The following is a 43,889-nucleotide window of genomic DNA, read 5'->3' on the forward strand; positions in this document are numbered from 1 at the left end:
GTTCACGAGAAACACCGAGCCCCACCAGAAGTGGTCGAGCAGCACCCCGGCCAGCAGCGGTCCGGCCGCCAGCCCGACGCCGGCGGAGGTGGAGAAGAGCCCGATCGCGGCCGCCCGATCCGGCCCGGTGAACGTCCAGGTGACGGTGGCCATGGTGCCGGGCATGATCAGCGCGCTGCCCACGCCCATGACGGCGCGCGCGGCGATGAGCTGCCCCGGATCCCCGGCGTAGGCGGCCCAGATCGAGGAGAGGGCGAAGACGACCAGTCCGGTCGCCAGCACGCTGCGGTGTCCGAATCGGTCGCCGAGCGCCCCGGCGGTGAACATCAGCGCGGCGAACACCAGCGTGTAGGACCCTGAAGCCCATTGCAGCTGAGCGGGATTCGCGCCCAGTCCGCGCACCGGATCGGCGAGCGTCTCGAGCGCGGTGGACAGGATGGTGTTGTCGATCCAGATCAACAGGGAGGAGAGCAGCAGTACCGAGAGAATCAGTCGCTGCCGCGGTTTCGGCAGCGTCACAGGCGCGGTCATGGAAACCTTCGATAAGATTGGTAGGAACCTGACGATCACGAGTGTGCCGAATTGTCAGGTACCTGTCAATCTCTGGAAAGGGTGGTGCCGGTGAGCCGCGACGGTTCGGGTAGGTCCGCGCAGGCGTGGGAGGACGAATTCCATTGTGGCACAGGGGGGTCGCTGACCTTCATGGTCCGCAAGGTGTGGCTGAGCATGCGCGCCTCGATCGGCGAGGTGCTGGCGGAGTTCAACCTCACCACCTCGCAGTACGCCATGCTGATGATGACCCAGGGCGAGCCCGGCATGTCGGTCTCGGAGATCGCCCGCGAGGTCGGCAGCACCCGCCAGGCCGCCAACGAACTGCTCGCCAACCTCGAACGTGACGGCCTCATCGAACGTCGCCCGCACCCGACCGACCGCCGCACGCATCAGATCCACATCACCGAGGCGGGGCGGGCGCTCTACGTGAAGGTGCACGACCTGGTCGGCCGCCGTGAAGCCGAGCTGGAGGCCGGATTCAGCCCCGAGCAGCGGGTGGCCATCCGAGAATGGCTGAGCGGCATGGCGGAAGCCTGCCGCTGATCCGTATCCGGGTTCCGCGCGCGGAGCAAGCCGGATTCCACGAGGTGGAAAATTCCGCCGCCATCCGATCGCCGTGATTCGAACCCTTCGGCGGCATCGACCGGCCGACTTACCGTTCCGGACACCGACTCCCGTGAGGAACGTGCCGATGAGCGAACCGTGGCAGATAAGTACCGACGTGCTGGTGATCGGCGGCGGCCCCGCCGCGTGCTGGGCGGCCGTACACGCCCGGGAAGCGGGCGCGGAGGTGGTGCTGGTGGACAAGGGCTATTGCGGAACCAGCGGCGCCACAGCGCCTTCGGGCACCGGCGTATGGTATGTCGCCCCCGAGGCCACCGCCCGTGCCAAGGCCAAGGCCAGCCGTGAGGCGCTGGGCGGGCATCTGGCCGACCACTATTGGATGGACCGCGTCCTGGATCAGACCTACGCGAACATGAACCGGCTCGCGGTCGAGGGCCGCTACCCGTTCCCCGTCGATCCGGCGACCGGTGAACAGCTGCGCACCGGCGTGCAGGGCCCGGAGTACATGCGGCGCATGCGCGCGTGGGTACAGCGGCTGGGCGTCCGGATCCTGGATCACTCACCGGCACTGGAACTTCTGGTCGATGCCGACGGCGTGGTGCGGGGCGCGGCGGGATACCGGCGGCAGGCCGATCAGGACTACAAGGTGACGGCCGGGGCGGTGGTGCTGGCCACCGGCGGCTGCGCCTTCCTGTCTCGGGCGCTGGGCACCAACGTCGACACCGGTGACGGTGCGCTCATGGCCGCCGAGGCCGGGGCGCGCTTCTCGGGCATGGAGTTCTCCAACGCCTACGCCATCGTCCCCAAGGGCTCGACCATCACCAAGACCGCCTACTACGGCTACGCCACCTTCTTCCACGAGGACGGCCGGGTGCTCGAGGGCGCGGGCTCCACCAAGGGGCGTTCGGTGATCGCGCGAACCCTGTTGTCGGAGAAGGTGTTCGCGCAACTGGACCGCGCCGACGTGCAGGTGCAAGCCCAGATGCGATTGGGGCAGCCCAACTTCTTCCTCCAGTTCGATCGCCGCGGCATCGACCCGTTCACCGACCGTTTCGAGGTTGATCTGCTGGCCGAGGGTACAGTGCGCGGCACCGGCGGTATCGATGTCATCGACGACGATTGCGCCACAACGGCTCCCGGCCTGTACGCGGCGGGCGACGCGGCGACGCGGGAACGGATCTGCGGCGGCTTCACCGGCGGTGGCAGCCACAATTCGGCCTGGGCCATGTCCTCCGGCAGCTGGGCGGGCCGGGGTGCGGCGGAGTTCGCACTGCGGTCGGGGCGGGTGGACGCGGCGGCCGTGCGCGGCGTGGGCCGGGTCGGATTGCGGCCCGAGGCAACGGAATCGGTGTCGGCGGAGGAGGTGGTGGCCGCCGCGCGGGGGGAGCTCATCCCGTTCGAGAAGAACTATCTGCGCCACGGTGATCGTCTTCGCCCCGCGTTGACCGCCCTCGACGAACTATGGCAGCGGGCCGCACAAGGTTTGGGCGGGTCGGGCGCGGACCGGGTCCGGTCCCGTCAGGCCGCCGCCATCACCGCCGTCGGCCGCCTGATGTACCGATCCACGCTGGCGCGCACCGAGACTCGGGGCATGAGCAAGCGCGAGGATCATCCGGAACTGGACCCCACGCAGCACCATCACATCCTGTCCGGCGGCCAGGATCGGATCTGGATCGCGGCCGAACCCGCCTCCGAAGCGCCCGCGGCGGTGGCGTGATGATCGAGATGATCCGCGCGGACGACTGCATCGCCTGCGACAAGTGCGTCGACGTCTGCCCCACCGACGTCTTCGACCGCACCGACAGCGGAATACCGCTCATCGCAAGGCAATCCGACTGCCAGACCTGCTTCATGTGCGAGGCATACTGCCCGGTCGACGCCCTCTACGTCGCCCCCGATGCCACCCCGCTGGCCGACCGCGACGCCATCCCGGAAGCCCATATCGGCCGCTACCGAGAGCAACTCGGCTGGGGGAAGGGCCGCACGCCGGGCAGCCTGCTGGCAGTAGGCCCGAGCCTCCCGCACGGCGCACCGCCACCACGCTTGATCGAACTTGAGCCCTCCGGACCGATTCGCTGATACCTCATCGCCGCTACCGATAGCTGTCGACTATCGGTGGCGGCGATGCAATAGATGCTGAGACGTCGATCAATACGTGCGGCGCTGTGATTGATGCCGCTCCGTCATTCCGGCGTGCTTTTGGCCGGAATCCACACCGTTGCAGTGGATCCCGGCCAAAAGCACGCCGGGATGACGAGGATGCGCGCCGGGATGACGAGGATGCGCGCCTGGATGACGAGGATGTTCGCCTGTGCGGTCAGCGAAGGGCGAGGGCGAGGAAGAAGTCGACGCGATCTTCCAGGCGCGACAGGTCGCGGTTGGTGAGTTCCTCGATGCGCTGGATGCGGTAGCGCAGTGTATTGACGTGCAGATGAAGCAGATCCGCGCACTTGGTCCAGGAGCCGGAGACCTCGAGGAAGGTCTCCAGGGTGTGCACGAGATCGGCCCGGTTGTCCTGGTCGTAGACGCGCAGCGGGTCGAGCAGGCGGACGCGGAACATCCGGCGGACCTCGTCGGGGACGCTGGCCAGCAGCAGCATGTGGGTGGCCAGCTCGTCGTGGCGGACCACGCTGGTGGGCTGCTGGCGTTCGGCGGCCATCCGGCGTGCGTAGCGGGCCTCCTCGACCGCGCCGCGCAGACCCTCGCCGTCGACCGCGCCACTGATGCCGACCGATAGTCGACTCTGCTGCAGACCCGGTTCCAGGGCCTCGATCGCGCGATGGATGTGGTCGTCGAGCGCCTGCTCATCACCCAGGGCGACCAGCAGAATCACCTCGCCGTCGACCACGCCGATGGCCGGGCCGCGCCCGGAGAGAATCTCACGCAGCACCGAGCGCAGCTCGCCCGGGCGCACGGCACCCGAATCCGCGGTGGCCGCCACCGCGAGATAGCGGTCCGACAGACCCAATCCGGTGAGTTCCAGCCGGGAGATGATGTCGGCCGGCTTGGCGTCGGACATGATCAGCTCGATCAGTTCCTGCGCGAGCCGCCCTTCGGCGCTCTGCCGATCGTCCAACCGCGCCCGCTCGAGCGAGACGACCGCGGCCAGCTCGCCGATCAGCGCCCGCCGGTCCTCCGGCCAGTCCTTGTAATCACTCTCGAAGACCAGGAACCAGTCCGCGATCCGCGAGGTCCCATCGGCATCCACCGCGAACAGCGAGTACCGCACCTGGCTGTGGGAAAGCACATGCGGCAGCCGCTTCGCGCCCAGGAACGCCGATCGCACCTGGTCGGGCAGGTCGCGCGTGGGCCCGGCGACCACGCGCCCGAGCGACGACACCACCCAGCAGCGCGTGCCAAGCGTGCGATGCACGAGATCCAGCACCGAGTCGAGGCCACCGCCGGACACCAACTGCCGGTGCCGGTCCAGAATCGCGCTCAGATCCGCGGCCCGCCCGGAGGACAGCCGCCGGTTGATCTGCTCGGTGACCGTGGCGAACGCGATCTCCTCTTCGACCTCGAAGAGCGGGATTCGGTGTTTCTTACAAGCGTCGATCAAATCCTGCGGCGATTCGCCGAACAGGGCACTGCCCGCCGCGACCGCCGCCACCCGCGCCTTCGCGAGATTGCTGACGAATTGCTCGCTGTCCTGGGGTTGGGTGCGCCATTGCAGGCCGGTTAGGACGAACTCACCGCCGGAGAGGTATCGGCTGGGATCTAGCATGTCGGTAGTTACTACCCAGCGTACGAAACGGTCGAGCTCGTCCTCTCCGGTGACGAGCCGCAGGCCCAGGTCGCTCATGGTCAGCAGGGAACGTAACCGCATTTTTCCCACGCTAACAGTCGGTGACGCCCGGGTTACCGAACTTGGATGTAACTACAAACGAGTCCCTGTGTTCCAGGACACAGATTCGGATGTCTCGTCCTTTCGGGGGTGAGCACCGGACGGGTTAGGTAGTGGAAACACGCCAATGAGGGTTTGGAGGTCGGATGTCGAGTCGCCTGGAATGGCTCGGTTCGCTGTCCCTGGAGGACGCGGAAGCCCAGTTGCTGACCTGCAACGCTTCCCGTGCCTGGGCCCGCAAGATGGTCGCGAACCGCCCTTACACCGACGATGCGAGCCTGCTGGCCGCCGCGGTGTCCGGGGTCACGGAGCTGTCGTGGTCCGACATCGAGGAAGCGCTCTCGGCGCACCCGCGCATCGGTGAGCGCACCGCCGCCAAGCACCAGTCCGAGCAAGAGGCCAAGTGGTCCGCCGACGAGCAATCCGGCACGACCGACGCCGACGCGCAGATCAAGGCGGAACTCGCGGCCGGCAACGTGGCCTACGAAGAACGCTTCGGCCATGTCTTCCTGATCCGCGCCGCGGGTCGGAGCGCCGCCGAGATGCTGTCCGAACTCCGGATCCGCCTGGGCAATTCGATTCCCGACGAGCAGCTGGTCGTCCGGCGCGAACTGGCCGACATCACCGGCCTGCGCGTCCGGAAGCTGCTGGACTGTCAGTAAGAGGATCGAACGTGACCAAGCTCGTTATCGAGAACGCTTATATCGCACCGGTTGTCGGTGACGAGATCCCGAACGGTTATCTGATCGTCGGTGACGACGGTCGGATCGAAGGCCTCGGCGCGGGACCGGCGCCGATGGTGGTGGGTGCTGAACGCCTCTCCGGCACCGGTTGCCTGGTGACCCCGGGCCTGGTGAATACCCACCACCACCTCTACCAGTGGGCCACCCAGGGCCTGTTCCAGGACGCCACCCTGTTCGAGTGGCTGACCGGGCTGTACCGCCTATGGGCGACCATGGACGCCGAGATCGTGCACGGCGCGGCCACCGCGGGCCTGGGCTGGCTGGCGCTGACCGGCACCACCACCTCCACCGATCACCACTACATCTTCCCCAAGGGGCGCGGTGACGTGTTCGAGGCGGAGGTGCGGGCGGCGCGCGAGATCGGCCTGCGCTTCCACCCCTGCCGCGGCTCCATGGACCGCGGGCAGTCGCAGGGCGGTCTGCCGCCGGACGAGGTGGTGGAGAATCGCGACGAAATCCTGTCCAGCACAGAGGAAATCATTCGTAAGTACCACGACCCGTCGTTCGATTCCATGCTGCGCGTGGCTGTCGCCCCCTGCTCGCCGTTCTCGGTGTCGGAGGGTTTGATGGTCGAGTCTGCCGCGCTGGCCCGGCAGCATGGTGTCCGCCTGCACACCCACCTCGCCGAGACCCTCGACGAGGAAGAGCACTGCATCGAGCAGATGGGTTGCACGCCTGTCGAATACATGGAGAAGCTGGGCTGGCTCGGCGAGGACGTGTGGTTCGCGCATGCGGTGCATCTGCACGACAAGGACATCGCGGCGTTCGCGAAGACCGGTACCGGTTCCGCGCACTGCCCGACGTCGAATGCCCGCCTGGGCGCGGGGATCGCGCGGGTCACCGATCTGCTCGCGGCCGGTGCTCCGGTCGGCCTGGGTGTGGACGGCGCGGCCTCGGCCGAGCTGACCTCGATGGCGGGGGAGATGCGCCAGGCGCTGCTGTTCCAGCGCGCCGTGCACGGCCCCCGAGCCCTGACCGCCCGCCAGGCGCTGGAGGTCGGCACGCTCGGCGGCGCCCGAAACCTGGGCCGTCACAACGAGATCGGCTCGCTCGAGGTCGGAAAACTGGCCGATATCGCGGTCTGGCGTGTGGACGGTTTCCGTGCCGCTCTCGAAGACCCGGTGTGCGCGTTGGTGTTCGGTCCGCAGCCCCCGCTCGCCCGGTTGCTCGTCGGTGGCAACACCGTCGTGGAGAACGACGAGCTGAAGACCATGCCGCACGACGCGGTCGCGCAGGCCGGCGTCGACGCCAATCGGCGAATCATGCGACAGGAGAACCGATGACGTTCTGGTAGAACCCACAATCCTCGATCTACCCGCAGTACCGGAGAACCACCCACGCTCTCCTGCAACACCTGCGATCGCCGCAGCGATTCGCGATGCCTGCCGCACGCGGGGCGGCACCGGGAACATCACCCTTGTTCCCGGAAGTCCGGACGACAGCATCCGGAAAAGTTGATTAACAGGGGCAAGTCCGCATTCGCGGTAAGGACCCCACAACAAGCATCACCGAATCCGAGGCCCGGGAAATCCCCCAGCACCCCCGCGCCAAAGGTCGGCTACGCCCATAGGAGGGCAGCCATGACCCAGACTCAGACTCCGATCACCACATCGGAGACCACGCGGAGTTCCGCGCTCGAGAAGTTCTTCAAGCTATCCGAGCGCAAGACCACTGTATCCCGCGAAATCCGCGGCGGCATCACGACATTCGTCGCTATGGCCTATGTCATATTGCTGGTGCCGCTGATGCTCGGCGGCGTCGCCGACGCCCACGGCGACAAGCTGACCATCGCGCAGCTGACCACCACGACCGCATTCTCCGCCGGCTTGACCACCGTCCTGATGGGCGTGGTCGGCAATGTGCCCCTCGCATTGGCCGCCGGTCTCGGTCTGGTCCCGGTCGTCGCCTTCCAGGCCGCACCGCACATGACCTGGCCGCAGGCCATGGGCCTGGTGGTGCTGATGGGCATCATCATCGTGATCATGGCCGCCACCGGCCTGCGGACGATGATCATCAATGCCATTCCGCTGGCCATGAAGAACGCCATCGGCGTCGGCATCGGCATGTTCATCGCCATGATCGGCCTGTACTCCGCGGGCGTGGTGGGACACGGCGTCGGTACGCCGGTGACCCTGGGCGTCGACGGGCACCTGTCCGGTTGGCCCACAGTGATTTTCGCCGTCGGCCTGCTGCTCATGCTGGCGCTGTTCATTCGCAAGGTGCCGGGCGCGATCCTTATCAGCATCGCCATCGCGACCGTGCTGGCGATCATCGTCAACTCCATGGCGAAGATCGATCCGAAGGAGTGGGGCACGGTCGTGCCCGAGAAGCCCAAGTCGCTGTTCGCCACCCCGGATTTCGGTCTGCTGGGCCACATCGACCTGTTCGGCGGCTTCGCCACCGCGGGTGCCATGACCGCCACCACCGTGCTGTTCACCCTGGTGCTGACCGGCTTCTTCGACGCCATGGGAACCGTTTTCGGTGTCTGTGACGAGGCGGGTCTGGTCGACGACAAGGGGCAGGTGCCCGGTATGGGCAAGATCCTGACCACCGACGGTGTCGCCCAGATCGTCGGCGGCCTGTCCGGCGGCGCCGGCTCCACCGTGTACGTCGAGTCCGCCACGGGTGTCGGTGAGGGTGCCCGTACCGGTCTGGCCAGCGTGGTCACCGGCGGATTGTTCTGTGCCGCAATCTTCTTCACCCCGATCGCGGCCGTGGTCCCGATGCACGCCGCCGCCCCCGCCCTGGTGCTGGTCGGCGCGCTGATGATGACCCAGGCCCGCAAGATCGACTGGAACGATCTCGAGGTCGCCATCCCGGCGTTCATCACGATCGTGCTCATGCCCTTCACCTACTCGATCACCAACGGCGTGGGCGCGGGCCTGATCGCCTACACCGTGATCAAGCTGGCTCGCGGCAAGTTCCGCGAAATCCATTGGCTGGTGGCCGTGGTGAGCGTCGTGTTCGTCGCCTACTTCGGCATCAACGGCATCGAAATGGCTCTCGGGAGTTAACCCATGCGCGACATCGCGGCACAACTGCTCGAATGGCACGAGGCGGGAACGGATTACGCCCTCGCCTCCGTGATCGAGAACCTCGGCTCGGCACCCCGTCCGATCGGCTCGGCGCTGGCCGTGGCCGCCGACGGCACCTTCATCGGAACCGTTTCCGATGTCGCGGTGGACGGTGCGGTCCGGGAGTTGTGCCGCGAGTCGCTGCGCACGGGACGCTCCTCGCGGGAAACCTTCGGAACGATTCAGGTGTTCGTCCAGTCGGTGACCGAGTCCAATCGCGATGCGGTGGACCTGGTCCTGCGAGCTGAGGGGGAGGCCGTGGCGCTGGTCCGCGACCTCGACAGCGGCGCCATCATGGCGCTGGGCACCTGGTGGACCGCCGGGGCCGAACTCGACGAGAACGTGGTGGCTCGAGCCCAGACCATGCTCGCCGATGCCGTGACCGGGGTGCGAACCCTCGGTTGCGGCGACGAGCAGGTCACCGTGTTCGTGGAATCCCATGTGCGCACTCGCGATACCAAACTCGATGCGCTGCTGGATGCGGTGTATCGCCTGCCGGTGGTGACGTGAGCGCGCGGGAATCCGTGCGGTCCGCCGTGAGGAGTCCGGGTGGCCACCCGGGGCCCGCGGCGGACCGATCCGCTTCACCTACCGACTGTTTTCCCTTGACCGAAAAGGAACCACGGCAATGCCTTTGATCTTCCTGAACGGGGGTGCCATGCGCGGCGGACCCCTGAACTATCTGCTCGAGAACGCGGCCTTCGCCGGGGAGGCCAAGACGGCCGCCGCCTACCGGTTCTATTCGGTCGCCGACCGGTTCCCCGGCCTGCACCCGGTGGCCTACGGCGGCGCGCCCATCGCCGGTGAGCTGTTCGACGTGCCCATGGACGTGCTGCGCAACCGGCTGCTCCCGGCCAAGTCGCAGGAGCTGGAACTGGGTGTGATTGCCTTGGACGACAACCGTTCGGTGTTGTCCATGATGTTGCGCCGCCCGATCTTCGACTACCCGCAGCTCATCGACATCACCGATTTCGGCAGCTGGGCCAGTTATCGGGAGGAAATCGCAGGATGAGGTACACCGCCGAGGGAAAGCTTCGGAAGTTCGACGCGCACTGCTCGATCCTGTTCACCGATCTGCCGCTGCTGGAGCGTCCGGCGGCGGCGAAGGCGGCGGGGTTCGAGGCGGTCGAATTCTGGTGGCCCTTCGGCGAGAACCCGGTGCCGGGGGACAAGGAGGTCGACGCGTTCGTCTCCGCGGTTTCCGATGCGGGGGTGCGGCTCATCGGGCTGAACTTCATCGATCTGGTGCCCGCCGGGCGGGGGCTGGTGTCGGTGCCGGGGCGGGAGCGCGAATTCCGCGACAATATCGATGTGACGGTGGGGATTGCCGAGCGGCTGGGATGCCGCTCGTTGAATGCGTTGTACGGCAATCGGATTCCCGGTGTCGATCCGGCCGCGCAGGACGAGCTGGCGCTGGAGAATCTGCGGCTGGCCGCTCGCGCCGCCGCGCGCATCGACGCGCAGGTGGTGCTCGAGGCGCTGAATTCCATTGAATCGCCGGACTATCCGATCGTCTCGGCCGCCGGGGCGGTGCGGGTGATCGACGCGGTCGGCGAACCGAATCTCCGATTCCTCTGCGACCTTTACCATCTCGCCCGCATGGGTGAGGACCTGCACGGCGTGATCTCGCGCTACGCCCCCTACATCGGTCACGTGCAGATCGCCGATGCGCCCGAGCGCAGCCGTCCCGGGACCGGCACGCTCGACTTCGAAAGCCTGTTCGCCGCACTCGACGCCGTCGGTTACGACGGCTGGATCGGCCTGGAATACAAGGACCCCGAACACGATTGGAGTTGGATCGCGTGAGCAGCCTCGGATTCATCGGCCTCGGCATCATGGGTGGGCCGATGGCCGAGCACCTGGTGGCCGCCGGTCATGAGGTGACCGGCTACAACCGGTCACCGGCCGCGGTGGAGAAGCTGGTGGCCGCGGGAGGGTCGGGCGCCTCGAGCGTGGCGGAGGCCGTGCGCGCCGCGGACGTCGTGGTGACGATGCTGCCGCAGGACGAGCAGGTCGTCGAGGTGTTCACCGAGATCCTCGAGCACGCGAAACCCGGTGCGCTCTATATCGATTTCTCCACTGTCACGCCGAAGACGTCCGAATGGACCGCCGCGGAGGGTGCGAAGCGGGGGCTGCGGGTGCTGGACGCACCGGTGAGTGGTGGCGAGGCGGGCGCCGTGAATGCGGTGCTCTCCATCATGGTCGGTGGGTCCGAAGCGGATTTCGAGGCGGCGAAGCCGGTGTTCTCCGCTGTCGGCAAAACATACGAATTGGTCGGGCCCAACGGTGCTGGACAGGTCGTGAAGGCCGCCAACCAACTGATCGTCGGCGGCACCTACGCCCTCGTCGCCGAGGCCATCGTGCTCATGGAAAGCCTGGGCGCGGACGCCGCCAAGGGCCTCGACGTCCTGGCCGGCGGCCTCGCGGGCAGCCGCATCCTCGAACTCAAGCGAAAGTCCATGCTGGAACGCGACTTCCGCCCCGGCTTCCGCATCGACCTGCACCACAAGGACATGGGCATCCTCCTGGAAACCGCCCGCCACGCCGAGGCTTCGATCCCCATGGGCGCGTTGACCGCCCAACTCATCGCCGCCGCCCGCGCCATGGGCCACGGCTCCCTCGACCACTCCGCCCTCCTCTTGGTCGCCGAGACCCTCTCCGGGCGGGAGACCCCGAACGAGGCCACCTCGTGAGCGACCTGATGATCCGCCCGCCCCACTGGCTCGACCGCCACGGCCACGGCGAACAGGCCTGGCCCGCAGGCTGGGTCGTCGACCGCTACACCGTCCAACTGCCGGTGGTAGGGGCGGTCTCGGATGCACCCTCCCCGGTCTGCGAGGCCCAGGCAGCGGTGGCGGGGAACTCTGAAACCGAGAGTGCACGATCGGAAAGCGGCGCTGCACAGCACGAGCCTGATTCGGCCGGGCCCACGCCATGAGCCGCGAGGATTTCATCGAGGCCAGCGAGATCGACAGCTCCGGCAAGGCCCGCGATCTCGACCGCGACGAATTCGGCTGGCTGCGGATGAGCAGTCGCGCGGGCTGCGACCCGGTCCGCGCCATCAGCCGTGCCGACGTGACCCGAATCGTCGGGGCGGGGCGATGATTCAGCCTCGCGGCGGCGTGCGGAAGGGGTGGCAGGAGGGGCACGTCATCGTGGCTCCCGACAAATTCCGTGGCTCGCTCACCGCGCCGGAGGTGGCCGCGCATCTGGCTGCCGGTTTGCGCGCGGCGCGACCGGATGTGCCGGTGGTGACGGTTCCCGTCGCCGACGGCGGGGATGGGACGGTGGCCGCGCTGGTCGCGTCCGGGTACTCCGGGCTGCAGACGAATGTGACCGGGCCGGTGGGGAATCCGGTGGTCGCCTCGTTCGCGATGGGCGGTGATCAGACGGCGGTCATCGAGCTCGCCGAAGCTTCCGGACTGCGTCGACTGCCCGGAAGGGCCACTGCGGCAACAGCTTTGAACGCCACCAGCGCCGGAACGGGCCAGCTCATTCGCACGGCCGTCATGCGTGGGGCGCGCCGGGTGGTGCTCGGGCTGGGTGGCAGTGCGTGCACCGATGGGGGAGCGGGCATGCTCACCGCACTCGGTGCGAAGTTCCTGGACGCGTACGGCCGGCCGCTGCCTCCCGGTGGTGCGGCGCTGCGACGGCTCGCGCGCATCGACACCAGCGAACTGCTGCGGGTTCCGGTGGTCGTGGCGTCCGACGTCGACAACCCGTTGCTCGGACAGCGCGGTGCCGCACAGATTTTCGGCCCGCAGAAGGGCGCGGGCCCCCGCGAGGTCGAGGCTCTTGAGGCCGGTCTGTCCCGCTTCTCCGAAATCGCCCGCCGCGACCTCGGCGTCGACGAGGCCGACCGCCGCGGCGCAGGCGCGGCAGGCGGCGTCGGCTTCGCCGCCCTCGCCTTCCTCGGCGCAACCCTCCGCCCAGGCATCGAAATCATCCTGGAACAACTGGATTTCGCCCAGGCCCTCTCCGGCGCCCGCCTGGTCATCACCGGCGAGGGTTCCCTCGACGAACAAACCCTGAACGGCAAGGCCCCGATAGGCGTCGCCCGCGAAGCGTGGCGCGCCGAAGTCCCTGTCCTAGCCGTCTCCGGCCGCCGCACCATCAACCGAGACACCCTGCGCCGCTTCGGCATAGACCACGCCTACGCCCTAACCGACCTCGAACCCGACCCCACCATCTGCATGTCCCAGGCCGGCTCCCTGCTCGAACAACTGGCCCAAGACATCGCCGCCTCCCACCTCACCCGCCAACTGACCACCCACTGGGGTTGACCACCCCATTCCCACAGCCGGGAGCCGCTGACCGATGAGGGGTCGGCGGCTCCCGCGCTCAATAGATCAACGCCCCGTCCATCACCACGGCGTAGATCGCTGCCTCCCAAGGGTTCGCCTCGACACCTCCCAGAATCTCGTCCAGCAGCGCGGCCCGTGCCAGGCTTCCCGCGCCGTAATGCCCGCTCGCCCGAGCGCTCGCGATCACGGCATAGATCACCGCGGCATACACCTGCGCGCGCGGCGCGAGAACATATCCGCCCTCGGCCTCGTGCGCACGCAACCGCCTCTCGACCGCGTCGACAACATCCCGCAACACCCGGATCTCGATATCCCGCATGTCATCCATGTCAGACCCGCCAAGGTGGCCTCGGCGCGCGCTTCCCGAGCCGCACCAGATACGTCTTCGCCTGCAACTTGGCCGGACACACCGTAATCGGACAATCCGCATGCTCCCGTAAGGCCCGTAGCGCCTCACCCTCAGTCATCACCGGCCGGGCATTGTGCCCGGTCGCTGGAAGCCCGAACATCGTTGGAACCTCCCGTCATTCGGGGATTGCTGGTATGACCAGCACACCACCGGCAGTCGAGCGAAACGCCCGAAAATGGGATCCCAGCCGAAAACGACCCAAATCCCAACGATCAGACCCGCGTTCGCGGTACAACAGACCCATCTATCGACGCTGCTTGATTCGAGTTCACATGTAGAGGAACTGGAACGATGACCAGCAAGGATGATGAAGACGGCCCCGCATCGACCCTGCCGAGGCGGCAACTGGGACGATTCCTCCGTGAGGAACGGGAGAAAAACGGCCTGACAATCGACGCCGCAGCACGGCTCGCGGACCTTTCGAAGTCGGCACTGCAGCGGCTCGAAGCCGGTAGGAATCAACGGATTCGCAAACAGGACGTTCGCGCATTATGCGAGATCTACGGCGTCGAAGCGGCAGATACCGCCCGAGCAGTGGACCTGGGGGAGCAGGCGAAGGTCAAGAGCTGGTACCACGCGTACGGCGGGCTGTTCAGCGACGAGCTCAACATGTACGTAGGGCTGGAAGCCTCGGCGCGCCAACTGACCGCCTACCATGAGCAGGTTCCAGGCCTGCTCCAAACGCGCGCCTACGCAAGGGCATTGATCAGTGCGTTCTACCCTGGCGGCTCATCGGATGAAATAGACCGTCGGGTTGAGTGGCGCATGAAGCGGCAAGTTCTCGTCACGCGTAAGACGAAACCGCTGGAACTCGAAGTGCTGCTGCACGAATCGGCTCTGCATCGACTTATCGGGACTCGTCAGATCATGGCGGTCCAACTTCGGCACCTGGCAGAAATCAGTAAGCTCCCCAACGTTTCGGTGCGGATCAGCCCCTACTCTGCGGGCATGACGTGGGGCATATTGCATGGGCAGTTCGTCATGCTCAGTTTCGACAACTTCTCGGCCAACAGGTCGCCAGAACCGCCGATCGTCTTCCTCGAGGGCGGCCTGAGCAGCGATGTCTACATCGAGAAGGCAACTGAAGTACAGCGCTACCATAAGTTGGCGAGCGCTATTCGGGCTACCGCCATGAGCGAGAACGAAACACGAGACGCTCTGCGGCGGAAAGCGAAAGGGTACGAGGGTGAGCACTAACGCGTCAGCGACCCAATGGTTCAAGAGCAGCTACAGCGAGTCGGGCGGCAACTGCGTCGAAGTCGCGTGGTTGCCCGGCGGCAAGGTCGGCATCCGAGACTCCAAGCACCCCACCGGCCCCACCCTCGCCTTCACCCCCTCCGAGTGGTCCACCTTCCTCACCACCCTCACCACCCCCTGACCCCCGCCGAGTGGCACACCATCGAGGGGATTTGTCTGGTTTTGCCACGGTGGTGTGCCACTCGGCGGATGTGGGGGGTGCAGAGTTGGTGAGGGGGGTGCTTGGGGTGGGGGGCGGCGTGATGATGGGGTGATGGAGGAGGTCGGGGCGGCGTTCAGTGGGAGTTTGGCAATCGAGGCGGGGGTGATTACCGAGTGGGGCATTCGGGTCGGGTGTCGGCGGGTTCATCCGGATGTCTATGTCGCCAAGGAGATTTCACTCGGGGCTCGGGGGCGGGCTCAGGCGGCGTTGGAGTGGGGTGGGGAGGGGGCGGTGCTGGTTGGGTGTTCGGCTGCGGCGATGCATGGCGCGGTGTGGATGGAAGGGTTTCCGGCCGAGATCCTGGTGCCTCGGCGGGCGCGGCCGCCCGCGAATGTGCTGGTCTGCCGGGATGTGATCGCGGAGGAAGAGATCGTTCTGGTGGACGGTCTGCGGTGCACGACTCCGGTGCGGACGGCCTTCGATATCGGACGTCGCCGGCGTGGTTGGCTGGCGGTCGCCCTGCTTGACTCACTGTTTCGGGCAACCGAAGTGGATGCGTCGGAGGTGGAGGTATTCACCAAGCTGCATCCGGGCGCACGGAACTGCCGAAAGCTGCTGGAGCTGTTGGCCTTTACCGACGCCGGTGCCGAATCGATTCAGGAGTCCCGCCTGCGGCTGCTGTTGCAACGGGCCGGATTGCCGAGACCGGAAACTCAGATCCCGGTCCAGCTGACCCGTACTGCCAGTGCGCGGCTGGACATGGGTTACCGGCGGTGGATGGTGGGCGTTGAATACGAAGGCACGCAACACTGGTCGGATCCCCGCCAGTTCACCCACGACATCGACCGCTACAACCTGCTCGCTACTCTCGGCTGGATCATCATCCGAGTCGACGCAACTCTCCTCCGTGACAACCCTCGCGAGGTCATCGCCAAAGTCACCGCCGCCCTCCATTCCCACGGATACACATCGCCGAGTGGCACACCACCGAGGGAAATTCGGGCAAATCCCCTCGGTGGTGTGCCACTCGGCCGGTGATCACACCAGGCTGCGCTGGGCGAGGATGGCGGCGGCGGTGCGTTGGCCCATGCGGACTGCGCCGTCGACGTGTTGGAAGCCGTGGCCGGCGAGGTCGGAGCAGGAGAAGTGGATGGGGCCGACGGGGTCGCGGTGGTCGTGGCCGTAGCGGGTCATGCCGCCCAGGTCGAAGCTGACGCCGTAGGCGCCTCGGGTCCATTCTTCGGTGCCCCAGTCGGATTCGTAGAAGACGACGGGGTTTGCGGCTTCGGGGCCGAGGTAGCGGACCAGGCAGTCGAGGGCGGCCTGTTTGCGTTGGGCGGGGTCCATGGAGAAGTAGAGGTCGGCTTGGGTGTGGGCGATGAAGCCGACCATTGCGCCGTTGTCGACGCCGTGGTTGGTGTTGTCGTAGACCTCGGAGACCAGGTCGGTGTCGCTGAAACCGGTTCCGGACAGGCCTTTTTCGCGCCAGAAGGGGGTCTCGTACACCGCGTGCACCTTGACGACGAAGCCCATCGACATGTGCTGGTGCATCTGGTGGCGGCGGCGGGGCAGCGGGGGATCGAAGCTGATGCCCGCGTACAGGTTCGGCGGCACGGCCAGCACCACGCGGTCGGCGTGCACCTCGAGGTTGCCGTCGGCGAATACGGTGACGCCGGTGTCGGACCACTGGATCTTGCGGACCGGAGCGTTCAGGTGCACGTCCGCGCCGAGCGAGGCGGCCAGGCGTTGCGAAACCTGTTGCATGCCACCGACGACGCGCTTGTCGAGCATGAAGGTGTCGGTGGCGAGGGAGGTGTAGGAGCCCTGCGCAGCGGCCATGTGCAGCGCTTGCAGGGTGGAGAAGGTGTGGGCGGGCTTGGTCAGCATGGCGCCGGCGACGAAGAACGACACGGTCTCGCGGGCGTACTCGTCGTCGGACTGGCCCTCGAGCCAGACGCTGAACGGGATCGAATCCAGTTCGGCCGCTTGCGGATGCGCCCAGGGCTCCTCGGCGCCGACCTCGGCGGCCAGCTTGTCGAGCAGGGCCAGCAGCCGGTCGATCTCGGCGGCGGTCTCGGCGGGCGCGGGGAACACGTCACCGGTGAATTGCTGCCGGGTGCCGTCGGCGGCGAGATACACCGACTCGCCCTCGCGGTAGCGGGAGAACGTCGAGAGCCCGAGCTCCTCGACCAGGGCCAGCGCCGCGGTGTGGTGCGGGGAGAGCCACTGGCCGCCGATTTCGATCATGGCGCCGTCGATATCGCCGGTCCAGGTGCGTCCGCCGACCCGATCGCGGGCCTCCAGCACGGCGACCGAGAGACCGGCCTTGCGCAGTTCGGCGGCAGCGGTCAGACCGGACGGTCCGGCCCCGACGATCACGACGTCACGAGTGATGACAGCCACGAGAGCTCCTTACCGGTAATTCGACATCAGGGATAACCCGATGGTTGCTAATTCAGTATGTGCGTGCGGTCACGATCGTGCCCACGACGTTTCGGTGAGCCGGCTCGCCCCTCATTCGCCGAATCGGCGTGCGCGAGCCGGATCAACCCCGCGACCTGCGGTGCGGGTCAGCGAGCCGGAAGCGGCTCGTTCTGGGTGATGCAGTGGATGCCGCCGCCGCGCGCGAAGATCGGGCGGGCATCGACCAGCACGACACGGCGGCCGGGGTACACCTGCGCCATGATCTCTGCAGCCTCGGCATCGGACGGATCGTCGAAGCCGCACAGGATGACCGCGTCGTTGCAGACGTAGTGGTTGATGTAGCTGTAGTCCACGAAACCCTCCTCGTCGCGCAGCGTGCACGGGGCGGGCACCGGGATCACCTCGAAAGGCGCTCCGGTGGAGGCGGTTTCGGCCCCGAACTGCTTGATCAGTTCACGGCTGAGCTCATGATCGGGATGCTCGGGATCACGCTGGTCGTGCACCAGCACCACACCCGGCGACGGCAGTGCCGCCACGATATCGGCGTGACCGCGGGTGCCGAAGCGCTGCGAATCCCGCCACAGGCCGCGGGGCAGCCAGATCGCGGAGTCGATGCCGATGGTGCGGCGCAGTTCGGCTTCGACGTCGGCCTTGGTCAGGCCGGGATTGCGGAAAGGATCCAATTGGACGGTCTCGGTGAGGATGACCGTGCCCGCGCCGTCGACCTGGATGCCGCCGCCCTCGTTCACCAGCGGTGAATCGATGATCGGCACCCCGGCCGCGGTGGCGACGGCCCGGCCGATGGCCGAGTCCTTGTCCCAGCGGGCCCAATCCTGCTGACCCCAGCCGTTGAAGACCCAGTCCACCGCGGCCACCGAGCCATCCGCTGCGTGCACGAAGGTCGGACCGATGTCGCGCATCCACGCGTCGTCGAGCGGCGCTTCGAGCAACTCGATCGCACTCGACAGCATCCGCCGTGCGTCGGCGGCATCGGCCGGATCCACGACCATGGTCACCGGCTCGAACTCCGCGACCGCATGGGCGACGGCCGACCAGGCGGCCCGCGCCTCGTCGACGGCCTCCGGGGTCGCGGTGATCTCCGACCCCACCGGCGGGAACGCCATCCAGGTCCGCCGGTGCGCCGCATGCTCGGCGGGCATCCGCCAACCGGTCGCGCCCTGGCCGGTCATCAGGCCCGCCCGAACGGGTAGTCGCGCTCGACCGGCGCGGTGAGCCGCCCGTAGGTGTCGGGGCGACGGGTCTCCAGGAACGGGAACAGCGTCAGCCAATCCTTGCGCTGATCCAGATCCAGGTCCGCCACCAGCACCGCGGATTCGTCGCGCGGGGCCTGCACCAGGATCCGGCCGTACGGATCGGAGATGAAAGACGAACCGTAGAAGGTGATTTCGCCTTCGTCGCCGTAGCGGTTGGGCACGATCATGAAGGTGCCCGCGGTGATTCCGTTGCCCACGATCACGTGCTGCCACAGCGGCTGGGTGTCGAAGGCGGGGAAGGACGGCTCCGAGCCGATGGCGGTCGGGTAGACGATCACGTCGGCGCCGGCGAGGGAGTACATGCGGGCCACCTCCGGGAACCATTCGTCCCAGCAGGTCGGCATGCCGATGCGCACATCACCGAGATCCGCGTGGCTGTGCGGTTGATACGCCTCGTCGGTGGCCGGGCCCGCCCGGAAATAGGTGTCCTCGTAGTAGCCCGCGCTGATCGGGATGTGCAGCTTGCGGGTGCGTCCGACCAGTTCGCCCTTGGGGGACACCAGGATCGCGGTGTTGAAGCCGAGGCCGTCGCCCTGATCAGCCCGCTCGTAGAGCGAGGCGTGCACGAAGATGCCGTGCTCGACGGCCGCCTCGGCGGCGAAGGTGAAGGTAGGGCCGGTCTCCGGATCCTCGGCGTCGGCGGCCGGGTTCTCGCCGCCGCGCACGAAGGCCGGGTACTTGCTGAAGGTCACCTCGGGCAGGAAGACCGCCTTGGCCCCGAGCTCGGCGGCCTTGGCGATGCCGTCATTGAGTTCGGCGCGCATCGCGGCGGCATCGGCCTGCCAGTGGTGCTGGACCAGAGCCACGCGCAGCGGCTCGCGAACCGGGGCCTCGACGCGGGCGTGCGAGACGGGCGGTTCGAAACAGGTGATGACGTTCATGACTACTCCTTCTCGAAATGGTCTGGGGGAGAGCGGCTTCGGCTACGACGGCATGGGATCGCCGGACACCGCGCGCGGCAGCGTCGCGCCGCGGAAGTACTCCGGCTGCCGCCAGCGCTGCGCCAGCATCAGCACCGCGCCCAGCACGAGGATTCCGAAGCCCAGGTAGAACACCAGTCCGATACCGAAAAGCGATGCGCCGCTGCCGACTTCGGGCTTGAGGCTCTCGCGCACCGAGATGCCGAACACGACCAGCAGCATGGTGCCGCCCAGCAGCGGGAACAGCAGCTTGAACAGGAAGTCGCGGGCCGAGGCGAACCAGCGGTGGCGGAAGTACCAGACGCAGGCGAAGGCGGTGATGCCGTAGTACCAGCAGATCATGATGCCCAGTGCCGCAATGGTATCCAGCAGCACGTGCTCCGAGAGCAGAGCGGTGATGGCGTAGAAGCCGCCCGCCACGATCGCGGCGACCGCGGTCCCGAAACGCGGCACCTGGTACACCGGGTGCACGCTGGCGAAGCGCGCCGGCAGCGCCTTGAAGGCGCCCATGGCCAGCATGGCGCGCGCCGCGGGCAGGAAGGTGGCCTGCAGGCTGGCGACGGTCGAGACCAGCACCGCCGCGAACAGCAGCAGCTCGCCCGCCCCGCCCATCACCGGTTCGGCCAGTGCCCCGAAGACGTTGTCGTGCGCGGCATCACTGCTCAGTCCGACGCCGGTGTCGCCGACGCCCGCGTACCACATGAGCGCCACCGCCAGCAGCAGATACGTGCCCAGCACGGTCAGGATCGAGAGCAGTCCGGCGCGGCCGGGCGTGCGCTGCGGATCCTTGCACTCCTCGCCGAGGGTCAGCGCGGTGTCCCAGCCCCAGTACATGAACACCGACCCGATCAGGCCGATCGCGAACGCGCCCAGGGTGAGTCCGGTGAACGGGTTGAACCAGTCGATATCGAAGCTCAGCCCCGACGGCGCGTCCCCGTTCATCGCCTTGGCCAGCGCGATGCCCGCGAACAGCAGCAGCACCACCAGCTGGAAGCCGACCAGCACGTACTGTGCGCGTTCGCTCGAGCTGATCCCGCGGCTGGCCGCCCACCCGGCCGCCGCCAGGAAGGCCAGCGTGGTCACGATATTGATGAGCTTGTTGTCGCCCAGGGCGGCAATGGATTCCGAATGCGCGAGGCGTCCGACGAACAGGTAGAGGAATTCCGCCCCCACCGCCGCGATATTGGCGAGCACGATGACCACGGCGATCACCGAACCCCAGCCCGCCATCCAGCCGACATACGGGCCGAGCGCCCGCGCCGACCAGGTGAAAGAGGCACCGCAGTCCGGGGTCTCGGAACTGAATTCACGATAGGCGTAGGCCGCGAGGAACATCGGGATGAACCCGGCGATCAGCAGCGCGGGCATCTTCAATCCGACCGCGGCCACGATCAGGCCCAGACTGGCGGTGGTGGTGTAGGCGGGTGCGATGGACGCGATACTCAGGACCGCGCCGGCAATGGTGCCGACCTTATTGGTGGCCAATCCCTTGCCGCTGGCGGCATCCTGGGTATCACGCGACGGCATTGTCGCCTCGGAGGCATTCTGCACGAGCATCCAAGCTCCTGAAACTGGGTCTGGCAGCGCCGCAAGCCTTTTCGGGATGCGGCGCGACCTCGCCGATGGAGAATCGATCCGGCGGAGTGGGCGCCGGGATCGGGTTGGCGCGTTATCCGGCTCAGGGGCCGGTGCGCCGGGTGACGTCAACGCGTGAGCGCGACGTATTTGGTGTCGAGGTATTCGTCGATTCCTTCGGAACCGCCCTCGGTACCCAAACCGGATTGTTTGATCCCGCCGAACGGGGCGGCCGGATCGGAGATGACGCCGCGATTGACGCCGACCATGCCGGCCTGCAGCGCGTTCGAAACCCGCAGGGCCCGATCCAGGTCCCGGGTGTAGAAGTAGGCGGCCAAACCGTATTCGGTGTCATTGGCCGCGGCCACGACATCGTCCTCGGTGTCGAAACCGTAGATGGCGGCGACCGGTCCGAAGATCTCCTCGCTGTGCATGCGCGCGGTGCGCGGCACATCGTCGAGGACGGTGGGCTGGAAGAACCAGCCGGGGCCGTCGATGGCCTTGCCGCCGGTGCGGACCACCGCGCCCGCGTCGACCGCGTCCTGCACGAGGGCGGCGACGTTGTCGCGCTGGCGCTTGTTGATGAGCGGACCGGTGTCCACGCCGGATTCGTAACCCGGGCCGACGTGCAGCGCGCCGATCTTCTCGGCTAGCCGCGACGCGAACTGCTCGCGAATCGAGTTGTGCACGTAGATGCGGTTGGCCGCGGTGCACGCCTCGCCGCCATTGCGCATCTTGGCAGCCATGGCCCCGGCCAGCGCCTCGTCCAGATCGGCGTCCTCGAAGACGATGAAGGGGGCATTGCCGCCCAGCTCCATCGAGGTGCGCAGGACATTGTCGGCGGCCTGACGCAGCAGCAGCTTGCCGACGCGGGTGGAACCGGTGAAGGTGACCTTGCGCAGGCGCGGGTCGGCCAGCAGCGGCGCGGTGATGGCCGCGGCATCGCTGCCCGGCAGGATCGACAGCACGCCTTCCGGGAGTCCGGCATCGGCGAAGATCCGGGCCAGCGCCAGCATGGTGAGCGGAGTGTCCTCGGCGGGCTTCACGATCACCGTGCATCCGGCGGCCAGCGCGGGGCCGATCTTGCGGGAACCCATGGCCAGCGGGAAGTTCCATGGCGTGATCGCCAGGCACGGACCCACGGGCTGCTTGGTGACCAGGATGCGCCCGGTCCCGGCGGGGGAGTCGGTGTAGCGGCCGCCGATGCGCACCGCCTCCTCGCTGAACCAGCGCAGGAATTCGCCGCCGTAGGCGACCTCGCCGCGCGCCTCGGCGAGGGTCTTGCCCATCTCCAAGGTCATCAGCAGCGCGATCTCCTCGGTGCGCTCCATGAGGATCTCCCAGGCGCGGCGCAGGATCACCGCACGCTCACGCGGAGCGGTGGCGGCCCAAGCGGATTGGACGCGGCAGGCCGAGTCCAGGGCGCGCAGCGCGTCCGCGCCGGAGGCGTCGGCGACCTCGGTGAGGACCTCACCGGTGGCCGGATTGCGCACCGCGAACGAGGATCCCGAGACGGCGGGCGCGGCCGCGCCGTCGATCCACACACCGGTGGGGACCAGCTCGCTGATCCGGTCGTATTCCAACATCGTTCTCCTAGACCGGGTTCAGGCGGAAAGCTCGGTGATGGCGGTGCACAGCACCGTCAACGCCTCGTCGAGCAGGTCGTCGGTGATGACCAGCGGCGGCAGCAGGCGGATCACATTGCCGTAGGTGCCGCAGGTCAGGGTGATGACACCCTGTTCGAGGCAGCGCTTGGCGACGGCCGCGGTGAGGGCGGCGTCGGGCTCGGTGGTGCCGGGCTTCACGAACTCGAGCGCCAGCATCGCACCGCGACCGCGCACGTCACCGATGGCCGGAACCCGCTGTGCCAGTTCGGCGAAGCGCGCCGTGGCGACCTCGCCGATGTGGCGGGCGCGGGCGGGCAGATCGTGGTCGCGGATGGCGTCGATGGCGGCCAGCGCGGCAGCGCACGCCACCGGGTTACCGCCGTAGGTGCCGCCCAGGCCGCCCGCGTGCACGGCGTCGAGCAGCTCGGCCCGGCCGGTGATGGCCGACAGCGGCATACCGCCCGCGATGCCCTTGGCCATCGTGATGATGTCCGGCACAACGCCTTCGGCCTCGCAGGCGAACCAGTCGCCGGTGCGGGCGAAACCGGTCTGCACCTCGTCGGCGATGAACACGACGCCATTGGCGCGCGCCCACTCCACCAGGGTCGGCAGGAATCCCGGTGCGGGGACGATGAATCCGCCCTCACCCTGGATCGGCTCGATGATGATCGCGGCGAGCGAATCCGCGCCGATCTGCTTCTCGATCCGCGAGATCGCCTCACGCGCCGCGGCCACACCGTCCTGGCTGCCGTCACGGAACGGGTAGGACATCGGCATGCGGTACACCTCGGGCGCGAACGGCCCGAAATGCGCCTTGTAGGGCATGTTCTTCGCGGTCAGCGCCATGGTGAGGTTGGTGCGGCCGTGGTAGGCGTGATCGAAGGCGACCACCGCGGTGCGGCCGGTGGCCAGGCGCGCCACCTTGATGGCGTTCTCGACGGCCTCCGCGCCGGAGTTGAACAGCACGCTGCGCTTCTCGTGGTCGCCCGGGGTGAGTTCGGCCAGTCGCTCACAGACCTCGATGTAGGCCTCGTACGGGGTGACCATGAAACAGGTGTGAGAGAAGCGCTCGATCTGCTCCCGCACCGCCGCAACGACTTTCGGGTGCGCGGCGCCGACGTTGGTGACCGCGATGCCCGCGGCCAGGTCGATGAGCGAATTGCCGTCGACGTCCACGATGACGCCGCCGTCGGCGTCGGCCGCGTACACCGGCGCCGTGGAACCCACACCCGCGGCGACGGCCGCCTTGCGGCGCGCGGCCAGCTCCTGCGAGCGCGGGCCCGGTAGCTCGGTGTGCAGCACCCGCTGCTGCGGGAGTCGGTAGGTGATCTCGGTCATTCGGAAGTCCTTCTGCGGAAAAGGGTTTGGAAGCGGGAGAGCGCCGTCAGTCGTGTGCGCTCATGACGTGCTTGATGCGGGTGTAGTCCTCGACGCCGTAGGCCGAGAGGTCCTTGCCGTAGCCGGAGCGCTTGAAGCCGCCGTGCGGCATCTCCGCCACCAGCGGGATGTGGCAGTTCACCCACACCGCACCGAAGTCCAGGGCGGCCGAAACGCGCTGCACCACACCGTGATCGCGGGACCAGACGCTGGAGGCCAGGCCGTAGTCGACATCGTTGGCCAGGCGCACGGCCTCGTCCTCGTCGGCGAAGGGCTGCACCGTGATGATCGGGCCGAAGGTCTCCTCCCGCACGATCGGATCGTCCTGGCGCACACCGGTGATGACGGTCGGGGCGAGGTAGAATCCGCTGTCGCCGATGCGTTCGCCGCCGGTGGCGACGGTCGCGTGCGCGGGCAGTGCGGCGAGTTTGCCGGTGACGGTTTCGAAGTGGCGAATGTTGTTGAGCGGTCCGTAAGCCGCCTCCGGATCTCCGGGCAGGCCCGGCTTCACGGTTTGCGCCTTCTTCACCAGGGCGGCGACGAGGTCGTCGTGCACGGATTCGTGCACCAGTACGCGGGTGGCCGCGGTGCAGTCCTGCCCGGCGTTGAAGAACGCGGCATCGCCGATGCGGTCGGCGGCCAGCGCCAGATCGGCGTCACCGAACACGACCACCGGGGCGTTGCCGCCGAGTTCCAGGTGCGCCCGCTTGATCTGCTCGGCCGCCGCGGTCGCCACCGCGATGCCCGCGCGCACCGAACCGGTGATGGCCACCATGTCGAGGCGCGGATGGCTGACCAGCGTAGCGCCGCTGACGGCGGTGCCGAGCACCACATTGAGCACGCCGTCGGGGAGGATGCCCTGCGACAGCTCGGCGAGCTTGAGCGTGCTGCCCGGAGTGGTGTCACTCGGCTTGAGCACCACCGTGTTTCCGGTGGCCAGCGCCGGGCCGATCTTCCAGATGGCCATCATCAGCGGGTAGTTCCACGGGGTCACCTGGCCGATGACGCCGACGGGTTCGCGGCGGACATACGAGGTGAACCCCGCCATGTACTCGCCCGCGGACTTGCCCTCCAGCATGCGGGCCGCACCGGCGAAGAAGCGCAGGTGATCGGCGCCCGCGGCGACCTCCTCGCTGGCGACCAGGTGCTTGGGCTGACCGGTCTCGCGGCACTGCGCCTCGACCAGGGCGTCCGCATTGGCCTCGATGGCGTCGGCCAGTTTCAGCAGTGCGGCCTGGCGCTGGCTCGGGGTGGCGGCCTTCCAGGCGGGGAACGCGCGATCCGCGGCGGCGACCGCGGCATCGATATCGGCGCGGCCGGAGATCGGGCTGCGGCCGACCACCGATTCGTCGACGGGACTGATCAGCTCGAACGACTCCGATGCGGCGGCGGCGACGAACTTTCCGTCGATGAAGTTGCGAAGCGTGTCAGTCATGTAGGCCCGATCTCTTTCGAAGTGGGGTGCGCTGTGGTTGACCGCCAGTGTGCTGCGTGACACACCCCCTCGTCACCTGCCGGATCGGTGAGTCGGCAGAATGTCGTTTCGACAAGTTGTACAGATAGCCACGGGAGAGCTGTGAACGCGGGAATTCCGGTCCGCTGGGTGCTGACCCAGCCCGAGCTGGGCTTGGTGCTGCGCGGCGGCGGCGACGGGCTCGGCCGGGCCATCACCCTGGTGCTCACCTCCGAGCTCGCCGAACCGCAGCAGTGGATGTCCGGCGGGGAGCTGGTGCTCACCACCGGCATGGGATTGCCGCTGGGTCCCGCGGACCGGCAGCGGTATCTGGAGGACCTGCACGCGGTCGGGATCGCCGGCCTCGGGTTCGGCATCGGACTGTCCTACGAGACCGTGCCGGAGGATCTGATCGAGGCCGCCGACCGGCTGGGGCTGCCGCTGTTCGAGGTGCCGCTGCCGACACCGTTCGGCGCGATCACCAAGAAGGTCATGCAGCGGCTGGCCGATCAGGAGTACGAGAAGGTGCTGCGGGCCTCGCGCGCGCAACCGCGACTGACCCGGGCCGCCATTCAGGGGGCGCGGGCGATGAGCAAGGAGCTGGCGGCGGCGCTGTCGGCCACCGTGCTGGTGATCGGGGCCGACGGGGCGATCGCCGAGGCCCAGCCGCGTAAGCCCGCGGCCGGGATTCTGGAGCGAATCGAGGAATTCCTGGGCACTCGCGGGGATGGCGCGGGCAGCGGTGTCATTCAGGTGAGTTCAGGGCAATACATTGTGCTGCAAGCCATTACAGCCGGGCAGACGGTGCACGGGCATCTGGCGGTGGTGACCGACGGGGTGCTGAGTTCGGTCGATCAGGTGTTGCTGGGTCATGCCAGTTCACTGCTGGCCATCGATTTCGAGAAGCCCGCCCGCCTGCGAATCGCCCAGAACCGCTTGAACTCTCAGGCCATGGCCATGCTGCTGGCCGAGCCGGGCGATCCTGACACCATGTGGCAGACGCTGGCCACCGCCGCCGATCGCACCGGTCGCGTGCGCGCGCTGGTGCTGCGCTGCGCCTCCCGGGATGCCGCCGTGCAGGCGCTGGAAACCGTTGACGCGCAACTGCGTCCGCTCAACCGGCAGCTGTTCGCGCATGTCGCGGGGGATCGGGTGGCGGTGCTGCTGTCCGGCGCCGACTCCGACGATATGGCCGAGCAACTCCTGGAAGGGATGCCCGCGCCGGTGCGCGCCACCCTGCGCGCCGGGCTGAGTGCCCCGCAACCGTTGCGCCGCTTCACCTCCGCGGTGGAGCATGCCGAACTGGCCGCCTCCGCCGCGCTGCCGGGAGCCCGGCCGCTGCAGCCGGCCGCGTCGGCGGGCCATGCGCTCCTGGCCTTCCCGGAGGCACAGCGGGTGCTCGGGGCGGTCTCCGAGGCCATGCTGCAGCCGCTCGTCGACTACGACGAGCGCCACGGCACCGACCTCATCGGCTCCCTGCGCGCCTACCTGGAGGCGCACGGGCAGTGGGAGACCGCCGCCAATGTGCTCGGCGTGCACCGGCATACGCTGCGCAGCCGAATCGCGAAGATCGAATCGGTCCTCGGCTGCCAGCTCGATCAGGCGCTGGTGCGCGCCGAACTGTTGCTCGCGGTCATCGCCCGCCGGTGACCGCCGCGGCGGCCAGCTCGGCATTGACCACGCACAGCCGGGCGATGTCGACGGTGCCGTCGCGGTGCAGCCGGGCGACCAGGTCGATCAGGCGGTCGGCGGCGGGGCTGTCCTTCCAGCGCGAGACGTGGTCGCGGGCCACATCGTTCGCGGTGGCGTCGGCGAGCACCGCGGCCACGAGTGCGTGCCAACGGGATTGGAGTTCCTCGGCCAGGACCGTGGCGGCCAGGGTCTCCCAGTGGTCGGCGGTGCGGACGGTGGCGAACGTGGTCGCCAGCCGGTCCAGGCCGATGAGTTCGCCCAGCTCCCGGTAGGTCTGGGCGACCAGCGCGACCGAGAGGCCGGTGCGGCGCGCGGTGTCGCTCAGCGGCAGCGCCTGGGACAGCAGGCGCAGATTCGCCAGGTTGCGGCCGGGGTGACCGCCCGGGCGGGGGAGGACGGCGGTGAGTTTGGCGACCAGCGGTGCGTGGTGGTCGATTTCGGCCGACCAGGTCTCGGCCGAGCGATGGGTGAGCAGCCAGGCGGCGGCCTGCTCGACCGCGTCCTGAATGCCCTTGAGCACGCCCATGCGGACCTGCGGCGGCACGCCGGGCAGCGCCAGCGCCTCACGCCACCAACGGTCCACGTCGAGGACCTCGTCGACGACCGTGCAGGCCAGCACGATTTGCGGGGTGTCCACGCCGAGACGTTCCTCGAGGCGGTGGATGAGGCCCGGGCCGACCCGGTTGATCACCCGGTTGGCGGCCGCCACGGCGATGATCTCGCGGGCGACCGGGTGCGCGGCGAGCCTGTCGTCGCCCAGCAGGGTGCGGATCGAGTCGGGGAAGTAGTCGGCCAGCAGTCCCGCGACCACCGGATCGTTCGGAGCGTCGGAGGTCAGCAGTTCGTCGCGGACCAGGTTCTTGGCCGTGGCGAGCAGGACCGCGATCTCCGGGCGGACCAGGCCCTGTCCGGCGCGGTGGCGGGCCGCGAGTTCGGCCGGGGCGGGCAGGAATTCGGTGGCGCGTTCGAGGCCGGTCGCCTGTTCCAGGTTCTCGATCAGGCGGCCGTGGCGGTCGACGAGGAAGGGCGCGTGCGCCTCGGCCAGGCTGATGGCCAGGGCCTGCGCGTCGCAGTCGGCGAGCACGGCGCGCACCACCTCGTCGGCATTGGCGGCGAGTAGGGCGTCCCGCTCGGACACCGTCGAAAGACCCTCCGCCACTGCGGCATTCAGGGCGATCTTGAGATTCACCTCGCGGTCGGAGGTGGCGACACCACCGGCATTGTCGATGAAGTCGGCGTTCACCTTGCCGCCCGCGACGGCGAATTCGATGCGGGCGCGCTGGGTGAGGCCCAGGTTGCCACCCTCGCCGATCACCCGGCAGCGCAGCCGATCCGCCGTCACGCGCACCTCGTCGTTGGACGGATCGGCGACGTCGGCGTCGAGTTCGGCGGAGGCCCGCACGTAGGTGCCGATGCCGCCGTTGAACAGCAGATCGACCTCGGCGCACAGCATGGCGCGAATCAGTTGCGGCGCGGTCATTTCCGTCTCGTCGACACCGAGCAGTTGGCGCACCTGCGGTGAGAGCGGAATCGTCTTCGCGGTGCGCGGCCAGACGCCGCCGCCCGCGGAGATGAGAGTCGGGTCGTAGTCGGCCCAGCTGCTGCGGTCCAGCGCGGCCAGGCGGGTGCGCTCGCGATGCGACAGCACCGGATCCGGATCGGGGTCGAGGAAGATGTGGCGGTGGTCGAAGGCGGCGACCAAACGGACGCAATCGGTTTCGAGCATGCCGTTGCCGAAGACGTCACCGGACATGTCGCCGATGCCGGTCACGGTGAACGGCTGGGTATCGGGATCGATGCCGAGTTCGGCGAAGTGCCCGCGAATCGACCGCCACGCGCCACGGGCGGTGATGCCGAGGGCCTTGTGGTCGTAGCCGGTGGAACCACCCGAGGCGAAGGCGTCGCCGAGCCAGAAACCCCGCGCCACCGCAATGGAATTCGCCAGATCCGAGAACCGTGCGGTGCCCTTGTCTGCCGCCACCACCAGGTAGGAATCCGGTTCGTCGTACACCACCGTGGCGGGCGGCGGGGTGGGGACGCCGTCGATGACATTGTCGGTGACATCGAGCAGGCCACCGATGAACGCGGCGTAGGCGTATTCGACCGCGGCCGGATCGGCGCTGCCACCGCGCACCACGAACGCGCCCTTCGCGCCCATCGGGACGATCACCGAATTCTTGACCGTCTGGGTCTTCATCAGGGCCAGGACCTCGGTGCGGAAATCGTCGGCTCGATCCGACCAGCGCAGGCCGCCGCGCGCGATGACCCCGCCGCGCACGTGGCTGCCTTCAACTTTCGTGGAGTGCACGAAGATCTCGCGGTAGGGGGTGATCGCCCCGGACAGCGACAGCCGCGACGGGTCGATCTTGAACGCGGCGACCGCGCGGTCCGGCTGGAACCAGTTGGTGCGCAACAGCGCCGAGCAGAAGGTGTACAGCCCGCGCAGCAGCTGATCCTCGGGCCGGGTGGACGCGGCCTCCAGGCGTCGCCGCACCTCCGCCTCGGCCAGCTCGGTCGCCGCGGCCCGTTCCGGCTCCAGTGGATCGAAGCGAGCGTGGAACAGGGCCACGAACGCGCGCACGAAATCCGGATGGCCGGTGAGGATTTCGGTGATCGTCGGCCCGCCCAGCGGCAGCCCGGCCTGGCGCAGATACCGGCAGGCGGCCCGCACCAGCACGGCGTCGCGCCAGCTCAATCCGGCGGTGGCGACGAGCCCGGTGTAGCCGTCGATCTCGAATTCGCCCGCGACGGCGGCCAGGAACGCCTCGGCCAGCTGTTCGGTCGGCTCGACACCGGTGGGCCGGAACGTGAATTCATGGTCGCGGCCTTCGCCGTCCGCATTCACGTCATGGGTGATCACATGCAGTCCCAGCGCCGAGAAGATCTCGATCAACTCGGTCAGCGACGGACCCTCACCCGGCCAAGTGAGCCGCGCCCGAGGCGGCATCGCGCCGGGATCGAACTCGAGCCGCGCCGCGGCCCGCCCTCGATCCTGGTCCAGCGTGCCGACCCCTGCTGCGCGACTCATTCGAATCAACTCCCGTGCGTGACCTTGGTGGTTTCGCGATCAATCTGCCGCACGGAGACGTGGAACACAGTGGACGAACCGTAGTGCACGGGCGTCCGCCGCACGCCGTGTCGTCTATTCCGTGCGCTGCCGGATGCCGAGGTCGAGGAGCTTCAGGCGGTCAGCGCCTTGTCGATGACGACCGGATCGAGGGTGGGCTGCCACGGATTGGGTTCCAGGCCGGTGAGGATGTCGTCCAGCAGGGGCGCGTTGGCGATGCTTCCGGAGCCGTAGTGGCCGGAGTCGCGTGCGCTGGCGATCACGGCGTAGATGGCCGTGGCATAGATTTCGGAGCGGGAGGCGAGGACTACCGCGCCATTCGCTTCCAGGTGGCGGAGTCGGTCTTCGACTGCATCGATTACCTCTCGTAGTGCGCGTATTTCTATGTCTGGTTGGCCGTCCACGTCAGAACCCCCTGTACGCGTGCCCTCTGCTCGCCGACGGGCAGTGTCGGCCCCAACAGCACACCATCAGCGACCGAATCAGGCGACCAAAACCGAATAGTTCGGATAGATCTCCCTTGAATCACGATCAGATCAAGTAGCGGCGGAGAGACCAGGGAAGGGCGGTGAAGAGGGAGAACATCGCCGCGGCTGTGGCGGGGAGGTTTGCGCGGTCGGAGAGGTAGGCGCGTTGGGCGGCGGGGGATAGCTGGAAGAAGGCGTCGAAGAATTGGGGGAGTGCGGCGGGCGGGAGGGCGAGCAGGGCGCGTAGGCCCTTCTGGCGCAGCAGGTTTACGGCGCGGGCGGAGACGGGCCAAGTCGGGTCGCCTGTCACTACCGCGTCGGCCAGGCGCAGAGATGCGGCGACGCTGTAACCGGTGGCGGGGTGCATGAGGGCTCCGGCCGCGCCGAAGGCGGCGGGGGTGGGTTTGCCGCCGTGGAGGGGGAATCGGACCCGCTCGGTGGGCTCGGTGCCGGTGAGAGTCAGTCCGCGCGAACGCAATCGGTGGTGCAGGCGAGATTGCAGGGTGGTCGGGTCGAGGGCGGGGCGGCCCGCCAGGCAGGTTTCCTCGAGCAGGACACGATCGTCGGCGACCGGGACCGCGTACAGGAACGACGGGGGCTCATCGGGATTCGCGCCGTTGTCGGCGCGCCAGTCCATGAACAAGGCGTCGGGGTCGGGCCAGCGGTCACGCTCGACCATCACACCGAAGGCGGTTTGTTCCGCGAGCTCGGGGGAGCGCGGGACGCCGCGGGCGTCGATGATCCGGCCCGCCGGGAGGATCTGGCCGGAAGCCAGTCGAACCGAGGGCAGGTCGAGACCCTGGGTGGTGTGGCGGGCCGGGCGAATGATCTCGGCTACCCGATCCTCCAGCAGCCGTGCGCCGGCGAGATCGAGCGAATCTTGCAATGCCGGGGTATCGAATATGACGTAGCGTCGGTCGAGTTCGATGCGGCGGGTCGTCCACGCGACGGGGCGGTCGACGGTGGCCGCGATGGATTCCGGTGCGAGCCAGCCCGGGAGCTCATCCGCCCAGGCCGCATAGGTGGGAGTCCAGCGTCGCCGGGGATGCGGGTCGACCACGGTGACCGTGAGTCCGTGCGCCAGCGCGCGGTGGGCGAGGGCACGGCCTGCGGGGCCCGCGCCGCAGATGAGCAGGTCGTCGGTCACCGTGTGATTGGATCATGATCGATGACCCGCATACGCTTCGGGAATGTATGCCGGGCCGGGGAGGGTCCGGGCGGGCCACGAAAGGTGAGCAGATGACGTATCCACCAGGCGGGGTCGGTGGCGATCCGAATGCCCACGGGCAGCAGCCTCAGCAGCCGGATGCGGCGTGGTGGGACCATCCCGCGCAGCCCGCGGACGGGCAGCAGGATCCTCAGCGGTGGGAGCCCACCCAACTGGGTATGGCCGCGGCGCAGCAGCCCAATCAGCAGCAGCCGAACCAGAACTGGGAGCCGACGCAGCTGAATATGGCTGCGCAGCAGCCGAATCCGCAGGGTGCCGGGTACGGGCAGCAGCCGGGGTACCCGCAGGATCCGGGTTACGGTCAGCCGCAGGGATATCCGCAGGGCGCCGGGTTCGGGCAGCAGACGGGGTACCCGCAGGATCCGGGTTACGGTCAGCCGCAGGGGTATCCGCAGGCGGGGTACGGGCAGCAGCCCGGATATCAGCAGCCGGGATTCCCGCCGCCGCAGCCGAAGTCCAAGGCCGGGTTGATCATCGGGCTGGTGGTCGGCGCGGTCGTGGTGCTCGCGCTCGCGGTGGGCGGCATCGTGCTGGTGTCCAAGAAGGACGACTCCTCCACGCAGGCCGACGCGACCACGACCACCTCGCTGGCGACCACGTCGGCTCAGGCCACCACCCGCACCGCCCCGGCCACCACCAAGCCCGCGCCCGGCGGCAAGGGTTTCAGCTACACCGAATACGGCAAGGACTGGAACTTCAAGCTCGGCGACGTCGCCCTGCAGGCCACGTATGTGTCCGGCCGCGACTACGACTCGTGCGCGCCGATCGAGGAGGCGGGCAAGCTGACCAGCCTCGGCTGCAAGGCCGCCTCCGAGATGGCGTGGCGGGCCGAGGGCGGCCAGCTCATGCTGACCCAGCTGGTGCTGACCATGTCCGATGAGGACAGGGCGTCGTCGGCGGACGGCCAGTTCGACGACAAGGATGTGAACCTGCCGCAGGGCAGCTATATCGCAGACTTCGAGAACGGCAAGTGGCGCGACGGCAGCCAGGGCAAGTTCCTGGTCATCACCGTCGCCACCGCCACCGCCTCGGTGGACGACGAGACCGTCAGCAAGTATCTGAAGTACCGCAACAGCGACACCCTGGGCGCGCTCGCCTTCCGCTGAGTTCGTCCGGACGAACCGCGCCCGGCACCGAATTCCGGTGCCGGGCGCGAGTTTTCGTGGTGGATCAGATGCCGCCGGTGGCCAGCAGCCCGCCGTCGACCTTCACGGTCGTACCGGTGATCCACGCCGACTCGTTCGAGGCCAGGAACCCGATCAGCGCGGCCACATCCTCCGGCGACCCGAGCCGCTTCATCGGATAGACATCCGCCGCCGCCTCCTCGTCGGCCGAGTACAGCGCATCCGCGAACTTCGTCTTGATCACGCCCGGCGCCACCGCGTTCACCCGAATCTTCGGCCCGAGCTGCCAGGCCAGCTCCTCGGTGAGCCGGATCAGCGCCGCCTTCGACGCCCCGTAAGCCGCGATCACCCCCGTGGACCGCAACCCGGCGACGCTGGCCACATTGACCACCGCACCCCCGTGCTCACCCATCCACGCCTTGTACGCCTCCTGCACATACCCCAGCGCCGCAACGACATTCACATCGAAGATCTTGCGCACGGCCTCCAGATCGGCCTCCATCAACGCCCCGTACACCGGATTGATCCCGGTGTTGTTGATGAGCACATCCAACGACCCGAACTGCTCCACCGCCGTGGCAACCTGCAGAGCCCGAGCCTCAGCATCCCCGGAATTCCCGGCAACCGCGACAACCTTCCCCGGATGCCCCAGCCCCCGCAGCCGCTCCGCAGCCTCCTCCAACGGTTCCGCCTTCCGAGCCGAAATCACCACATTGGCCCCGCGCCCCAGCAGCTCCGCCGCCACCGCGAACCCGATACCCCGGCTCGCCCCGGTGACCAGCGCACTCTTGCCCAACAAGTCATCACTCATGTGACGGCACGCTACTTCAGTCACCTGATCTGGGTGAACCCGCCCCATGCAGGTGTTCATGCAGTCGCGGTATCCCGGCCCTGCAGTCACATGGAACGGCGAGTTCGGTTCAGTCACATACGGATCAGGCGGACGGTTCCTGGACTGTGCGGTTAGTGCGGACGGTGGGAGCGTGAGTGACGACTGCGTGTGCCCGTTTTGGTGATGATTGTGGGACTTGCCCAGTTTGCGGGTATGCCGGAGATTCCGGTCATCACCGACCTAGGGTCTCGATACCTGGGTTCGCACCCGAAGTGGATCCGGGCATATCTCACGGGCCGGGATGGGTTCGGGGAAGGCCCAGACCCTCTGTGTTCGAAGGGGTTTCGGCGCGCTTGCCCCGGACGCTCTGGTGCCGCCGCTGTTCCTCATATCGAGAGTTGTTCCTGGATACGGATTGGTGAACTGTGATGAACTCTGAGTACACCGAGCGGTTGGCCGGGGTGTCGGTGCCGCAAATGCGGGCGGTCGCGCGGGTTCTCGATCTCGAGGTCGACGAGTTCGCCGTCGGCGCCAACCTGCTCGTCGAGCAGGCGCAACTGTTGGCCACGGTGCACGCGGTGCTGGGGCAGGCGCTGCGCACGGTGATCGTGGGGGCTCCGCTGGGGCATTGCACCCAGACGTGGAGTGCGGCAGCCACCGCCGCCCACGCCGCGCTGGCCAGGTCCGGCACGAGTGTCTCCGAACAGGCGCAGTTCGAGGTGAACTGGGTGCGCCAGCGCATCGCCCTGCTCGCCATGCCTCCCGGGCCGACCCCGAGACCGGCGCTGCTGGCTGCGGCATCGCTGGCGGCCGAGGCCGCCTCCACTCTGCTGGCACTCGAACGCGACCCGGTCGGGGCGGGCGCGCACAGCGGCTGGGCGGCGGCGATTTCCGATCTGTCGCTGGCGTTCCACCTGGCCGACGACGAGTACCGCGACCTGACACAACCGGTGGACTGACCCGCCCGCCCATACCGATCCGAGCCCCGAGGAAATTCTGTCGATGTCCGTTCGCGCTTCGCTGATGCTTGTATCTCTGCTGGTGGTGTCGACTGTCTTCTGTGTCGTCGCGCGGGTACCTCCCGCGGCCTCGGCGCCTTTGCGGGGCGGTGGGTACGCGATCTTCCTGGAGGCCGCGCCCACCTACACCCTGCGCCCCACAACGGCCGCCGCGCAGGTCGCCGCCGGTACGCGCGCCGCCGCGGGTGAGGGTGCCGAGGTCAATCGGTGGGAGCCCGTCCTGATCGGCTACCGGCCCGCCGGACCGGTCTACCAGCTGCTCAACTCGACAACCCGGTTGTGCCTGCAACCCGTGCGCCTGGACGCCGTGTCCTACTCGGTGGTCCAGGACATCTGCGGTATCGCCGACACCGGCCTGTGGTACATCAGCCAAGCCGCCGCCAACCACCGCATCAGCCTCGCGGCCGACCCGTCACTCACCCTCTACGGCGATACCGACTCCCCGGTCCCGGTAGCGCTGGTCGGCCGCATCGGCGACGAACCCCGCGCCCGCTGGATCTTTCAGCACCTGTGATCGGTTCGGTTCCCGGCTCGCCGTCGTCATTGTCTCCATCGGGGACGAGGAGTGCGGGTCCGTCGGCGGGCGGGCAGGATCTGCTTGTCGGGTACCGCGCCCGCCGACGGGGGACTGCCTGTACAGCGTTCGGCCCCGGTTGCAGGCTGGGGCCGCGGAGGCCGCCAAGGGCGAGCGGCCAACGAGCACAAGATTAGGCCGCGGTCGTGCGGTTCCCGCTGCGGTGCGCGGCCACGCTTCTGCGGAATTCGGCCAGTCGCGGCAGCCCCCGACGCGCGACGCGCGGACCGACACGCCCGGACCCGCTGACAGTTAGCTGAAGAATTGCCGAATTGGATTGCGGGAGGGTATTGGTACGAGATCATTTCCGGCATGTTCGACGACTCCTGGTGTGTCCGTTCGATACACGCCGCCGCAGTGCTGGTCGACTTCGCCGTTAGCCGATCGATGACGAGGGTGGCCGCCCTCGCCGGAACCGGGCTCGAGAAGGCGGACCTGGAGGACCCGGATCTCGAGATCGACGTCGGTCAGGAGTTCCGAATCATCGAGAATATCCTCGACACCGTCGGCGACGAGCCGGGTATCGGTCTGCTGGTGGGCTTTTCGGTGCACCTGCCCATGCTGGGCAGCCTCGGCATCGCCCTCGGCGCGTGTGCGACCGTGCGCGAGATGGCCGAGCTGTGGACCCGCTACGCCGAGTTGTCCTTCGCCTATTGCCGATTCGATCTCGCCGACGCGGGTGGGCGGGTACTGGTGACCCTCGACCCCGACCGGGTTCCGCCGCGCCTGCACCGCTTCGCCCTCGAACATGATCTGGCCGCCCTGCGCACCATCCAGCGCGAGCTGTTGAGCTGGGATGTGCTGGTGCACCGGCTCGATCTGACGCTGTCCTACGCCCCGGTCTACGAGGCGGTCGGGGTGGCACTCGGCATCTGCGCGATCGAGTTCGACCGCCCCGCCAATGTGCTGTTCCTGGACGCCGCCGACTTGCAAAGGCCCATGCCGCAGGCGAATTCGATCCTCCGCAAGCAATATCAGCAGCGGTGTGAGGAGATCGTCGGCCGTCGTCGTGCCCGGGCGGGTCTGGCGGGCCAGGTCCGCGCTCTGCTGATGCGCCACGGGCGTGCCGTGGACCAAGCCGCCGTCGCCGCCGACCTGCATATGAGCGTGCGCACCCTCCGCCGCCGACTCGCCGAGGAGGGCACCAGCTTCCGCGAATTATCGTGTGAGACGACGGGTTTGCTCGCCGAGGAACTGCTGGCCAACGGTCTCACCGTCGACACGGTGGCGACGCGCCTGGGTTACACCAGCGTCTCCGCCTTCACGACCGCGTTCCGCGATTGGAAGGGACAGACACCCGGGCAATTCGCCCAGCACAGACGCCGCCGCCACTGAGCGTGCGGGGCCGGGAGGATCGCTGGGAGCGGAGCGATTCTGGCGTCCCCGATATCCGTTGTGTCAGTTGGTGAACGGGACCGTTGTTGCGATGGGTGCTTCGGTGCTTCGGAATGGGTGTTGCCAGAGGGATTTTCGGGATAGGAGGGGGAGGATTCCCTCGCCGAACCAGTAGGCCTCTTCGAGGTGGGGGTGGCCGGAGAGGATGAATTCGTCGATGCCTAGGGCGTGGTATTCCTCGATGCGGGCGGCTACTTCGGTGTGGCTACCTACCAGGGCGGTGCCGGCGCCGCCGCGGACCAGGCCGACTCCGGCCCAGAGGTTGGGGGATACCTCGAGGGATGTGGTGGTGCCGCCGTGTAGGGCCAGCATGCGTTGTTGGCCTTCGGATCCGCTGCGGGCCAGGCCCGCTTGGATGGTGGCGATGGCTGGGGGGTCCAGCGCGGCCAGGAGACGGTCGGCTTCGGCCCAGGCCTGTTCGGCGGTGTCGCGGGTGATGACGTGTAGCCGGATGCCGAAGCGAGGTGGGGTGCGGCCTGCGTTGGCGGCCTGCTCGCGGATCCAGTCGAGTTTGGCGGCGACGGCGGCCGGGGGTTCGCCCCAGGTGAGGTAGACGTCGGCGTGGCGGGCGGCGACCTTGCCCGCGGCGGGTGAGGAGCCTCCGAAATAGATGTCGGGCACCGGGTCCGGGACGCGGTCGAGTGTGGCGTCGGTGACGTGAATGTGGTCGCCTTCCAATGTCACCCGTTCGCCGGTCCAGAGTCTGCGCACCACGCTGAGGAATTCGTCGGTGCGTTGGTAGCGCTGGTTCTTGTCGAGGTGGTCGCCGTAGGCGCGCTGTTCGTGGTCCTCGCCGCCGGTCACGACATTGAGCAGCAGGCGTCCGCCGGTGTGGCGCTGGTAGGTGGCGGCCATCTGGGCGGCGAGGGTGGGGGAGACCAGGCCGGGGCGGAAGGCGACGAGGAATTTCAGGCGTTCGGATTCGCGGGCCAGGATGGCGGTGGTCAGCCAGGCGTCCTCGCACCAGGCCCCGGTCGGGGTGAGGGCGGCTTCGAAGCCGAGTTGTTCGGCGCTGCGGGCGATTTGGGTGAGGTAGCCGATGTCGGCGGGGCGGTCGCCACCGGCAGCGGTGATCGTGGTGCCGTGGCCGCCGCCGACCAGGTAGCGGCTGTCGCCGTAGGTGGGGAGAAACCAGTGGAATCGCAACATGATTGGATCCCGCGCTCAGGCGGTGGCCAGCGCCGGGCGCGCGGACACTGCCGCCGAGAAGGCGTCGACGATCGGGTACAACTGCTCCGCCGCCCGGGGATCCAGGGTCACCGCAGCGCCATCGGTGGCGATGTGCTGGTCGAGCACGAACCAGCCGGGCACGATGTGGTCGGCGCCGAGCGAGGAGAGCACCGGCCGCAGCGCGTAGTCGATCGCGAGCACATGCGCGGGCGTGCCGCCGGTGACGATGGGCAGCACCACCTTTCCCGCCAGCGCGAACTGCGGCAGCAGATCGAGCAGTGTCTTGAGCAGTCCGGAGTAGGCGGCCTTGTACACGGGGGAGGCGACGACCACGCCGTCGGCGGCGGCGATGGCGGCGGCCACCGCCGCGATCTCGGGATGGGTGGCGTCGGCGTGCAGCAGGGCGGATGCGGGCAGATCGCGCACTCGCACCGACGCCACGGTGTGGCCGTCACCGCGCAGCCGCTCGGACAGATGCTCGGCCAGCGCGGCCGTGCGGGAGGTCGCTGACGGGCTGCCGGACAACACGATCAGAGAGGGCATGGAGAGGCTCCTTCTAGAGGACACCGTGCCGCGGAGGCGGCGTGCCGGTGAGGATGTAGCGACCGATGTGCTGGAGTTTCCAGCGCACCGGGTCGTGGAGGGTGTGGGTGCGGGCATTGCGCCAATGCCGGTGCAGGTTCAGCGAATCCAGGGCCGAGCGGGTGCCGGACACCTCGAACAGCGCGTTGGTCACCTCCAGTGCGGCGCGGTCGGCGGCGACCTTCGCGGTGGCGACGGCGATGGACGCGGCGGCGGCGCTGTCGTCGTCGAGGTCGGGGTGGGCCCGGTCGATGGCTTCGGCCGCCACCGACAGCAGCGCTTCGGCCGCGCGCACGGTGACTTCCAATTCGCCGAAACGCTGGATGGTGAGCGGATCGTCGGCGGCGTGTTCGACACCGGCTTCGAACCACGGACGGCTGCGGGTGCGCACGAATTCGACGGCCTCCGACAGCGCCCCGCGCGCGATGCCCGCGTCGATCGCGGTGTGCAGGATCTGCGCCCGGGCACCGTAGAGTTGCGGTCCGGTGAACGTGAGATGGTGCGGGACAACGTGATTAGCCGGAACCCGGACGCCGTCGAGGCGCACCGACCCGCTGGCGGTGGTGCGCTGCCCCATGCCGTCCCAGTCGTCGACGACGGTGAGGCCCTCGGCGTCGGCGGGGACATAGGCCACCACGATCCGGTCGTCGTCATTCTTGGCCAGCACCGGAATCCAATGCGCGAACAGCGCCCCGGTCGAATAGTGCTTGACCCCGTCGAGGACATAGCCGCCGTCGGGGTGTGCCCGCAGGCGGGTGCGGTAGTCCTGCACGTGCTTGGTGCCCGCTTCGGACTGCGCGTTGCCGAATCGCCTGCCCGCCAGCACTTCCGAGAACAGGTAGCGCTGTAGCTCCTCGGTGCCGTTCTGCCGCAACGCGTTCACATACACGAAGTGGCTGTGTGGAATCTGGGCGATGTTCGGGTCGGCCGCCGCCAGCAGCCGGAACACCTCCACCACAACCGAAGTCGGCAGGTCCGCGCCACCGTACGCGCGCGGGACGGAGATGCCGAGCAGCCCGCTGGCCGACAGGGTATCCAGCTCGGCGCGTGGCAGCTCGCGTCGTGCGTCGCGCCCGGCGGCATCGGTGGCGAAGTGGGTGGCGAGCCGTGCCGCGACCGCCAATGCCTCGTCGGCGTCGGCGATCACGTGTGCGGTCGCCGGTCGTTCGGTGATCTCGGTCATCGGGTGCCTCGGGCATTCTCGGTCGTGGTCACGGCGTCTCCTGGGTCGGCGAGTCGGCTATGCGGTGGCGAGTCCACCCGCGTAAGCGGAACGGGCGAAGCGCCCGGCCGGTTCGAAACGAGCCAGCAACTCGGCCGCGTCCTGGCCGGTGGCCTCGGTGATGAATCGCTCTGCCGCGTCGAGGGAATCGACGCCGAGGAACGGTTGCGGGCGGTGCAGCAGGCCGACGAGCGCGGCGGCGAAGCGCGGCTCGACCGCGGCGGCGGCGAACAGCTGGCCGCCGATGTCGGCGAGCTCGGCATCGCCGAGGAACAACCGCGTCACCCGGTTCGCCGCATCGCCGCGAGCGGCCAGGAACGCCCGATATTGCTGGGTGATCCATTGCTCGTCGAAGGGTCCGTCATGGACGGCGGCGGCCGCGACGAGGCGCTGGGCCTGGATCAGTCCGCTCTGCGCGCCCTGCCCCGCGATCGGGTCGTAGGCGGCGGAGGTGTCGCCGAGCGAGGCCACCACGTGACCGCTCGCGGTGCGCCCCGCACCCGCGCGGACCACCGGTCGGACAGCACCTTTCAGCCAGGAGTGCGGATCCTCGGCGATCGTCTGTGCGGCCAGCGCCTCGGGCAGGTCCCAGTCGAGATAGTCACGGTAGAGCTGTTGCACGATCCGCAGCGCAGAGTCCGCGGAATCGGCTCCGGCGAAACGCTTCTCCCAGTCGCTGCCGGGCCTGGCCCAGCCCAGGAAGGCCCAGCTGGGGCCGACGTCCTTGTGCAGGTACGGTCCCCACCAGGCTTCGCCCTGATCGGCGAGGATGGAGAACAGGCTGTGCGACCCGCCCGCCCGGCTGCGGTGCGCGAACACGCTCTCGTCGTGGCCGAGACCGGTCACGGTGACGGTGAGCAGCGAGCGCTGTGGCGCGGCGTAGGGGCTGCGGGACTCGTCGATCGCGAACAGGTCCGACAACCCGCCGCGTCCGGTCGCGACCAGCGTGAGGTCGACATCGGCGGCGATATGGTCCAGCTTCTCCGGCGTCACTCGATCGACGACGAAACGCCCGCCTCGTTCGATGAACGCGGTCAGCCGTTCGTCGGCCTTGAGCCTGGTATCGACGGCAACACCCACGTAGCCGTCGAAATGTCCGTCGAAGGCGATGAGTTCCTCACCTTCGGGCCCGGCGATGCGCACACTCAGACCCGTGTGCCGCGGTGCGCGGGCGGTGTAGGTGTCGAGTCCGAGTGCGGCTTCGGCCTGCTGGGTTTCGCCGAATTCGAGTGCGGTCCCGGTGGCGGGGACGTCGTCGCGCAGTGCGCGCTGGTCGCGGTCGCTGTAGAGGGTGACGTCGAATCCGGCGTCGAGCAGGCCCAGGGCCGCGGTGACGCCGGTCTGCCCGGCCCCGATCACGGCGGCCGTGCGGGTCGAGTTGTGCTGAGAAGTCATGCGGGGATCACCCTTTCGAGATCAGAGGTAACCGACTCGTGGTCGGCAGGATCGGCGGTGGCTCCCGGTCGGGACACCGCGTCCGGCAAGGCGGTCGAGCCCGCGGCACCGAGGCGATACCGTGCGCCTCGATGCTCCGGCGGCAGCCGGTCGCCCGCACCGAACAACGCGTTGCGGAGGGTGCCCGGAACGTACTCGTCCGCGTACGCGCCTCGTGCGGTCAACACCGGAACGACATGGCGCACAATGTCTTCGAAACTGCCCGGCGTAATGGCGTAGGCCAGGTTGAACCCGTCCAGATCGGTGTCGTCCACCCACTCCTGGAGCTGGTCGGCGACGGTCTCCCCGGAGCCGACGAACACCGGCCCCATCCCGCCGATTCCGGCCCAGCGGCCGATATCGCGGACCGTCCATTCCCGGCCGTCGTCGTCGAACTCCTGGAAGGCGGCCACCGCGGACTGGATGGCATTGCTCTCCACCTCGCCGATCGGGTCGTCCAAGTCGTATTTCGACAGGTCGATGCCCATCCAGCCGGACATGAACACCAGCCCACCCTCGACGCTGGCGTAGGACAGGTACTCCCGGTGCTTGTCGTGCGCGGCCTCGTCGGTGGCGTCGGTGACAATGGTGGCCAGCGCATAGATCCGCGCGGCGTAACGGTCGCGGCAGGCTGCTTCCAGGGCGTCTCGGATCCGAGAAACCGTCTGTGCCAGAACCCGTTTGGAAGGCCCGGCCACGAAAATGGCCTCAGCGTTCTCAGCGGCGAAACGGACCCCGCGTGGTGAGGCCCCGGCCTGGTAGATCACCGGCGTCCGCTGCGGCGACGGTTCGGACAGGTGAATGCCCGGCACCGTGTAGTGCTTGCCGCGATGCCCGATGTGATGCACCTTCGCCGGATCCACATAGACGCCGCGCGCGGTGTCGCGCACCACCGCGTCGTCCTCCCACGAGCCCTCCCACAGCTTGTAGAGCACCTCGAGATACTCGTCGGCCTGGTCGTAGCGATCATCGTGGTCGAGCTGATCGTCGGCCCCGAAATTCCTTGCGGCCGAAGGCAGATAGCCGGTGACCACATTCCAGCCCAGTCGCCCGCCGGTGAGGTGGTCGAGGGTGGACAGCCGCCGTGCGAAGGGATACGGGTGCTCGAACCCGGTGCCGGTGGTGATCCCGAAACCCAGGTGCTCGGTGACCGCCGCCATGGCCGAGACCAGCAGCAGCGGATCGGCCACCGGGATCTGCGCACCCTGACGCAGGGCGGCGATGTCATTGCCGCCGTACACGTCGTAGGTGCCCAGCACGTCGGCGATGAAGATGCCATCGAATCGCCCGCGCTCCAACAGCTTCGCCAGCTCGGTCCAGTAGCCGAGCTCCTTGTACCGATGCGACTGATCCTCCGGATGCCGCCACAGGCCCGGGGACTGGTGGGCCACGCAGTTCATATCGAACGCGTTGAAGCGGATGCGGCGGGTCATCGCCCGGCCCCCGCCGCCGGTGCGCGCTCGCCCGCACTCCACGCGAACGGCAGGTCGGCGCCGTTGAGCAGGTGATCGCCGATGGCACGCGCCTTCTGGATGGCCGGATTGTGCACCGAGATGGTGCGGGCATTGCGCCAGTGCCGATCCAGCCGCAGCCGCTCCGAGACCGCCGACGCGCCACCGACCTCGAAAAGCAGTGTGGTGGCGGGCAACACAAGGTCGATCACCGCCAGCTGCGCCTGCGCCGCGGCGAGTTCGGCTGCCACCAACAGCTTTTCGTCGCGCGCCCCGTCGGCCAGCACCGCATCGAGCACATCGGCGACCGCGAGCACACTGGCCTCGGCGGCGAAGGCGGCGGCCGACAGCCGCCCGATCACCTGCTGCACCAACGGATCCTGGCGTGGCAGGTCAGCGACGGAGTGGGTGTAGCCACGGGTGCGGGCCGCCACCCAGTCCCGGGCGTCGGCCTCCGCGCGCCGGGCGATACCGGCCAGCACCGCCAACTGCACCAGCTGCAGATAAGCCGTCGCATAGGTGGGGCCGGACGTCCCGTATCCGGGACCGAGGATGCGCTCCTCGGTGACGCGCACCGCGGTGAACTCGGTGGTGCCGCTGGCGGTGAGCCGCTGCCCGAACCCGTCCCAGTCGTCGTGCTGGCGCACCCCCTCGGCGTGCGCGTCCACCAGCACACCGACCCGCTCACCCTCGCGATCCGCCGCCGCCAGAATGTAATCCGCGTACAGCGAACCGGTGCTGTAATACTTCGTACCGTCCAGCCGCCAGTGCTCGCCGTCGCGAGTCAGGCGCGTGCGGTAGCGGTCGACCGCGCCGACGCCCGGCTCGGTGATCGCATTGCCGACCAGCGTGCCCTCCGCCACCGCGCGCAGCCAGCGCTCCCGCTCCGGCCCGTCCTCGGCCAGCAGCTGGTCCTCGACGAACGACCAATGCACCCGCAAGGCTTGCGGCAGATTCGATTCCGCGGCGGCCAGGGCGATCAGCTGCCGGAACAGCTGACGCACCGTGACCCCGTAGCCGCCGAATTCGACCGGCACCCGCAGCGCCCCGAACTTCGCCGCCCGCAACCAGCCGACCTCCTCGAACGGCAGCCGCCGATCGGTCTCCCGCTCG

General features: G+C 68.3%; 40 protein-coding genes. 20 read left to right on the forward strand and 20 right to left on the reverse strand.

The annotated features are described in order from the left end of the window. Nucleotides 1-531, reverse strand: a 531-nt coding sequence (locus tag ON43_RS37800) for an MFS transporter (protein WP_040815503.1), incomplete at its 3' end; no start/stop codon positions are given. Between the two features lie 90 nt (nucleotides 532-621). Here ON43_RS37800 and ON43_RS37805 point away from each other — a divergent pair. The 3 genes from ON43_RS37805 (at nucleotide 622) to ON43_RS37815 (ending at nucleotide 3,195) form a co-directional block, all read left to right on the forward strand. Continuing rightward, a complete protein-coding gene (locus ON43_RS37805) occupies nucleotides 622-1,095 on the forward strand; it encodes a MarR family winged helix-turn-helix transcriptional regulator (protein ID WP_218003488.1) in 474 nt (157 codons plus the stop codon). A gap of 148 nt (nucleotides 1,096-1,243) precedes the next feature. Continuing rightward, complete coding sequence (locus ON43_RS37810; RefSeq protein WP_040815504.1) at nucleotides 1,244-2,833, forward strand: FAD-dependent oxidoreductase; 1,590 nt, start codon at nucleotides 1,244-1,246, stop codon at nucleotides 2,831-2,833. Next, the gene (locus tag ON43_RS37815) at nucleotides 2,833-3,195 is read left to right on the forward strand and encodes a 4Fe-4S dicluster domain-containing protein (RefSeq protein WP_040815505.1); all 363 of its coding nucleotides are present in this window, start codon (nucleotides 2,833-2,835) and stop codon (nucleotides 3,193-3,195) included. Before ON43_RS37810 ends, ON43_RS37815 begins: the two co-directional genes overlap by 1 nt. Before the next feature lie 238 nt (nucleotides 3,196-3,433). Here ON43_RS37815 and ON43_RS37820 read toward each other — a convergent pair whose 3' ends face one another. Beyond that, nucleotides 3,434-4,942, reverse strand: a complete 1,509-nt coding sequence (locus tag ON43_RS37820) for a PucR family transcriptional regulator (RefSeq protein WP_040815506.1) — start codon at nucleotides 4,940-4,942, stop codon at nucleotides 3,434-3,436. Between the two features lie 164 nt (nucleotides 4,943-5,106). Here ON43_RS37820 and uraD point away from each other — a divergent pair, with 164 nt between their 5' ends. The 9 genes from uraD to ON43_RS37860 all read left to right on the forward strand — a co-directional run bounded on the left by uraD (nucleotide 5,107) and on the right by ON43_RS37860 (nucleotide 13,060). Then, complete coding sequence (gene uraD / locus ON43_RS37825; protein ID WP_051179857.1) at nucleotides 5,107-5,622, forward strand: 2-oxo-4-hydroxy-4-carboxy-5-ureidoimidazoline decarboxylase; 516 nt, start codon at nucleotides 5,107-5,109, stop codon at nucleotides 5,620-5,622. An 11-nt stretch (nucleotides 5,623-5,633) separates the two neighbouring features. Continuing rightward, nucleotides 5,634-6,986 carry an 8-oxoguanine deaminase gene (locus tag ON43_RS37830; protein ID WP_040815507.1) on the forward strand — a complete coding sequence of 451 codons (1,353 nt, stop codon included), beginning with the start codon at nucleotides 5,634-5,636 and terminating at the stop codon, nucleotides 6,984-6,986. A 297-nt stretch (nucleotides 6,987-7,283) separates the two neighbouring features. Then, nucleotides 7,284-8,717 (forward strand): NCS2 family permease, encoded by a 1,434-nt coding sequence (locus tag ON43_RS37835; protein ID WP_040815508.1) that lies wholly within the window; start codon nucleotides 7,284-7,286, stop codon nucleotides 8,715-8,717. Between the two features lie 3 nt (nucleotides 8,718-8,720). Beyond that, nucleotides 8,721-9,287 (forward strand): XdhC family protein, encoded by a 567-nt coding sequence (locus ON43_RS37840; RefSeq protein WP_051179859.1) that lies wholly within the window; start codon nucleotides 8,721-8,723, stop codon nucleotides 9,285-9,287. 118 nt (nucleotides 9,288-9,405) lie between these two features. Continuing rightward, nucleotides 9,406-9,789 carry an allophanate hydrolase-related protein gene (locus tag ON43_RS37845; RefSeq protein ID WP_040815509.1) on the forward strand — a complete coding sequence of 128 codons (384 nt, stop codon included), beginning with the start codon at nucleotides 9,406-9,408 and terminating at the stop codon, nucleotides 9,787-9,789. Continuing rightward, nucleotides 9,786-10,583: a hydroxypyruvate isomerase family protein gene (locus ON43_RS37850; protein WP_040815510.1), complete on the forward strand. Its 798-nt coding sequence runs from the start codon at nucleotides 9,786-9,788 to the stop codon at nucleotides 10,581-10,583. The genes ON43_RS37845 and ON43_RS37850 overlap by 4 nt, the downstream gene beginning before the upstream one ends. After that, nucleotides 10,580-11,470, forward strand: coding sequence for an NAD(P)-dependent oxidoreductase (locus ON43_RS37855; protein ID WP_083914148.1), 891 nt, complete (start codon nucleotides 10,580-10,582; stop codon nucleotides 11,468-11,470). Before ON43_RS37850 ends, ON43_RS37855 begins: the two co-directional genes overlap by 4 nt. A 241-nt stretch (nucleotides 11,471-11,711) precedes the next feature. Then, the gene (locus ON43_RS45275; RefSeq protein ID WP_157514350.1) at nucleotides 11,712-11,882 is read left to right on the forward strand and encodes a hypothetical protein; all 171 of its coding nucleotides are present in this window, start codon (nucleotides 11,712-11,714) and stop codon (nucleotides 11,880-11,882) included. Continuing rightward, the gene (locus tag ON43_RS37860; protein ID WP_051179860.1) at nucleotides 11,879-13,060 is read left to right on the forward strand and encodes a glycerate kinase; all 1,182 of its coding nucleotides are present in this window, start codon (nucleotides 11,879-11,881) and stop codon (nucleotides 13,058-13,060) included. The genes ON43_RS45275 and ON43_RS37860 overlap by 4 nt, the downstream gene beginning before the upstream one ends. A gap of 58 nt (nucleotides 13,061-13,118) precedes the next feature. On the opposite strand, the gene ON43_RS37865 is transcribed toward ON43_RS37860, so the two are convergent. Further along, on the reverse strand, nucleotides 13,119-13,409 hold the full coding sequence (locus tag ON43_RS37865; protein ID WP_040815511.1) for a hypothetical protein: 291 nt from the start codon (nucleotides 13,407-13,409) through the stop codon (nucleotides 13,119-13,121). A gap of 372 nt (nucleotides 13,410-13,781) precedes the next feature. Between ON43_RS37865 and ON43_RS37870 the strand changes: the two genes are divergently transcribed. The 3 genes from ON43_RS37870 (at nucleotide 13,782) to ON43_RS37880 (ending at nucleotide 15,927) form a co-directional block, all read left to right on the forward strand. After that, nucleotides 13,782-14,687, forward strand: coding sequence for a helix-turn-helix domain-containing protein (locus tag ON43_RS37870; RefSeq protein WP_040815512.1), 906 nt, complete (start codon nucleotides 13,782-13,784; stop codon nucleotides 14,685-14,687). Beyond that, entirely contained in the window at nucleotides 14,677-14,868 is a 192-nt protein-coding gene (locus ON43_RS37875; protein WP_040815513.1) for a DUF397 domain-containing protein, read from the forward strand. Before ON43_RS37870 ends, ON43_RS37875 begins: the two co-directional genes overlap by 11 nt. Nucleotides 14,869-15,000: 132 nt before the next feature. Next, nucleotides 15,001-15,927: an endonuclease domain-containing protein gene (locus ON43_RS37880; RefSeq protein WP_157514351.1), complete on the forward strand. Its 927-nt coding sequence runs from the start codon at nucleotides 15,001-15,003 to the stop codon at nucleotides 15,925-15,927. Here the strand turns inward: ON43_RS37880 and ON43_RS37885 are convergent, their stop codons facing one another. From ON43_RS37885 to ON43_RS37915, 7 genes are all read right to left on the reverse strand, one after another. Then, nucleotides 15,928-17,292, reverse strand: coding sequence for a flavin monoamine oxidase family protein (locus ON43_RS37885; protein ID WP_040815514.1), 1,365 nt, complete (start codon nucleotides 17,290-17,292; stop codon nucleotides 15,928-15,930). A 167-nt stretch (nucleotides 17,293-17,459) separates the two neighbouring features. Continuing rightward, nucleotides 17,460-18,503, reverse strand: a complete 1,044-nt coding sequence (locus tag ON43_RS37890; protein WP_245568954.1) for an agmatine deiminase family protein — start codon at nucleotides 18,501-18,503, stop codon at nucleotides 17,460-17,462. Then, nucleotides 18,503-19,468 (reverse strand): nitrilase-related carbon-nitrogen hydrolase, encoded by a 966-nt coding sequence (locus ON43_RS37895; RefSeq protein ID WP_040815515.1) that lies wholly within the window; start codon nucleotides 19,466-19,468, stop codon nucleotides 18,503-18,505. Before ON43_RS37895 ends, ON43_RS37890 begins: the two co-directional genes overlap by 1 nt. 42 nt (nucleotides 19,469-19,510) lie before the next feature. Next, nucleotides 19,511-21,064 (reverse strand): APC family permease, encoded by a 1,554-nt coding sequence (locus tag ON43_RS37900; RefSeq protein WP_083914142.1) that lies wholly within the window; start codon nucleotides 21,062-21,064, stop codon nucleotides 19,511-19,513. 146 nt (nucleotides 21,065-21,210) lie between these two features. After that, nucleotides 21,211-22,668: an NAD-dependent succinate-semialdehyde dehydrogenase gene (locus ON43_RS37905; protein WP_040815516.1), complete on the reverse strand. Its 1,458-nt coding sequence runs from the start codon at nucleotides 22,666-22,668 to the stop codon at nucleotides 21,211-21,213. Nucleotides 22,669-22,686: 18 nt separating this feature from the next. Continuing rightward, entirely contained in the window at nucleotides 22,687-24,027 is a 1,341-nt protein-coding gene (gabT, locus tag ON43_RS37910) for a 4-aminobutyrate--2-oxoglutarate transaminase (protein ID WP_040815517.1), read from the reverse strand. 46 nt (nucleotides 24,028-24,073) lie between these two features. Then, nucleotides 24,074-25,501, reverse strand: coding sequence for an aminobutyraldehyde dehydrogenase (locus ON43_RS37915; protein ID WP_040815518.1), 1,428 nt, complete (start codon nucleotides 25,499-25,501; stop codon nucleotides 24,074-24,076). 141 nt (nucleotides 25,502-25,642) lie between these two features. Between ON43_RS37915 and ON43_RS37920 the strand changes: the two genes are divergently transcribed. After that, nucleotides 25,643-27,169, forward strand: coding sequence for a PucR family transcriptional regulator (locus ON43_RS37920; RefSeq protein WP_245568956.1), 1,527 nt, complete (start codon nucleotides 25,643-25,645; stop codon nucleotides 27,167-27,169). Here ON43_RS37920 and ON43_RS37925 read toward each other — a convergent pair. From ON43_RS37925 to ON43_RS37930, 3 genes are all read right to left on the reverse strand, one after another. Beyond that, nucleotides 27,153-30,239 carry an NAD-glutamate dehydrogenase domain-containing protein gene (locus tag ON43_RS37925; protein ID WP_083914144.1) on the reverse strand — a complete coding sequence of 1,029 codons (3,087 nt, stop codon included), beginning with the start codon at nucleotides 30,237-30,239 and terminating at the stop codon, nucleotides 27,153-27,155. The genes ON43_RS37920 and ON43_RS37925 overlap by 17 nt on opposite strands. 152 nt (nucleotides 30,240-30,391) lie before the next feature. Further along, nucleotides 30,392-30,541: a hypothetical protein gene (locus tag ON43_RS45280; protein WP_157514352.1), complete on the reverse strand. Its 150-nt coding sequence runs from the start codon at nucleotides 30,539-30,541 to the stop codon at nucleotides 30,392-30,394. A 268-nt stretch (nucleotides 30,542-30,809) separates the two neighbouring features. Continuing rightward, complete coding sequence (locus ON43_RS37930; RefSeq protein WP_040815519.1) at nucleotides 30,810-31,892, reverse strand: lycopene cyclase family protein; 1,083 nt, start codon at nucleotides 31,890-31,892, stop codon at nucleotides 30,810-30,812. A 92-nt stretch (nucleotides 31,893-31,984) separates the two neighbouring features. Here ON43_RS37930 and ON43_RS45865 point away from each other — a divergent pair, with 92 nt between their 5' ends. Further along, complete coding sequence (locus ON43_RS45865; RefSeq protein ID WP_157514353.1) at nucleotides 31,985-33,079, forward strand: hypothetical protein; 1,095 nt, start codon at nucleotides 31,985-31,987, stop codon at nucleotides 33,077-33,079. A 64-nt stretch (nucleotides 33,080-33,143) separates the two neighbouring features. On the opposite strand, the gene ON43_RS37940 is transcribed toward ON43_RS45865, so the two are convergent. Continuing rightward, a complete protein-coding gene (locus ON43_RS37940) occupies nucleotides 33,144-33,908 on the reverse strand; it encodes an SDR family oxidoreductase (RefSeq protein ID WP_040815520.1) in 765 nt (254 codons plus the stop codon). Between the two features lie 449 nt (nucleotides 33,909-34,357). Here ON43_RS37940 and ON43_RS37945 point away from each other — a divergent pair, with 449 nt between their 5' ends. From ON43_RS37945 to ON43_RS37955, 3 genes are all read left to right on the forward strand, one after another. Beyond that, nucleotides 34,358-34,888: a hypothetical protein gene (locus tag ON43_RS37945; protein WP_040815521.1), complete on the forward strand. Its 531-nt coding sequence runs from the start codon at nucleotides 34,358-34,360 to the stop codon at nucleotides 34,886-34,888. 43 nt (nucleotides 34,889-34,931) lie between these two features. After that, nucleotides 34,932-35,462 carry a hypothetical protein gene (locus ON43_RS37950; RefSeq protein WP_040815522.1) on the forward strand — a complete coding sequence of 177 codons (531 nt, stop codon included), beginning with the start codon at nucleotides 34,932-34,934 and terminating at the stop codon, nucleotides 35,460-35,462. A 372-nt stretch (nucleotides 35,463-35,834) separates the two neighbouring features. After that, nucleotides 35,835-36,857, forward strand: a complete 1,023-nt coding sequence (locus tag ON43_RS37955; RefSeq protein WP_063712710.1) for an AraC family transcriptional regulator — start codon at nucleotides 35,835-35,837, stop codon at nucleotides 36,855-36,857. 63 nt (nucleotides 36,858-36,920) lie between these two features. Here ON43_RS37955 and ON43_RS37960 read toward each other — a convergent pair whose 3' ends face one another. From ON43_RS37960 to ON43_RS37985, 6 genes are all read right to left on the reverse strand, one after another. After that, a complete protein-coding gene (locus ON43_RS37960) occupies nucleotides 36,921-38,069 on the reverse strand; it encodes an LLM class flavin-dependent oxidoreductase (RefSeq protein WP_040815523.1) in 1,149 nt (382 codons plus the stop codon). A gap of 12 nt (nucleotides 38,070-38,081) precedes the next feature. After that, nucleotides 38,082-38,630, reverse strand: coding sequence for an NADPH-dependent FMN reductase (gene ssuE, locus ON43_RS37965; RefSeq protein ID WP_040815524.1), 549 nt, complete (start codon nucleotides 38,628-38,630; stop codon nucleotides 38,082-38,084). 13 nt (nucleotides 38,631-38,643) lie between these two features. Continuing rightward, entirely contained in the window at nucleotides 38,644-39,852 is a 1,209-nt protein-coding gene (locus tag ON43_RS37970) for an SfnB family sulfur acquisition oxidoreductase (RefSeq protein WP_040815525.1), read from the reverse strand. A gap of 57 nt (nucleotides 39,853-39,909) precedes the next feature. Further along, on the reverse strand, nucleotides 39,910-41,286 hold the full coding sequence (locus ON43_RS37975) for a styrene monooxygenase/indole monooxygenase family protein (RefSeq protein ID WP_040815526.1): 1,377 nt from the start codon (nucleotides 41,284-41,286) through the stop codon (nucleotides 39,910-39,912). Further along, the gene (locus ON43_RS37980) at nucleotides 41,283-42,758 is read right to left on the reverse strand and encodes an LLM class flavin-dependent oxidoreductase (protein WP_051179868.1); all 1,476 of its coding nucleotides are present in this window, start codon (nucleotides 42,756-42,758) and stop codon (nucleotides 41,283-41,285) included. The genes ON43_RS37975 and ON43_RS37980 overlap by 4 nt, the downstream gene beginning before the upstream one ends. Next, nucleotides 42,755-43,889: acyl-CoA dehydrogenase family protein (locus ON43_RS37985; protein ID WP_040815527.1), on the reverse strand; the 1,135-nt coding region annotated here is incomplete at its 5' end. The genes ON43_RS37985 and ON43_RS37980, both read right to left, overlap by 4 nt.

Source organism: Nocardia concava NBRC 100430 (assembly GCF_000308815.1).
Classification (GTDB): Bacteria; Actinomycetota; Actinomycetes; order Mycobacteriales; family Mycobacteriaceae; genus Nocardia; species Nocardia concava.

Bases quoted from the DNA above. Each gene is read 5' to 3' on its own strand.
- ON43_RS37810 (WP_040815504.1), top strand. From the start codon at position 1,244: ATGAGCGAACCGTGGCAGATAAGTACCGACGTGCTGGTGATCGGCGGC.
- ON43_RS37815 (WP_040815505.1), top strand. From the start codon at position 2,833: ATGATCGAGATGATCCGCGCGGACGACTGCATCGCCTGCGACAAGTGC.
- ON43_RS37820 (WP_040815506.1), bottom strand. From the start codon at position 4,942: ATGCGGTTACGTTCCCTGCTGACCATGAGCGACCTGGGCCTGCGGCTC.
- uraD (WP_051179857.1), top strand. From the start codon at position 5,107: ATGTCGAGTCGCCTGGAATGGCTCGGTTCGCTGTCCCTGGAGGACGCG.
- ON43_RS37835 (WP_040815508.1), top strand. From the start codon at position 7,284: ATGACCCAGACTCAGACTCCGATCACCACATCGGAGACCACGCGGAGT.
- ON43_RS37840 (WP_051179859.1), top strand. From the start codon at position 8,721: ATGCGCGACATCGCGGCACAACTGCTCGAATGGCACGAGGCGGGAACG.
- ON43_RS37845 (WP_040815509.1), top strand. From the start codon at position 9,406: ATGCCTTTGATCTTCCTGAACGGGGGTGCCATGCGCGGCGGACCCCTG.
- ON43_RS37850 (WP_040815510.1), top strand. From the start codon at position 9,786: ATGAGGTACACCGCCGAGGGAAAGCTTCGGAAGTTCGACGCGCACTGC.
- ON43_RS45275 (WP_157514350.1), top strand. From the start codon at position 11,712: ATGAGCCGCGAGGATTTCATCGAGGCCAGCGAGATCGACAGCTCCGGC.
- ON43_RS37860 (WP_051179860.1), top strand. From the start codon at position 11,879: ATGATTCAGCCTCGCGGCGGCGTGCGGAAGGGGTGGCAGGAGGGGCAC.
- ON43_RS37865 (WP_040815511.1), bottom strand. From the start codon at position 13,409: ATGGATGACATGCGGGATATCGAGATCCGGGTGTTGCGGGATGTTGTC.
- ON43_RS37870 (WP_040815512.1), top strand. From the start codon at position 13,782: ATGACCAGCAAGGATGATGAAGACGGCCCCGCATCGACCCTGCCGAGG.
- ON43_RS37880 (WP_157514351.1), top strand. From the start codon at position 15,001: ATGGAGGAGGTCGGGGCGGCGTTCAGTGGGAGTTTGGCAATCGAGGCG.
- ON43_RS37890 (WP_245568954.1), bottom strand. From the start codon at position 18,503: ATGACCGGCCAGGGCGCGACCGGTTGGCGGATGCCCGCCGAGCATGCG.
- ON43_RS37895 (WP_040815515.1), bottom strand. From the start codon at position 19,468: ATGAACGTCATCACCTGTTTCGAACCGCCCGTCTCGCACGCCCGCGTC.
- ON43_RS37900 (WP_083914142.1), bottom strand. From the start codon at position 21,064: ATGCTCGTGCAGAATGCCTCCGAGGCGACAATGCCGTCGCGTGATACC.
- ON43_RS37905 (WP_040815516.1), bottom strand. From the start codon at position 22,668: ATGTTGGAATACGACCGGATCAGCGAGCTGGTCCCCACCGGTGTGTGG.
- gabT (WP_040815517.1), bottom strand. From the start codon at position 24,027: ATGACCGAGATCACCTACCGACTCCCGCAGCAGCGGGTGCTGCACACC.
- ON43_RS37915 (WP_040815518.1), bottom strand. From the start codon at position 25,501: ATGACTGACACGCTTCGCAACTTCATCGACGGAAAGTTCGTCGCCGCC.
- ON43_RS37925 (WP_083914144.1), bottom strand. From the start codon at position 30,239: ATGAGTCGCGCAGCAGGGGTCGGCACGCTGGACCAGGATCGAGGGCGG.
- ON43_RS45865 (WP_157514353.1), top strand. From the start codon at position 31,985: ATGACGTATCCACCAGGCGGGGTCGGTGGCGATCCGAATGCCCACGGG.
- ON43_RS37940 (WP_040815520.1), bottom strand. From the start codon at position 33,908: ATGAGTGATGACTTGTTGGGCAAGAGTGCGCTGGTCACCGGGGCGAGC.
- ON43_RS37945 (WP_040815521.1), top strand. From the start codon at position 34,358: ATGAACTCTGAGTACACCGAGCGGTTGGCCGGGGTGTCGGTGCCGCAA.
- ON43_RS37950 (WP_040815522.1), top strand. From the start codon at position 34,932: ATGTCCGTTCGCGCTTCGCTGATGCTTGTATCTCTGCTGGTGGTGTCG.
- ON43_RS37955 (WP_063712710.1), top strand. From the start codon at position 35,835: ATGTTCGACGACTCCTGGTGTGTCCGTTCGATACACGCCGCCGCAGTG.
- ssuE (WP_040815524.1), bottom strand. From the start codon at position 38,630: ATGCCCTCTCTGATCGTGTTGTCCGGCAGCCCGTCAGCGACCTCCCGC.
- ON43_RS37970 (WP_040815525.1), bottom strand. From the start codon at position 39,852: ATGACCGAGATCACCGAACGACCGGCGACCGCACACGTGATCGCCGAC.
- ON43_RS37975 (WP_040815526.1), bottom strand. From the start codon at position 41,286: ATGACTTCTCAGCACAACTCGACCCGCACGGCCGCCGTGATCGGGGCC.
- ON43_RS37980 (WP_051179868.1), bottom strand. From the start codon at position 42,758: ATGACCCGCCGCATCCGCTTCAACGCGTTCGATATGAACTGCGTGGCC.